This is a genomic window from Mesorhizobium sp. BH1-1-4, from assembly GCF_020165665.1.
Taxonomy (GTDB): Bacteria; Pseudomonadota; Alphaproteobacteria; order Rhizobiales; family Rhizobiaceae; genus Mesorhizobium.
In genome coordinates this window covers 1-47,643 of record NZ_JAIUIN010000034.1, presented here as the reverse complement: position 1 = coordinate 47,643, position 47,643 = coordinate 1, and the positions used below count along the sequence as shown (strand labels likewise).

Sequence of the window (47,643 nt, the reverse complement as noted above, 5' to 3'; positions counted from 1 at the left end):
GAGTGGGGGAGTGGGGGAGTGGGGGAGTATCCGGTCACTTCCGCATTCACATTTCCAGCCCTATTGGCTATTCACTGCGCACAAGTCCCCTACTCCCGTATTCCCCTACTCCCTTCTTTCAGGACGACCATGATGCAACTCAGTCTCGACCAGGCAACAGGACTGTGCCGGATGGCGGCACTTGGCGCCGGTGCCAATGAGGAAGCGGCGCAATCGCTCACGGCCTCGATCATCGCGGCCGAGGCCGAGGGACTGGCAGCCGTCGGGCTGTCGCATTTCATCGATTACCTCGAAGCGCTCGAGGCCGGGCGCATCGACGGCAATGCCGACCCGGTAATCACCCGGCCGGCGCTGGCTATCTATCTCTCGGACGCACGCGGCGGCCTGGCGCATACCGGCTTCGACCGCACCATCGACGACCTCGCCAAGGCGGCGAGACTGTTCGGCGTTGCCATCTTCTCGCAGAAGAACGCCTACACCTGCGGAGCGCTCGGCTATTTCACCGGCCGGCTGGCGACGCAAGGGCTGGTGTCCTTTGCCGCCACCAATGGACCGGCGGTTCTCGCCGGCTCGGGCTCGGTCAAGCCTGTCTACTGCACCAATCCGATGTCGTTCGCCGCGCCCGCCGCCGACGGCGCGCCGCTGGTCATCGACCAGTCGTCGAGCGCCACCGCCTTCGTCAACATCCGCAAGGCGGCGGAAGACGGCAAGAAAATCCCCGAAGGCTGGGCGCTGGATGCCAGCGGCAATTCGACGACCGACCCCGCCGCCGCCATGAAGGGCGCCATGCTTGCCTTTGGCGGCCAGCGCGGCGCCAACATCGCGCTGATGGTCGAGGTGCTGGCGGCGGGCCTGTCGGGCGCCAACTGGTCGCTCGACGCGCCGTGGTTCAGCGGCGGCCCCGACAGTCCGGGAACCGGCCTGTTCGTGCTCGCGGTCGAGCCGAAGCTGCTCGATCCGGATTTCGAGCAGCGCATGAAGGACCAGCTCGACCGGCTGCGCCGGCGCTATGGCGTGCATGTGCCCGGCCGCGCCCGCGCCGAAGCGGCCGAGAAGGCGCAGGCGCGCGGCATCAACGCCCCCAAGGCGGTGATCCAGCGCATCTCCGAATTCGCCGAGCGCTATTCGGCCTGAATAATTTCTCTTATTTCAGATAGTTACCTGACCCTTCCTTGCCCGCGGTGCGGTTGTGCGCGGTTTTTTTTGCGTGCGTCCTGAACCTTTTCTGACGCCCGGACGACCAACGTTTGTCCAGGGCAAGGCGAGCTTGCCCGATCCAGACCGGGGGAACAGCAAAATCAAATCGAAAGTCTGCTCCGCGTGAAAGGCATCGCCCTTCGCGTCCCGGAAAACACAACCTCAAATCAAAGGAAGATCATCATGACCAACACCAAGACCACCATCCTCACCGCCGTGCTCCTGCTCGGTTCCTTCATGGGCGCCACGCAGGCGGCCAACCTCAAGGCCGCACCGGTCAAGCCGGCCAACCCCGGCGTCATTACCGCGCCGAGCGGCGGCGCCACCGAAGACCACTATTGCAAGAACGGCCATGCCAAATTCGCCAATTGCAGCGCGGATTTCATCGCCGCCTGCAAGAAGGTTGGTGGCACCATGTCGGATGTTCAGGGCTGGGGTGGGCGTACTTGCTTCACGCCCTCCTGATACCGTCTCAGGTCAGGCCGCTCCGTCGCCCCCTGGCACAGCATGGATGTCATCCGGAAAACTCCGCTTCGGCGGGGTTTTCTGCGTTTGTCGTCCGTGCCGCCAAACATGATTAAGATAGTTAACTTTTGTTAACTTGACTTGGCTGGAACCCTCGGGCGTTTGCGAAAGGCACGATCACAAAAACAGGAGCTCCGATGTCCGCGACCACCGACGCCCCCCATGGCAAGCTGATTATTCCGGCGCTTGGCCGCCTGTATTCCTCACTGCACGACGCCGGCGAAACAGTGATGCGCGCCATGGCCGGCATCTTCCTGGCCGTCCATGGCTCGCAGAAGATCGTCAACCCTTTCGGCGCCGCCGAAATGGTCGAAGGCCTCGGCTTCTATCCCGGTGCCTTCTGGTCGTTGCTGCTTGCCTGCACCGAATTCTTCGGCGGCATCCTGATCGCCATCGGGTTTTTGACGCGCCCGGCCGCCTTTGCCGGCCTGTTCGTGCTGCTGGTAACCGTCTGGTTCCACTGGGTCACCATGGGCCAGGGTTTCTCGGGCGCTGAAAAATCGCTCCTGTGGGCCGCGATCCTTCTGTTCTTCGTCATTCGCGGCGGCAACCGGCACTCGGTCGACGCCCGCCTCGGCAAGGCATTCTGACAAGCTTTGTTCGACGCAATTCCGGACGGAAAACCGCTTCTCACTTTTCCTGGAATTGCTTTTTTGTTGACGCAATTCCGGACGGAAAACCGCTTCACACTTTTCCTGGAATTGCTTTTTTGTTTGACGCAATTCCGGACGGAAAACCGCTTCACACTTTTCCTGGAATTGCTTTGCGCAGAAGGGTGACGCGACGACGCGTCACCCTTTGCCTTTGGCGCAAAACGGACTATGAAACGGCTCAGCCAAGCCATCTGGAACGTGCGCCGGAGCCCGCCATGACCGAAATCCTGCAGACCCCGAAACTCGTCGTCGTCTTTGGCGGATCGGGTTTTGTCGGCCGCCACGTCGTGCGGGCGCTGGCCAAGCGCGGCTATCGCATCCGGGTCGCCTGCCGCCGGCCCGATCTTGCCGGCCATTTGCAGCCGCTTGGCAATGTCGGCCAGATCCAGCCGGTGCAGGCCAATGTGCGCGTTCGCTGGTCCGTCGACCGCGCCGTGCAAGGCGCCGACCATGTCGTCAATCTCGTCGCCGTCCTGCATGAGAGCGGCCGGCAGAAATTCTCGGCCGTGCATGAATTCGGTGCTCGCGCCGTCGCCGAGGCGGCGCGCTCCGTCGGCGCCGGGCTTACCCATATTTCGGCGCTGGGCGCCGATCCCGACTCCGAATCGGATTATGCGCGCACCAAGGCGCTTGGCGAGAAGGCCGTGCTGGAGACGATCGCCGATGCCGTGATCTTGCGGCCGTCGATCAATTTCGGACCCGAGGACAGTTTCTTCAACCGCTTTGCCAACATGGCGCGCTATTCGCCGGTGCTGCCCCTGATCGGCGGCGGCCAGACCAAGTTCCAGCCGGTCTATGTCGGCGACGTCGCCGAGGCCGTGGCGCGCTCGGTCGACGGCAAGATCGATGGCGGCCAGACCTACGAGCTTGGCGGCCCCAACGTGCTCACCTTCAAGGAGTGCATGCAGGAACTGCTCACCGTGATCGAGCGCAAGCGCCTGCTGGTGCCGGTGCCGTGGTGGGTGGCCAACATCCAGGCCTCGATCCTCGGCCTGTTGCCCAATCCGCTGCTGACCAAGGACCAGGTGATGCAGCTGCGCGAACACAATATCGTCTCGGAGGAAGCCGCCAAGGCCAACCGGACATTGGCGGGGCTCGGCATCCAGCCGCAATCGATCGCGACGATCCTGCCCAGCTATCTCTGGCGCTTCCGCGCCGCCGGCCAGTTCCAGCAGCGCAAACCCGCGGTCTAATTCGGGAGAGCTGTCAGCCCTCACCGATGGCGAGGCGTGACCTGCATCGGCAGGCCACCTTGCGGCTGCGTGGTCAATTTCTGCACCGGCCAGGGCTTCGTCTCAGCGGTAACGTCGAAGCGGAAGCGCGACAACAGGATGGCGAGCGCGATGATCGCCTCCTGCATGGCGAAGCTGGCGCCGATGCAGACGCGCGGGCCGGCGCCGAAGGGCAGATACTGGAAGCGGTCGATCTTCTCGCGGTTTCCCGGGTGGAAGCGTTCGGGCAGGAAGGCGTCGGGTCGGTCCCACAGTTTCCTGTGGCGGTGGACGACCCACGGCATCACCAGCACGGCGGCGTGCTTGGGGATATAAAGATCCTTCCACATTTCGGGCTCGATCGGCTCGCGATTGATCGACGGCGCCGGCGGATAGAGCCGGAGCGCCTCGTCGAAGGCCGCGCGTGTCAGTGGCATGGCATCGAGCCACTTCGTCGGATCGGCTTCGCGCGCCAGCACCTGGTCGATCTCCTGTTCGACCCGGTCGCGCTCCCAGGGCGATTCGGCCAGGCAATAAAGCGTCCAGCCGAGCGCGCGCGCCGTGGTCTCGTGGCCAGCGCCGATGAAGGTGATGATGTTGTCCTCGACTTCCGGCCGCGTCAGCCCGTCGGGGCCTTCGGCCTTCAGCAGCAGCGTCAGGAAATCCTGCGGCACGGCATCGGGATCGCGCTTGAACTTCTCTTCGCGCATCTTGACCGTGTCGGTCACGATCTTGCGGAAATAGGCCATGGTCTTGCGGCCGCGGATGCGGGTCAGCCGCGGCAGCCAGTCGGGCGCGCGCAACAGATCGAGCGGATCGACGCGGCCCATGGTTTCGAACAGGCGGTCGATCTCGTTGGCGAAGCTGCCCGGCTCGCCCGCGATCTCGCCGGAAAACAGCGTCTCGGCCAGGATGTCGTAGGTGAGCAGCGTCATGTCATGGGCGATGTCCGAAGTCCCGCCAGCCTCGTAACGGGTGACGAACTCCAGCGTGCGTTTCAGCATCGGCTGCGCGAAGCCGAAGATGTGGCGCGGGGTGAACACCGGCGCCATCGCCTTGCGCGACCGCTTCCACACCTCGCCCTCGGCGGTCAGCAGGCCATCGCGCAGGATTGGCCGCAAGATCTTCTGGCGCACCGTCGCCATCTTGTAGTTCTTGGCGTTATCGACCAGGACATGGCGGATCAGGCCGGGGTCATTGGCGATGACCAGAGGCCCGCCGGCGCCCTTGGCCGAAATCCAGGGTTCGTTGTAGGTCGGCTCACCCCACAGTTCGAGCGGGTTGCGGTAGACGATGCGGATCATCTCCAGCGTCGAAGGCGGCGATGTGCGCGGCTTCGGGGCGGGAGGAACGAAGGGGGCGGGCTGTGTGTCCATGAAATGCTCCGCTGCTGGCATCAATGTAGTGGCTGGCACACCGGGCGTCCATGTGACCGAACGGCAGGCCGAACCATGACAGCGGGAACGCCAGGGCGGACAGGCTGTTCATCCGATCGTGACCGTTTCCTCAGGGATCCGATCTTGCCCCCTTGAACGCTCTGCCGTAGTGACAGTCACCAATGGATACCGTCCGAGAAGGGAGCCTGTCTTGAAGCACCAGTTGAACATCATCATCGGCAGCACGCGGCCCGGCCGCGCCGGTCCGGTTTTTGCAGAATGGCTGGAAACGTTCGCGCGCGAGCACGGAAAATTCGAGCCGGTGCTGACCGACATCGCCGCGTTCAACCTGCCGGTGCTGGACGAACCGCACCATCCAAGGCTTGGCAACTATCAGAACGACCACACCAAGGCCTGGTCGAAGGCGATCGACGCCGCCGACGCCTTCGTCTTCGTTGCGCCGGAATACAATTATTTCGCCGCACCCGCGATCGTCAACGCGATCGACTATCTCTCCCGCGAATGGAAGTACAAGCCCGCCGCCATTCTCAGCTATGGCGGTGTCTCCGGCGGCCTGCGGGCGGCGCAGGCGCTGAAGCCGCTGCTGACCTCGGTCGGGATCATGCCGATCCCCGAAGGTGTGGCGCTGCCGCTCTACCAGAAACTGCTCGGCGAGAATGGCGCCTTCGAGGCCAGCGAGCAGGTGCGTGGCGGGACCAAGACCATGCTGGACGAGCTGTTGGCCTGGAGCGAAGCGCTGAAGCCGATGCGCGCGCGCTGAAGGGAGCTGCGTCGGCCTGGCTTGCTCGCGCCGTAAAGAGATGGAATGGTCGGCAAACGACTGAGCCGGGGCGGTTCGACTTGCGTTTGCTGTTTGCCTTGCTGCTGATGCTCGTGACCACCACTGCCGCGGTGGCGGAGCGGCGCGTGGCGCTGGTTATCGCCGAGGACGATTACCGGCTGGTCCGGCCGCTTGCCAACCCCCTCCATGACGGCGAAGCGATGGAAACGGCGCTGAGGAAACTTGGTTTCGAGGTGGTGCTCGAAACCAATCGCGACCTCAGGCGCATGCGCCGCGCGCTGGATGATTTCCGCCAGGACGCCAAGGGCGCCGACGTGGCGCTGGTGTATTTCTCGGGCCATGGCGTCGAAATATTGGGCGACAACCGGCTGCTGCCACTCGATGCCGACGGCTCTTCGCTCGATCAACTGGACAAGACCAGCCTGCCGCTGGAAGAGGTGCGCGACGCGGTCGCCGCCACCGCCAGGGTCGGGCTGATCGTGCTCGATGCCTGCCGCAGCGATCCTTTCTCGGGAACAGGTGGCGACGGGCGCGGCGCGACGTCCCTGGCCAAGGATGTCGCCGACAAGGTCAAGCCTGGTCTCGGGCGCGTCGGGCGGGCGGAAAACATCCTGTTCGCGTTCTCGGCCGCCCCCGGCGAGACGGCTGCCGACGGAACCGGCCAGAACTCGCCCTTCACCACCGCGCTGACCAAATATCTCGGCACCGATGGGCTTGAAATCCGCTCGGTGCTGACGCTGGTGCAGCAGGAAGTCTACGACCTCAGCCGCGGCAAGCAACTGCCCTATGTCGAGAGCGGACTGCCGAAACTGTTCTTCGCCGCCGTGGCCAAGGAGCAATTGCCGGAGCGCGAAAGGCTGCTGCTGGCCATGGCCGACGTGACGCCGGACATGCGCGTCGAGGTCGAGCGGATCGCCAGCGATGCCGACATGCCGCTGGCGCCGCTCTATGGCGCGCTGATCAGCGCCGACACCAGCCATTTGTCGGCGGAAAACCTCGATGCCAGGCTGCGCGAGGCGGCGGACGCCTTCGTCAAGGTGCGCGGCGAGATGAAGACGCTCGGCTCCGACGATCCGCAAGTGACGGAACTGCGCCGGCAGGCCGAGGAACAGCTATCGCTGGGTGCGTTCGACGGTGCGCGCGCCATCCTTGCCAAGGCTGCCAGTATCGACAACGACTCGCGTCAGGCGCTGAAGGCCAATTTCGTCAGCCGCACCATGTCGGAGGCGGCGACGCTCTATCTGTCGGGCGGCGCGGCGCGGGCCGATCTCGACTACCCCGCAGCCATCAAGGACTATGAAACGGTGCTGTCGCTCTATGGCGAGACCGGGCAGTCCTCGCTCACGCTGGACGATGCCGACCGGCAGATCCGCACGCTGGACGAACTTGGCAAACTCTACGTCACCACGGGTGCCATCACCGCCGCCGGACGCGCCTACGAGGCGCTGCAAGCCAATCTGGAGCAGCGCGTCAGGCGGGAGAGTGACCCCAGCGTGCGGCGCGACCTCGCGGTCAGTCACACCAAGCTCGGCAACATCAAGGTGGCGCTGGGCGACCTGCCGGCGGCGCTGCGGAACTACGAGACGGCGCGCTCCATGCTGCGCGACCTTGCCGTGGCCGAGCCCCACCGCCTGAACTGGTTCGGCGATCTTGCCAGCGCCGACGACAAGATCGGCAACGTGCTGATGACACAAGGCGACCTGGCCGGGGCCGCGCGCGCCTATCAGGAGAGCCTCGACGTCAAGCAACAGCTGGCCGCCAACGAGCCGGAGCGCGTCGACCTGCAGCGCGACCTGACCATCGCCTATGACGAGGTCGCCAACCTTGCCCGTACCTCCGGCCGATTGGAGGATGCGCAGGCGGCCTATGACGAGAGCCTGCGGATCCGCCTTGCGCTGGCCGCCAAGGCGCCCGACGACGCGGAGCGGCAGCGCGACGTGTCGGTGAGCCACGACACGATCGGCGACCTCAAGCGCGAGCGCGACGATCCCGCCGGCGCGCTCGCCGCCTACCAGGAGGGGCTTGCGATCGTCGAGCGGCTGGCAGGCCGCGATCCCGATAATACGGAACTGAAACGCGATCTGTCGGTCGGCAACGCCAAGATCGGCAATGCCCTCAGCGATCAGGAGAACTGGCCGGCGGCCCTTTCGGCCTACCGGAACGCACTGTCGCGGGCGCAGGCGCTGGCCGACAGCGATCCCGACAACAGCGACTGGCAGCGCGACCTGTCGGTCAGCCTGGAGAAGGTCGCGGGCGTGCTCGCCATCCAGGGCGAACGCAAGGGAGCGCTCAACATCTATCTCGACAGCTTCGCCATCGCCGACAGGCTGGCCAAGCTCGATCCGGCCAATTCGGACTGGCAGCGCGACCTGTCGATCACGCTCTCGGAGATCGGCATGCTGCGGATCAAGGAACGCGACATCAAGGGCGCGCGTCAGGCGTTCGAAGATAGTCTCGGCATCCGGCAGCGGCTGGCCAGTTCCGATCCCGGGAACGCCACCTGGCAGCGCGATCTGGTGGTCGCCATGATCGATTACGCACAGGTCGCCAAGAACCCCAAGACGGTGCTTTCCCAGGCGCTCGACATGACGCTGGAACTCGACCGGAGCGGGCGGCTGGCACCGCGATACAAGTTCATGATCAAGTTTCTCAGGGACCGCCTGGCGAAGGCCAAATAGCGGCCGGCGACGGACCGCCATGGACAGCCGGCTCAATCTCCCGGGAAATGCCTGCAAACCTTGGAAAAACCGCCTTTAGCGCCTATATCTAGACGATATCAGAAGCGCGATTCGGGGCCGATTTTTCGCGCTGTAAAAGCGGCATCTAGACAACAGGTTTTCATGAGCGACCAGACCGAGAACACCAACGGCGCTGAAGCCGAATACGGCGCCGATTCCATCAAGGTTTTGAAGGGCTTGGATGCTGTCCGCAAACGGCCTGGCATGTATATCGGCGACACCGATGACGGCTCGGGCCTGCATCACATGGTCTACGAGGTGGTCGACAACGCCATCGACGAGGCGCTGGCAGGCCATGCCGACCTCGTTTCGGTGACGCTCAATCCCGATGGTTCGGTGACGGTTATCGACAATGGCCGCGGCATTCCCACCGATATTCATTCCAGCGAGGGCATATCGGCGGCGGAAGTGATCATGACGCAGCTGCATGCCGGCGGTAAATTCGACCAGAATTCCTACAAGGTATCGGGCGGCCTGCACGGCGTCGGCGTCTCGGTGGTCAACGCGCTGTCGGCCTGGCTGAAGCTCAAGATCCGCCGCAACGGCCAGATCTTCGAAATGAGTTTCACCCATGGCGATGCCGACGCGCCGCTGAAGGCGACCGGCAGCTACGAGCAGGACAAGCGCCCGGGTACCAATGAAGGCCGCAGCGGCAGCGAGATCACCTTCTTTCCGTCCGCCGAGACCTTCACCATGGTCGAGTTCGACTTCGGCACGCTGGAGCACCGGCTGCGCGAACTCGCCTTCCTGAACTCCGGCGTGCGCATCGTGCTGACGGACGCCCGTCATGCCGACGTCGTGAGGCATGAACTGCACTATGACGGGGGCCTGGAAGAGTTCGTCAAATATCTCGACCGGGTGAAGAAGCCGCTGATCGAGAAGCCGATTTCCATCCGGGCCGAGCGCGACGGCATCACTGTCGAAGTGGCGATGTGGTGGAACGACAGCTACCACGAGAATGTGCTGGCCTTCACCAACAACATCCCCCAGCGCGACGGCGGCACCCATCTGGCCGGTTTTCGCGGCGCGCTGACCCGGCAGATCACCGGCTACGGCGAATCCTCGGGCCTGACCAAGAAGGAAAAGGTCGCGCTGATCGGCGACGATTGCCGCGAGGGCCTGACGGCGGTGCTGTCGGTCAAGGTTCCCGACCCGAAATTCTCCTCGCAGACCAAGGACAAGCTGGTTTCCTCGGAAGTCCGCCCAGTGGTCGAAGGGCTGGTCAACGAAGCGCTCGGCACCTGGCTCGAAGAGCATCCGTCCGAGGGCAAGGTGGTCGTCGACAAGGTGATCCAGGCGGCAGCGGCGCGCGAAGCCGCGCGCAAGGCGCGCGACATCACCCGCAAGACCTCGCTCGGCGTCACCTCGCTGCCCGGCAAGCTGGCCGACTGCCAGGAACGCGACCCGGCGAAATCGGAAATCTTCATCGTCGAGGGCGACTCGGCCGGCGGCTCCGCCAAGGGCGGCCGTTCGCGCCAGAACCAGGCGATCCTTCCCCTGCGCGGCAAGATCCTCAATGTCGAGCGGGCCCGCTTCGACCGCATGCTCTCGTCCGACATGATCGGCACGCTGATCACCGCGCTCGGCACCTCGATCGGCAAGGATGAATTCAACGCCGACAAGCTGCGCTACCACAAGATCATCCTGATGACCGACGCCGACGTCGACGGCGCCCATATCAGGACCTTGCTGCTGACCTTCTTCTTCCGGCAGATGCCGGAGCTGATCGAGCGCGGCCATCTCTACATCGCCCAACCGCCGCTCTATAAGGTGACGCGCGGCAAGAGCTCGCAATACATCAAGAATGAGAGCGCCTTCGAAGCGTTCCTGATCGATTCGGGGTTGGAGGAGGCTTCCCTGACGCTTGGCTCGGGGGAAGTCCGGACCGGACAGGATCTCCATGCTGCCGTCGATGATGCCCTGGCGGTGCGCCAGCTCATCAACGGGCTACACACGCGCTACAACCGCAACGTCGTCGAGCAGGCCGCCATCGCCGGCGGGCTCAATCCCGAGGTCTTCAGCGATCTTGGCGGCGCCAACGCTATGGCGGAACGGATCGCACAACGGCTCGACATCATCGCGGAGGATACCGAGCGCGGCTGGACCGGCCGCATGTCGACCTCGAATGACGGCAGCGGCGGCTATGTCTTCGAGCGCACCGTGCGCAGCGTCAAGGAATACGCCCATCTCGACATGGGGCTGATCAATTCGGCCGACGCGCGCCAGCTCGACCGTTACGCGCAGCGCCTCAGCGAGGTCTACGGCACACCGCCGGTGCTGCGCCGCAAGGAGGTGTCCGAAACCGTCTCGGGCCCGCTGGCGCTGCTCAACGCCGTCTTCGCGACCGGCCGCAAGGGGCTCACCATGCAGCGCTACAAGGGTCTCGGCGAGATGAATGCCGAGCAGCTCTGGGAAACCACGCTCGACCCGAATGTGCGCTCGCTGCTGCAGGTCAAGGTCAACGACGCCACCGATGCCGACAGCCTGTTCTCGCGGCTGATGGGCGACGAGGTGGAGCCGAGGCGCGAATTCATCCAGGACAACGCGCTATCGGTCGCCAATCTCGATATTTAAGACCTGTTCTTGTCTTTGAATATTGGCGCGCTACGAGCGTCAATATTCATTCCGGCGCCGAGAAACATTTCATAAGCCACTGGAACAGAAGGCCTTCCGGGACATTGTGACAACATCGATCACAATTTTTCGCAAGGAGGCTTTCATGGGACGCGGCATATTGCTCTGGTTGCTCGGCATTCCGATTCCGATCATCATTCTCATCATGCTGTTCGTACGGTAGGGGGCTTCCATGCAGTCCACCCTATCGGCTGTCGACGTATCCGCTTCGACGGAATCGTCCTCCACGGCTGTCAGCTGGGGACCCATCATTGCCGGCGCCTTCGCGGCCTCGACATTGACGTTCATCCTCATGCTGCTCGGCTCGGGCCTTGGCTTGAGCATGGTGTCGCCATGGTCGGGCTCGGGCGCATCGGTAACCACCTTCGCGGTTTCAACCGCGATCTGGCTGGTCATCGTACAATGGCTGTCCTCTGGCGTCGGCGGCTATCTCGCGGGACGCCTGCGCACCAAATGGGTCGGCATTCACACCGACGAGGTCTATTTCCGCGACACCGCCCATGGCTTTCTCGCCTGGGCATTGGCCACGCTTCTGGTGGCGGGAATACTTGGCTCGGCGCTTTCGGCGGCAATCGGTTCAGGCGTGCAGGCCGCGTCCACCGTCGCTTCGGGAGCCGCCATGGGCGCGTCGGCTGGCGCTTCCGCCAATGCCGGCGGCGCATCGGCCGACAATGCGACATCCTATCTGGTTGACTCGCTGTTCCGTCCGGCCGATCCGAGCAAGCTCGCAGCAGCCAATCCAAACGACGAAGCCGCCGCGGCCGGGCAGGCCTCGCGCATCCTGATCGCCGGTGCCGTCGCGGGCGAGGTCTCCGCGGAAGACAAGACCTATCTCGCGCAGTTGGTCGCCGCGCGAACCGGTCTTTCCGAGGCTGATGCCAAGACGCGTGTCGACGCGGTACTGGCGAAGGCGCAGGATGCGAAAGTCAAGGCCAAGCAGGCTGCCGACACTGCCCGCAAGGCAAGCGCCACTTTTGCCCTTCTCGGTGCCCTGTCGCTGGTTATCGGCGCCTTCATCGCCAGTGCGGCCGCGGCTCTCGGCGGCAGGCAGCGCGATGAAGAGGAAGCGGTGTTCCTGACCCACGGTTGAGAGCAGCACATCCATAATAGCCAAAGAGCCCGGCATCGACCGGGCTCTTCTATTCGACGGTTAAGACTGGCTATTCGACGGCCAAGATCGGCCGGGTCAGTGGTCCATCGCCTTGACGATTTCCTCGGTCATCTTCTTGGCGTCGCCGAGCAGCATCATGGTGCCGTCCTTGTAGAACAGCGTGTTGTCGATGCCGGCATAGCCGGAGCCGAGCGAGCGCTTGACGAACAGGCAGGTGCGCGCCTTGTCGACATCAAGGATCGGCATGCCGTAGATCGGCGAGGATTTGTCGTCGCGCGCGGACGGATTGGTGACGTCGTTGGCGCCGATGACATAGGCGACGTCGGCCTGCGCGAACTCGGAGTTGATGTCCTCGAGCTCGAACACCTCGTCGTAAGGCACGTTGGCTTCCGCGAGCAGCACGTTCATGTGGCCAGGCATGCGGCCGGCGACGGGGTGGATGGCGTATTTGACGTCGACGCCATTGGCCTTGAGCTTGTCGGCCATTTCGCGCAGCGCGTGCTGCGCCTGGGCGACCGCCATGCCGTAGCCCGGCACGATGATGACCTTCTGTGCGTTCATCATCAGGTAAGCGGCGTCGTCGGCCGAGCCCTGCTTGACCGTGCGCTCGATGCCGTCGTCAGCGGCAGCCGCGGTCTCGCCGCCGAAGCCGCCGAGGATGACCGAGATGAAGCTTCGGTTCATGCCCTTGCACATGATGTAGGACAGGATGGCGCCCGACGAGCCGACCAGCGCGCCGGTGATGATCAGCGCCAGATTGCCGAGTGTGAAGCCAAGGGCCGCCGCTGCCCAGCCCGAGTAGGAATTCAGCATCGAGACGACGACCGGCATGTCGGCGCCGCCGATCGGGATGATCAGGAGGATGCCGAGCACCAGCGAGGCGGCGACGATCAGCCAGAAGACCAGTTTTGACTCGGTGGTGACGAGCAGCACGATCAGCACGATCAGGGCGATGCCAAGGGCGGCGTTGATGAAGTGACGGCCGCCGATCATGATCGGCTTGCCGGACATGCGGCCATCGAGCTTGAGGAAGGCGATGACCGAGCCGGTGAAGGTGATGGCGCCGATGGCGACGCCGAGACTCATCTCGACCAGGGCCTGGGCGTGGATGTCGCCATTGGTGCCGATGCCGAAGCTTTCCGGCGCGTATATGGCCGCGGCAGCCACCATGACGGCGGCAAGGCCGACCAGCGAGTGGAAGGCGGCAACCAATTGCGGCATCGAGGTCATGGCGATGCGGCGCGCGGTGACGGCGCCCACGCCGCCGCCGATGGCGAGGCCAAGCACGATCAGGCCGAAGCGCCCCGCCGACGGGGTCGCCAGCGCCAGCGTGGTGGCGATCGCAATGCCCATGCCGATCATGCCGTAGAGATTGCCCTGGCGGCTGGTCGTCGGGTGCGACAGGCCGCGCAGCGCCATGATGAACAGGACGCCGGAGACCAGATAGAGGAAGGACGCGAAGTTGGCGTTCATGGCGCTCTACTTGTCCTTCTTCTTGTACATGGCCAGCATGCGCTGGGTGACGAGGAAGCCGCCGAAGATGTTGACCGAAACCAGCATCAGCGCGACGAAGCCGAAACCTGCGGCAACGCCCGAGGCCGCGATGCCGACGGCCAGCAGCGCGCCAACAACGATGACGGACGAGATGGCGTTGGTGACGGCCATCAGCGGCGTGTGCAGTGCGGGGGTCACCGACCAGACGACATAATAGCCGACGAAGATCGCCAGCACGAAAATGGCGAAGCGGAAGACGAAGGGATCGATGGCGCCACCCGACAGCGCATGCGCGGCATCACCCGCCGCGTCGGCACCGCCCGGGGCATTGGCCAGGTTCTGCACCGCGAGCCGGACGGCCGCACTTGCCTGGTCGAGTTGGTCGAGGGCTTTCTGCAAGGTCTGATCCATCACGCGGTCCCTTTCGACTTAGGCGCGGGCGACTTGGATGCGGCGGTCTTCCTGGGCGCGGACTTCTTGGACGCTGCCGAAGCATCGGCGACCATGGTCGTCGCCGGGATCGCGGCCGGCTCGACATAGGGCTGCTGGTCGGGCTTGGCGAAGGCGGGGTGGACCACCTTGCCTCCGTCGGTCAGCATCGTCGCCTTGACCAGGTCGTCATCGCGGTTGATGGCGAGCGTCTCGGTGGTCTTGTCGACCAGCGTCTCGAGGAACGCGAACAGGTTTCTGGCGTAAAGCAGCGAGGCCGATGCCGCGACGCGGCCGGGCACGTTGAGATGGCCGACGATCTTCACATTGTTGGCGGTGGTGACGATCTTGCCGGCTTCGGCACCCTCGACATTGCCGCCGCGCTCGACGGCGAGATCGACGAGCACCGAGCCCGGCTTCATCGAGGCGACCATCGCCGCCGAGACCAGCTTCGGCGCCGGCCGGCCGGGGATCAGCGCCGTGGTGATGACGATGTCCTGCTTGGCGATGTGCTCGGCGGTGAGCGCGGCCTGCTTGGCCTGGTATTCCTTGGACATTTCCTTGGCGTAGCCGCCAGCGGTCTCGGCCGCCTTGAACTCCTCATCCTCGACCGCGAGGAATTTCGCGCCAAGCGAGGCGACCTGTTCCTTGGCGGCGGGGCGAACGTCGGTGGCGGTGACGACGGCACCGAGGCGGCGCGCGGTGGCGATGGCCTGCAGACCGGCGACGCCGACGCCCATGATGAAGACCTTCGCGGCGGGAACGGTGCCGGCGGCGGTCATCATCATCGGCAGAGCGCGGTCATATTCCGAGGCGCCGTCGATCACCGCCTGGTAGCCGGCAAGATTGGCCTGGCTGGACAGGACGTCCATCGATTGCGCGCGGGTGATGCGCGGCATGAACTCCATCGAGAAGGCGGTGACGCCGGCCTTGGCAAGCGCCGCGACAGCGGCATCGTTGCCATAGGGGTCCATGATGGCGATCACCGCGGCGCCGGATTTATAGCTTTTCAGTTCGGCGTCCGTTGGCCGCCGAACTTTCAGCACGACGTCGGCCTTGGCGGCGTCAGAGGCCTTGCCGATGGCGGCACCCGCCTTGGCGAAGTCCTCGTCGGGGATACGCGAACGGGTGCCGGCGCCGGTTTCGACGATCACGTCGAAACCCAGGCCCGCCAGCCGCTTCACCGTATCGGGCGAGGCCGCGACACGCGGCTCGTTCGCATCGAGCTCACGAGGGATGAAAACCGTCTGTCCCACCGCATGATCCTTTCGGCTGGAACCTGTCTGCGCGAAGTGTCGACCGGGATATCCGGCTACGTCAACCGCAAGAGGGTTTGGAAGGTCTATCGCAGAATGAAGGCGCCGACGGCCAGAATGAGCACGAACAGGATGGTCGCCGAGAAGAAGCCGCCCGCGAAGAAGCCGAAAGCCATCGCCAGAAGAAGCGCGCCGCAGAAGAGCGAGCCATATTTGGCCAGCGCCAGGAAGCCCGCATAGGTGCGGTCATGCTCGGCATAGTCCATCTTCGCGCCCAGCTCTACAGGACCAGTCGGCGTGTGCTCAGCCATAGGAATACCCCTTCGAAGACATCTTTCAGGCACATACCGAAAAGCTGGGCGCAGAGCAATGGCGCTATTGCCGCATCGCAGCCGACAACTGCCTCAAGGGAAAATTGAAAGCGGAGCGCCGGTTGCGGAGCCGCTCCGCCAGGCCAGTCTGTTCGCCTGCTTTAGCGGACAAGATGCGGGAAAAGCCCGATCAAACCGACGACGATCAGATAGAGCGCGACGATGTAGTTCAAGAGCCGTGGCATCACGAGGATCAGCACGCCCGCCATCAGCGAAATGAGCGGAGTCAGTGCGAGGGTGGAAATGGTCATGCCTTGGTCTTCCTCTGGCTGTTGCGATGCAGACGGGGCTTGCCGCCCTTCACAACGCCGGCGCGCCAGGAAAGCTCCACCGCTGCCACCCAGCCGATTCAAAACCGCGTGATATCAGGCCGCCTCGAAGTATTTGGCCGTGGGCAGAATGGTCAGCGGCGCCAACTCGCCCCGCTTGGGGCGTTGGAAAAGCATACGCTGCTCGAACGCCGTGGAATTGAAGAACGGGAAACGGTCCAGCGTCGCCTGCATGTTCTCGGAGCATTTCGACTGGAACAGATGCACGGGAACGGTAAGGCCGGGATAGTTCCGCGGCGGCACCGCCTGCTCGGAGCGGAAGATGCGATGATAAAACGCCGAATGCTCTTCCTTGATCGCCGTAAGGCAGTAGGTCGGCTTGAAATGGCTGCAGGCGACCACCGCCAGCCTCAGCGTGATATAAGGCAGCACCCGCAGACTGCTCGACCATTCGAGGTCGGCGGCGAACCGGCTCGGGTCGACGAACGTCTCGCCGGAAGCCAGGCGCCGTGACAGCACGTCGCCGAAAACATCGGTGCTGGGTGAAACAGGATACCGCGCGCTGGCGTAGTGGATTCTGATGGTGCTGACGAGCGTGCCGTCGAAGAAGACGCCAAAGCGGTAAGAATTGGGCAGATCGTCGAAGCTGTCCTTCACCATGTGGGAAGCGTCTGATTTGACCATGCCGGCGTGAAGATAGGAATTGTAGCGAAGCCTGTAGATCGCTTCCAAATCCTCGGCGCCATCGCAAAGGCGATACTCGACGTGCTCCAGAACATCCATGATGTGATCTGAAAACACCGAGGGGCGATTCTTGTCCCTGCCCGTGGCCGCCGCCAGGGGTGTACCCAACAACTTGTTTTCCATTTGGTCCTCGTACGCCGCAAAACGACAATAGCGAAGCGCTGGAGGAACAAGAAGCAAAATTGCGAGCTTTCGCGTTTACCCTAAATTAACGTTAACAAATCGTAAACCGCGCGAATGGGAGGAGCGATGGCCTAGACGACTGATTCAGAATGATGTCAGGGGGTGGCGCGCTTCTTGACCGGCCGCAATTCGGCGGCGAAGGGCCAGGTCACATTGGACATGGTTTCAATGCCCGAGGCGCTGAGCGCGGCGCCGAAAAGGAAGCCCTGTACAAGATCCGGCTTCACCGAATGCATGAGCACCTTGAGCTGCTCGAACGTCTCCACGCCTTCTATGGTCACGGTGAGCCCCAGGATGCGAGTCAGGTCGACGACGCCCTTCAACAGCTCGAGCGAACGCGGATTCTGGGTGACGTCCATCACGAAAGACCGGTCGATCTTGATCTTGTCGAGAGGCAGCTTGTGCAGATAGCTCAGGCTTGAATAGCCGGTGCCGAAATCGTCGAGGGCGATGCGTACGCCAAGCTGCTTCAATTCCTCGATATATTGGCGCGTCAGGGACTTGTCGTCGAGCAGCGCGGTTTCGGTGACTTCGATCTCCAGGCGGCCGGCGGCCAGACCCGAGTTCGCCAGCGCGTCGCGGACCTTCTGGATGACGTCGCGGTTGCGGAAATCCCTGGCCGAGAGGTTGACCGAGACGCTGGTCTGGTCAGGCCATTTGGCGCATTCAGTGCAAGCCGCGTGCAGCACGAAGGTGCTGATCTCGGAAATGATGCCCATTTCCTCGGCCAGCGGAATGAAGATGCCGGGCGAGATCGGCCCGAGATCGGGATGGTCCCAGCGGCAAAGCGCCTCGCAGCTGGCGATGCGCATGGTGTTCATCGCCACGATCGGCTGGTAAACGACCCGCAGGTCCTTGCTTTCCACGGCGCTGCGCAGATCCGCCTTCATCAGCTGGCGGTTACGGAACGCCGCATCCATCGCCGCCTCGAACAGCCGCCAACCGTTCTTGCCGAGTTCCTTGGCCTTGTAGAGCGCAAGGTCCGCCTTGACGATCATGGCGTCGACATCGGTTCCGCCAACCTTGGACAGCACGGCACCCGCGCTGGCCTGGATTCGCAACCCATGGCCCGCGACGTCGACCTCCCCCTGCAGCTCGGCGAAAATCCGGTCGAGCAGGCTCGCCAGGTGGCTTTCGTCCTCGATGCGGTCGAAGAACAGCATGAATTCGTCGCCACCGAAGCGGCTGACGGTAAGGCCCTGGCCGGCTATCCCCGCCAGCCGCTCGGCGACGGCATAGATCAGCCCGTCGCCGACGGGATGGCCGAGCGTGTCGTTGACGCTCTTGAAATCGTCGAGGTCGATCACGGCGAGGCCACACAAGCGATCGCGGTCGCCGGAGGCCATCGCCTCGCCGACCAGTTCGTGGAAATAGGCGCGGTTCGGAAGGCCGGTGAGGTTGTCGTAGCGCGCCATGAACCGGATCTTTTCCTCCGCTTCGACGCGCGCCGTGACATCCTCGAAGGTGATGACGCCCAATTCCTGGTTGCCCTCGCGCGCCGAGAATTCGAAGTGCTGGCCGTTGGAAAAGGAAACCAGCACCTTGCGGTCGCGTCCCTCGCGCAAGGCACGCGTCAGCTGCGCCTCGACATAGCGGCAGTCCTTCGGTGCCAGCATGCCGCCGGCAACGCCGCGCAGGAGCAGCGAATGGATCGAACGCCCGAGCAACTGGTCGGGCGATTTGAGCGACATCAAGCGGGCGGCTTCGGCGTTGCCGACGACCACCTTGCCATCGGGACCGAGCATGACCAGGCCATGCGACATGGTGTTCAAGGCGCGATTGAAGCGCTGCGCGATCTGCCTTGCCTGCTTGTGTCCGACGACGGCCGAAAACAGCACGTTGCGGACATGGTCGGCGCTGCCCTTGATGATGAACATGAAGGGGATGATCAGCAGGCCCAGCACGACATAAGGAATGTCGAACCTGAGGATGAGGGCGGCGGCGATCGGCCCGACGAAGGTGACCGCGAAGATCATGACCATGCGCGGCGAGCCGTAGTTTCGGCCGACGACCGTCACCAGCGAGGACAGCGTTACCGACAGCGCGCCGATCTCGGCATAGGAATCCGAATAGACATAGATGGAAATGAAGCAGAAGAGGCCCAGCAACAAGCCTTGAAGGCTGCCCTTCAGGATGTATTCGCGCTCCCATCTGGTCGCATCGGCGGCGTCGCGCATCTCGGCGCCCGAGCGGTGGAAGCGCCGCAGGCTGAAGTAGCGCCAGACGCCGATGCCAAGCAGCGCGCCGGCGAGAACCAGGAAGATGGGCTGCCCGTTGCGCCAGTAGACCATGAGGCTGATGACGGCATGGCAGAGCGCGCCGATGACCAGCATATGCGCGTTGTCGAACAACGAGCGCACAAACTGGATATAAACATCCACAGGGATGTTATCGGTTTTTGTTCTGCCCATTACTGGCGCCCAATGAGCCCCAGCCTTGGCATAGTCGCATTAAAAAACCTTTAGCTTGGGCTGAAACGCCTGATTTTCGGGCGTTTTTCGGCTCACTCGGCGGCCTGGAGTTTGGGCCTTGCCGACGCCGTCGCAAAGCGGTCGAGCAACCTGCGGCGCTCGCCCGCCGCCTTTTCGGCGCTGGCCTGGCGGACATGGCCATAGCCGCGGATCAGCGCCGGGACCGAGACCAGGGCTGTCGCGGCCTCGATCTTGCCCGGCGCGAGCGCGCTGGCGACAAGCTGCAGATCAGCCTCGTACTGCGCCAGCAATTGCCGCTCCATGCGCCGCTCGGCGGTGTAGCCGAACAGGTCGAAAGCGGTGCCGCGCAGGCCCTTCATCGCAGAAAGCAGGCGAAAACCCTTCATCATCCACGGACCGAAGCTCGACTTCCTCGGTTTGCCGTCATTGCCGCGGCGCCCCATGATCGGCGGCGCCAGATGGAATTCGAGTTTCTCGTAGCTCTGGAACTGCTTGCCGAGCTCGGCGGCAAAGGAGCCGTCGGTGTAAAGCCGCGCCACCTCGTATTCGTCCTTGATCGCCATCAGCTTGAACAGGCTCCTGGCGGCGGCCTCGGTCACGGCGGTCGAACCCGGCATGGCCTTCGTTTCCGCCGCTCGCAGCGTCGAAATCCTGTCGGCGTAGCGCTTGCCGTAAGCAGCATTCTGATAGGCGGCGAGGAAGGCGACACGGCGGGCGATGATCTCGTCGAGAGTCTCGGCGACCGGCGGGGCCTGTCCAGCCTTGTCGGCGAAGCCCGGCTTGGCGACGAGGCCGCGCACGAAATCCGGCTGGTGTGCCGCGCGGCGGCCCCAGCGAAAGGCGGCGATGTTCATCGCCACCGCTTCGCCGTTCAATTCGATAGCCTTTTCAACGCCTTCGGCCGAGAGCGGCAGGCCGCCGTGCTGGAAGGCAAAGCCGAGCATGAACATGTTGGCGCCGAGCGAATTGCCGAACAGGGCGGTGGCGGTGCGGGTGGCGTCGAAGAAATGCGCCTTGTCGTCGCCGGCGGCGGCACGGATCGCCTTCTTCAGGCGCTCTATCGGCAGCGAGAAATCGGCCGAGCGGGCAAATTCGCCCGGCATGATCTCGGCGGTGTTGGCGAGGAAGATCGTATGGCCCTCGCGGACAGCCGTCAGCACCTTCTTGGCGCCCGACACGACGAGATCGCAGCCGAGCACGAGGTCGGCCTTGCCAGCCGAAACGCGGATGGCATTGATGTCTTCCGGTTTGCGCGCGATGCGGACATGGGTGAACACCGAGCCGCCCTTCTGGGCCAGGCCGGCCATGTCGATCATGCCGCAGCCCTTGTCCTCCAGATGCGCCGCCATGCCGAGCACGGCGCCGATGGTGACGACGCCGGTGCCGCCGACGCCGTCGATGATCGCCGCCCAGCCCTCGACGCCGAGCGGGAATTCAGCCGGTGCCGGCACGCCTTCAAGCGGGTCGGTCCTGCCGGCCAGGCCCTCGGCCTTGCGGATCTTGGCGCCATGCACGGTGACGAAGGACGGACAGAAGCCGTTGACGCAGGAGAAATCCTTGTTGCAGCTCGACTGGTCGATCTTGCGCTTGCGGCCGAATTCGGTCTCGACCGGCTGGATCGAGACGCAGTTCGACTGCACGCCGCAATCGCCGCAGCCTTCGCAGACCAGCTCGTTGATGAAGACCCGCTTGTCGGGATCGGGAAAGGTGCCGCGCTTGCGGCGGCGGCGCTTTTCGGCGGCGCAGGTCTGATCGTAGAGCAGGATCGACACGCCCTTGACGTCGCGCAGCTCGCGCTGGACGAGGTCGAGGTCGTCGCGGTGATGGATGGTGGCGCCGGTGGGGAATTCGGCCTTCCCTGCATATTTGCCGGGCTCGTCGGTCACGATGGCGATGCGGTCGACGCCTTCGGCGCGCACCTGTCTGGCGATCATGTCCACCGTCAGGCCGCCCTCATGCGGCTGGCCGCCGGTCATAGCGACCGCGTCGTTGTAGAGTATCTTGTAGGTGATGTTGGCTTCGCTCGACAGGGCGAAGCGGATGGCCAGCGTGCCGGAATGGTTGTAGGTGCCGTCGCCGAGATTCTGGAAGATATGGTCGCGCTTCGAGAACGGCGCCTGGCCCACCCATTGCGCGCCCTCGCCTCCCATGGCGGTAAAGCCGAGCGTGTTGCGGTCCATCCAGAGTGCCATGAAATGGCAGCCTATACCGGCGGCGGCGATCGAGCCGTCCGGCACCTTGGTCGAGGAATTGTGCGGACAGCCCGAACAGAAGAAGGGCGTGCGCGAGCCGATGTCTGTGGCATCGGCCAGCATCGCCTGGAACTGGCGTAGCTTCGCGACCCTTGCCGAGATCTCTTCGGACGGGCCGATGGTCTTCACGATCCTCTCGCCAAGCGCAATGGCGATCTCGTTGGGGTCGAGCGCGCCCTTGGCCGGGAACAGCCAGTCGCCGCGCTCGTCCTTCTTGCCGACAATGACCGGCTGCGAGACGGTGCCATAAAGGCTCTCGCGCAGTTGCACCTCGATCAGCGAGCGTTTCTCCTCGACGACGACGATGGTGTCGAGACCGCGCGCGAATTCGGCGATGTGCTGCAGATCGAGCGGCCACGGGCAGCCTACCTTGAACAGCCTGACACCGATACGGTTGGCGGCCGCCTCGTCGATGCCGATATCCTCCAGCGCCTGGCGGACGTCGAGATAGCTCTTGCCCAGCGTGATGATGCCGAGCTTGGGATTGCGGCCGCCCGGATAGACGATTTTGTTCAGCCCGTTGGCATGGATGAAGGCGGAGGCGGCTGCGCGCTTGTGCTCATGCAGCCGCTCTTCCTGGCCGAGCATATCGATCTCGTGGCGGATGTTGAGGCCGCCAGGCGGCATGTCGAACTCGGGGACGACGATGTTCAACCGCTCGAGCGAGGCATCGACCGACGCGGTCGATTCGATGTTGTCCTTGACGCATTTGATCGCCGCCCAGGTGCCGGCGAAGCGCGACATGGCAAAGCCGTACAGGCCGTAATCGATGATTTCCTGAACACCGGCCGGGTTGAGGATCGGCACCATGGTGTCGACGAAGAGGAATTCGGTGGCGTGCGCATTGGTCGAGGATTCGGCCATATGGTCGTCGCCCATGAGCGCAAGCACGCCGCCATGCTTCGACGAACCGGCGAGATTGGCATGGCGGAACACGTCGCCGGAACGGTCGACGCCCGGCCCCTTGCCGTACCAGACCGAAAAGACGCCGTCATGGGTGCCCTCGCCGAGCAGCTCCGTCTGCTGCGACCCCCAGCAGGCGGTGGCGGCAAGCTCCTCGTTGAGGCCGGGCTGGAAGACAATGTCGGCCCCCGCGAGCTGCTTCTTCGCCTTCCACAGCTGCATGTCGAGGCCGCCGAGCGGCGAGCCGCGATAGCCGGAGACGAAGCCTGCCGTGTTCAAGCCAGCGCGGCGGTCGCGCTCGCGCTGCATCAGCAGCATGCGGATGACCGCCTGCGCGCCGGACAGGAAGATGCGCTCCTTTCCGAGATCGAACTTGTCGTCGAGCGCGACATCGTGCAGCGTCATCAGGCATTTCCTCTGCGAAGGCCGGGCGGGGCAGCAGCCAACGTCGGGATCGGATGACGCATCCTTTCTCCCCTTGCAAGGCAGGTCAAACAAAATCGAAGGGACCAGGCGACGCGCAACAAACGGTCCGTCGGGCCTTGGACCGCGCATGAAACAGTGCGCCGACAGGGCGACGGCGCACGAAAATTCCAGTCGAAATCGATTCTGTCTGAGAGCGTCAGCCGGCTTTCGAGCAATCCGGCTTCGGCTCGCCGGGCAGCTTGCCGTCGGGATGGCCGACGAGATCGGGATTGGCCGTATAGAGCTGGTCGATGACCAGCGGCCGGTCGGGCAGGATCGACTGGTCTTCCGTCGACATCAGCGTGGTGTCGATGGTCTGCAGGACGGCACCGTCGGCGCCCTTGATGCTGATGGCGATGGCATAGGGCTTGTTCTTGACGATGCAGGTCAGCGCCGGGCTCTCCAGGCTCACCTTGTCGAGCTTGGGCCAGACCTTCTGCTCGACCACGATGGGATCACCACCGGCGGGGTTCTGGAAACTGGCGACCACGACCTGGCCCTCTCCCATCGGCCGCAAGGGCCGCAGTGTCACGACATAGGTCGCCCGGGCGAGACGGTAATTGAAGACGAATATCTTGCCGGAGACCTCGAACAGCTTGCCTTCGCCGCCGGTATCTCGGCAGGCGCCCAGCGCGATCGCCGCAACCAGCGCCACGCCAAGAATGATCGAGCGGGAAAGACGTCTAGGCATTCCTGACCTCATTGGCCGCCCTGCGGCGGCGATAGTGACGGCTCGCCTTCTGCCTGTTGCCGCACACCGCCATGTCGCACCAAAGGCGGCTGGAATTGCGGCTTCTGTCGACGAACAGCCAGGTGCAGTTGGGACAGATCCTGAGCCTCGCGACCGTGTCGTTGCGCAGCAGTGAAAGGGCTGAAACCGCCAGCGCCGCCTCGAAGGCGATCGGCGTCCCGGGATCCCCGAACGGCGGTCCCGTCACGCCGATCTCGGTCGCGCTGTCGGCCAGGCCGTCGGCGCAGGCTCTCAGGAATTCAGGCAAATCCGCAGTGGCAATCGCGCCCTTCGACACCGTGCCGCGAAACAGCCGGTCGGTCGCTTCGCGGATCGACAGCACGACGGGCGCGATTGCCGCCGGCGAGGACACCGCCAGCCGCCGATCGCCAAGCTCGGCTGCGCGAAAACCGCTGGCTGCGTCGGCGAAACGGGCGATTTCGGCCGGATCGGCGAAGCGGTCGAACATGCGTTCGGGATCGCAGCGCAACACGACGGTGTTGGCGGTGTCGAGCGCGAGCAGCCCGCCGGTGAAGCGGTGAGGAGTCCAGGCAACCGTCATTCCCGAAATCTAACCGATAAATCGCATTTGACAAGTTAGATTCGGCGATGCAAACCTCCGGTGCGTACGGTATGGTCCCCATTGTCTCGAGCATTCCGTCACCCCAAACCGCTTCGCGCTTGGGCGAGATGCGTCTGGTGTTGTTGAGCATGCTCTATTTCTTCCAGCAGGTGCTGAACGGGCTGCATTCGGGCGCGCTCTATGCGCTGCTCGCCTTCGGCTATGTGCTGACCAACGGCATCCTGCACCGCACCAACCTTGCCTATGGCGCGCTGTTCGCCTTCTGCGGCCAGGCAATGATCCTGAGCGTCGCCTTTGCCTACCAGGTGCTGTGGCTGACGCTGTTGGCTTCGGTGCTGTTCGGCGTCGTCGCCGCGTTGCTCTATGCCGCGCTCATCAGCCATGTCCTGTCGCGCAGCGTCTTCGAGCCGTTGGCCGACCGCTCGCCCAATGCCATCGTGGTGACGACGCTCGGCATCCTGCTCGTCCTGTCGGAAGCGAGCCGCATCGCCGCCGACACACATGATCTGTGGCTGCCGCCAATGCTGGCCGAGCCGATCGTTTTCGCCGAAAGCCCCGGCTTCAAGGCGACGCTGACGCTGATCCAGGTGCTCGACTGCGCGGTGGTCCTGGCGGCGGTGGCGCTCGCCACATGGGTGTTTGCCCGTTCAAATTTCGGCCGGTGCTGGCGCGCGGTCTGCGACGATCCAAGGGCCGCCGCCCTGTGCGGCGTCGACGTGCGCGCCGTGTTCCGGCGTGCCGTTCTGTTCGGTGGCTTCTGCGCAGCGCTGGCCGGCGTCATGGCCAGTCTCTATTACGGCAATGTCAGCTTCGGTTCCGGCCTCGTCTATGGGCTGAAGATCCTGTTCGTGACGGCGGTCGGCGGTTATCTCTCGCCGCCACGGGCCGCTCTGGGTGCCGCCGCCTTCGGCATGGCCGAATCATTGTGGGCCGGCTATTTCCCGATCGAATGGCGCGATGCTTGGATGTATCTGTTCCTGGTGGCCATGCTGATCCTGATCGGCGCCGGCCGCGACACCGGCAAGGCCGTCTGAGCCCATCCGACTTTGGTTGCATGACGTGCCGTCAGGCCGTGGTTTTCCACCGTGCCGCATGCGCCGCCGGCCTGCTTTCTGTCTACCCGTGTTGACCAACCGGACCACGCACTGCATACGGTTGGGCCAGGCGGCGCGACGAGAAAAGGGGGATCGCGCGTCACCGCATCAGGGAGGAATGCATGGCAGGGCTGCTCGCTCTATCCAGGGCCATTGATCGCGCCAACGAATTCATCGGCAAATCGGTATCTTGGCTGATCCTGCTGGCGATCCTGGTGAGTGCGGCCAACGCCGTCATCCGCAAGGTGTTCGACACCTCGTCCAATGCCTGGCTGGAGCTGCAATGGTATCTGTTCGGCGCCGCCTTCATGCTGGCGTCCGCCTACACGCTGAAGCAGAACGAGCATATCCGCATCGACATCGTCTACGGCCTGTTTTCCCGCCGCGTGCAGCACTGGATCGACCTTTTCGGCCACCTCTTCTTCCTGATGCCGTTCGTGACGCTGATGGTCATCTATTTCGTGCCCTACGTGTCGCTGTCCTTCCACAGCGGCGAGATGTCGACCAATGCCGGCGGCCTGATCGTGTGGCCGGCCAAGGCGATCCTGCTGGTCGGCTTTTTCCTGCTGGCGCTGCAGGGCATTTCCGAGATCATCAAGAAGATCGCCATCATGCGCGGCGACATGGATGATCCCAACCCGTTCATTTCCGTGCATGAACAGGCCGAACTCGAAGCCAAGGCGCTGGCCGAAGAGGTGCGTTCGTGATGGAGTTCATCGCCCAGAACATGGCGCCGATCATGTTCGCCTCGCTGATCCTGTTCATGCTGATCGGCTACCCCGTCGCCTTTTCGCTTGCCGCCAACGGCCTGATGTTCTTCTTCATCGGCGTGCTTTTGACGCCCTATTCGGGCGGCGCGATCAATCTCGCCTGGCCGCTGCTCTATGCATTGCCGGACAATTTCTACGGCAGCCGGGTGATGTCGAACGACACGCTGCTGGCCATTCCGTTCTTCACCTTCATGGGCATCGTGCTCGAGCGATCCGGCATGGCCGAGGACCTGCTCGACACGATCGGCCAGCTGTTCGGACCGATCCGCGGCGGCCTCGCCTACGCGGTGATCTTCGTCGGCGCACTGCTGGCCGCGACCACCGGCGTGGTGGCGGCGTCCGTCATCGCCATGGGACTGATTTCGCTGCCGATCATGCTGCGCTATGGTTATGACCGCCGGGTGGCGTCCGGCGTCATCGCGGCATCGGGCACCCTTGCGCAGATCATTCCCCCGTCGCTGGTGCTGATCGTTCTCGCCGACCAGCTCGGCCGCTCGGTCGGCGACATGTATGCCGGCGCCCTGATCCCCGGCCTGGTGCTGACCGGCCTTTACACGCTCTACATCGTGATCATGTCGATCGTCCGGCCAAAGTCGATGCCGGCGCTGCCGCTCGAGGCGCGCACGCTTGGCCATGGCGTGATGTCCTTGCTGATCGCCTTGATCGCGGCCGTGGCAATAGCCTATGCGGCCTACCGCTATCTGGTACCCGCCCATGGCGACAATGCCGACATTCTCGGCGCGACCATCGGCGTCGTCTTCATCTACATTGTCGCTATCCTCGACCGCAGCCTGAACCTCAACATGATGTCGCGGCTGGCGCAGCAGGTCGTCATCGTGCTGATCCCGCCGCTGGCGCTGATCTTCCTGGTGCTCGGCACCATCTTCCTAGGCATCGCCACCCCGACCGAGGGCGGCGCCATGGGCGCGGTCGGCGCGCTGGCGATGGCGGCGATGAAGGGCCGGCTGTCACTCGAGGTCATCAAGCAGGCGCTTGCCTCGACGACGCGGCTGTCGTCCTTCGTGCTGTTCATCCTGATCGGCGCCCGCGTCTTCTCGCTCACCTTCTACGGCGTCAACGGCCAGATCTGGGTCGAGCACCTGCTGACCTCGCTGCCGGGCGGCGAAGTCGGCTTCCTGATCGGCGTCAACATTCTCGTCTTCTTCCTCGCCTTCTTCCTCGATTTCTTCGAACTGGCCTTCATCATCGTGCCGCTGCTGGCGCCTGCCGCCGACAAGCTCGGTATAGACCTGATCTGGTTCGGCGTGCTGCTGGGCGTCAACATGCAGACCAGCTTCATGCATCCGCCCTTCGGCTTCGCGCTGTTCTACCTGCGCTCGGTCGCCGCCCGCGTGCCCTATCTCGACCGCCTCACCGGCAAGCAGATCGCGCCGGTGACAACAGGCCAGATCTATTGGGGCGCGGTGCCGTTCGTCTGCATCCAGGTGATCATGATCGGGCTTACCATCGCCTTCCCGCAAATGGTGATGCGCTACAAGGGCACGGCGGTCGATTCCGGGACGATCGACTACACAGTGCCGGGTGTACCCGGCATGTCACCGCTCGGTGCACCGGAAGGTGGCGACGCGCCCGCCAATGGCGGTACTGCCCCGGCCGCGCCCGGCACGCCAGACCTGTCGCAGCCGCCGAGCTTCGGCGATGCGCCGCCTGCCAAGCCGGCTGCACCCGCGCCGGACCTGTCGCAACCGCCAAGCTTCAATTGACGGGGACTACGCCATGAGAGCGGTGCGGCTGGAAGCAGTGGGCAGCATCTCGTTGCGGGAGGTCGACAAACCTGTTCCCGGCAACGACGACCTCCTGGTGCGTATCGAGGCCTGCGGCGTCTGCGGCACCGACCGGCATCTTTTCCACGGCGAATTCCCAAGCAGGCCGCCAGTGACGCCCGGACACGAATTCGCCGGCATCGTCGAGGCGGTCGGCTCCGGTGTGTCCGGATTCTCGGTTGGCGACCGCGTCACCGGCGATCCCAACATCGCCTGCGGACGCTGCGGCCACTGCCACGCCGGCCGCGTCAATCTGTGCAGCAATCTCACCGCCATCGGCATCCACCGCGACGGCGGCTTTGCCGACTATGTGGTGATGCCCCAGAAGCAGGCTTTTGTCCTTCCCGCGGATCTGAAGCCGATGCATGGCGCGTTCTGCGAGCCACTCGCCTGCTGCCTGCACGGTATCGATCTGGCAGAGATCAAGCCGGGCAACTCGGTTGTGGTCCTCGGCGGTGGCGTGATCGGCCTGCTTACCGTGCAACTGGCGCGGCTGGCCGGCGCCACGACCATCATCCTGTCGACCAGGCAGGCGTCGCGACGCGCGCTTGCCAAGGAACTCGGCGCGACGGCAACGGTCGACCCCGGTGCCGGCGATGTGATCGACGCCGTGGCGGGGACAGCGGGGCTGGTACCTGGCGGCGTCGACGTGGTGTTCGAATGCGCGGGCGTGCGCGACACCGTCGAGCAGTCGATGCGGATCGCGCGCGCCGGCGGTACGGTGGTCATCGTCGGCGTGGTGCCGCAAGGCATGAAGGTGACGTTCGAGCCCTTCGACCTGTTGTTCCGCGAATTGAAGGTTCTGGGCTCCTTCCTCAACCCCTACACCCATGGCCGGGCGGCCGAGCTCATCGCTTCGGGCGCGATCGAGATCGACCGGCTGATCTCCAGGCAGGTCACGCTCGAGGAGGCCCCGGCGGTGATCGCCAATCCGCCGGCACCGGGCGAAGTGAAGGTGCTGGTGGTGCCGGGCCGGGGCTAGCTTTCCTCTCCCCGTCACAGGCAGGTGAGGGGCGGCGCCAATGCTGGATTGATAAGATGCGGGGACGGGGCTTAAACCAGGAACGATCCGTCGCCGAAGCCGGCGCTGCCCCTCATCCGCCCTTCGGGAACCTTCTCCCCGTATAGTGACGGGGAGAAGGGAAGACCAACCTACAGCTTGCCGTTGCGCTGCTGGACCATCATGAAGGTGTCGTAATTGTATTCGGCCACCTGTGCCCAGAGATAGTGCTCCTTGCGGAAGCCCTTGATCGATTCCCAGATCTTCTTGAACGGCGCGTTCGAGGCTTCCATTTCGGTGTAGACCTCGTTTGCCTTCTCGAAGCAGGCGGCCATGATCTCCTGGCTGAACGGACGCAGTTTCGCGCCGCCGGCCACCAGCCGCTTCACCGCCGGGGGGTTCACATAGTCATATTTCTGCAGCATGTTGGCGTCCGCGGCCTGGGCGCACGTGCGCAGCAGCGACTTGTAGGTCGGCGAAAGCTCGTCGTACTTCGCCTTGTTGAACATCAGGTGGACGGTCGGACCGCCTTCCCACCAGCCGGGATAGTAATAATAGGGCGCGACCTTGTAGAAGCCGAGCTTCTCGTCGTCATAGGGGCCGACCCATTCGGCGGCATCGATGGTGCCTTTTTCCAGCGCCGGGTAGATGTCGCCGCCGGCGATCTGCTGCGGCACGACGCCGAGCTTCTGCACCACCTTGCCGGCAAAGCCGCCGATGCGCATCTTGAGGCCGGAGAGGTCGGCCACCGTGTTGATCTCCTTGCGGAACCAGCCGCCCATCTGGACCCCGGTGTTGCCGCCCGGCAGGCCGAACAGACCCTGCGTGGCGAGGAACTCGTTGAACAGGTCGATGCCGCCGCCATGGTAGTGCCAGGCATTCATGCCGCGCGCGTTGAGCGAGAAGGGAACCGCGGCACCCAGCGCCCATGTCGGGTCCTTGCCCCAGTAATAATATGCCACCGTGTGACAGGCCTCGACCGTGCCGGCCGTGGTGGCATCGGCAACCTGTAGACCGGGCACGAGTTCACCGGCGGCGAAAACCTGGATCTGGAAATTGCCGTCGGTGGCTTCCGACAACATCTTCGAGAACACTTCGGCCCCGCCATAGATGGTGTCGAGCGACTTCGGGAAGGACGATGCCAATCGCCATGTCACCTTGGGATTGGACTGAGCGATTGCCGGTGCGGCGAGCGTGGCCGCCGCCGCTGCTGCGCCGACGCCGGTGACGCTGGCCTTGCGGATAAATGAACGACGATCCATGCAGTTCCTCCCTTTTGGATCAACAGAACCGACGTTCGGGAATCCTCGGCTCCCGCATCGGTTCGCTCGAAACAATACACGGGCAAGGAGTCGAGTCCAGCACGGCGGCCGGATTTGGTGCCGAAGCCAGACGACCCTGCAACTATAGTCTAACGCGGCATGGGGTGGCCCATGCGACACACTGAAACTTGGCATGGAAAATTGCCCAGGGATGGCCTATTTTGGACGCAGGACATCACATCCAGATGGAAACCAGACCCAAAATGCAGCAGCCGCTCGTCGCCATATCGACCGACGTCCGTCAATTCGACAACTACACCTGGCATGCCGCTCCGCAGCAATATCTGGAGGCGGCGGTCACGGGTGCCGGCGTTTTCCCCCTGCTCGTGCCTTCGTTCGGCGGCCGGCTGGACTTCGACGAGCTCCTGTCGTCGGTCGACGGCGTCATGCTGACCGGCTCGAAATCCAACGTCGACCCTTCGCTCTACGGCGGCGATGCGAGCGAAGCGAATGGCCCTTACGACCCGGCACGCGACGCCACCACGCTGCCGCTGATCCGCAAGGCGATCGAGCGCGGCGTGCCGCTGCTTGCCATCTGCCGTGGCATACAGGAGCTGAACGTAGCACTGGGCGGCACGCTGGGCACCGAGATCCAGGAGCGTGAAGGTTCGCTGGACCACCGCGCACCGGTGAGCGACATCCAGGACGAGCGCTTCGCCATCCATCAGACCGTTGCGATCAAGCCGGGCAGCTGTCTTGCCGGCGTGTTCGGCGCGGGTGACATGAAGGTCAATTCCCTGCATCGCCAGGCCATCGACCGGCTCGGCCCGAAACTGCAGGTCGAGGCCGTCGCCACCGACGGCACGATCGAAGCGGTGTCGGTGAAGGACGCCCGCGCCTTCGCCGTCGGCGTCCAGTGGCATCCCGAATATTGGGTCAAATCGGACAGCAACTCGGCCAAGATCTTTCGCGCCTTCGGCGACGCGGTGCGCCTGCACGCGGCGGCGAAGGCTGGCGCACGGGCGGCGGCGGAGTAGTCAGTCTCCCGGCTTCAAGTCACTGTCTGCCGCCAGCGACAGCAGCGGATTGGCCGGCGCGTAGGATTCGTAGCCGTCGCCATCGGCAACGGCGAAGGTGACGATCGGATCGATGCCGTTGACGCTGAAGGCGACCGTTCCGTCCTGTCCTTCGCGCCAGAATTTCGCATGCTCGATGCCCGGCAGGAGCCGTCGGCAATTCGGCGCCACCGTCAGCAGCGACAGGCCATCCGAAATCGAGGCCCCGCGCTTGACCGCGCAGGCGCCCTCGTCGCCATTGGCGACCAGCCTGTAGGTGTTGGACGGCGTGGCCTCGTCGGCGGCGCTTTCAACACTGCCGCCATGTAACAGCTGAACGCCGCCAAACAAGCCGGCGGCCCCGATCAAAGCGGAAAGCGTCTTCATCCTGCGCACCTACACGTATAGACAGGATGCAGAATGATTCCAAAGGGTTAAGCTGACGTTAATAAATATGGCGGAGCCAGACGCTCAAGCGCGCGCCTTAACGCCGGCCGTCTCGGGCACCGGCGTCAGCGGCCGGCGCTCGCTGAACCAGGAGACCAGATTGTCGACGCATAGATCGGCCATGGCGCGGCGTGTGTGCTCCGAGGCCGAGCCGACATGCGGCAACAGAGAGGCGTTGGGTAAGTCGAGCAACGCCTGGGGGACATTCGGTTCTTCGGCAAAGACATCGAGGCCGGCGGCGGCAATGGTGCCGTCGGCAAGCGCTGTCGCAAGGGCTGCCTCGTCGACCGTGCTGCCCCGGCCCACGTTGACGAAGACGCCGTTGGCGCCGAGTGCCGACAGGATTTCGGCGTTGACCGCCTTCTGCGTCGAAGCGCCGCCGGGCGCCACCGAGATCAGCGTATCGACTGCTTCGGCCAGGCCCTTCAACGTGTCGTGGTATTGATAGGACAGGCCTTCGACCCGACGCCGATTGTGATAGGCGATCGGCAGGCCGAAAACCTCCAACCGGCGGGCAATGGTAAGACCGATGCGGCCCATGCCGAAAATGCCGACGCGGCGCGCCCGCAAGGTGAGCCGGCTTAGCGGGTAGTCGCCGCTGCGCGGCCAGTTGCCGTCGCGTAGCCAGGCTTCGGCCCGCGGCAGGCCGCGAATGGTGTTGATCAGCAGGCCAATCGCGGTATCGGCGACTTCTTCGCTCAACACATCGGGCGTATTGGTGACCATGATGCCATGCGCGGCGGCATGGCGGACGTCGACCGAATCATAGCCGACGCCAAAGCTGGCGATGATTTCGAGGTTCGGCAGCGCGTCCATGAAGGCGGCGTTGATGCCGGCATAGGAAGCGATGCCGCGCACCGTGCGCCGCATCTCGTCGGTGACCAGCGATGGCTCGGCGCGATCGATGCCCATAAGGCTGAACGTCCGCCCGATGCGGCCGACCGCGTGGGCGTTGAACTGGCCTGGCGTCAAAATGACGACAGGCGGTTTCTGCTCGGGCTCGATCATACACGCTCCACCGGCTTGCCGGTCGACTGGCGCACATGCAGTTCCGGCTTGATCAATTCCTGCGAGGGCCGCACCGTCTGGCCGTTGAGCTTGTCGAGCAGCGCGCTGGCGGCGCGGCGGCCAACCTCGCGCTGGCCGTTCCAGACGGTGGTGAGCGCCGGCGTGGCGATCGCCGCCTCCTCGAGATCGTCATAGCCGGTGACGGAGATGTCGATGCCCGGCACCAGGCCGGCGCGCGCAATGCCGTTCATCAGGCCAATGGCGACGAGATCGTTCCAGCAGCAGGCGGCGGTCGGCCTGTCCTTCAGCGCCAGGAACTGCCCGGCGGCCTCGAAGCCGGCCTGTTTGGTGCGCGGGCCTGATATGCGCCAGGACGGCCTGACTTCGAGCCCCGCCGCCTCCATGGCATTGACATAGCCCTGATAGCGGTCACGGCCCGTCGAGGTCTGGTCGGTGCCGCCGATCATGGCGATGCGCTTGTGGCCGAGCGAGATCAGATGGTTGGTGGCGAGGCCTGTCCCATAAGAGTCGTCGCCGCGAAACACCGGCACGTCGGCGCCCTCGACGGTGCGCGCGATCAGCACCGCAGGCAGGCCGTTCTCCTCGGCCATCACGATGTCGGACGCGGGCGTGCCGATGGCAGGCGACATGATGACGCCGTCCGCGCCGAGCTGCAGCAGCGTGTCAATGAAGGTGCGCTGCTTTTCGAGCTGGTCGTAGTGATTGGAAAGGATGAAGGTTTGCCGGCTGCGGTCGAGCTCGCTCTCGATCGAACGCAGGATCTCGGCGAAGAACGGGTTCATGATGTCGTGCACGACGACACCGACAATGCCCGAGCGCGAGGTGCGCAGACTGGCGGCGCGACGGTTGTAGATGTAGCCGATGGCGCGCGCATGCTCCTTGATGCGGTCGCGCGTCGAGCCGGCAACCAGCGGGCTGTCGCGCAGTGCCAGTGACACGGTGGCCGTGGAGACGCCAAGCGCGTCCGCGATCGTCGACAGCTTGATCTTCTGTGCCAGCCTTTCGCTCCCCGTCGTTTTTTAAACTGTTTAAGGGCGGCCTTATGCCATCGATCGGGGCCAAATCAAAGTTTTTTTGCCAGCGCTTCCGCCTCGACGTCCGACGCCGCGCGGCTGCGCAGCCTGAGCCGGTGTTCGCGATGGACGATGTAGAGGCCGCTGGCGACGATGATGGCGGCGCCGACCAGCGTCCAGCGGTCGGGAAACTGCTTGAAGACGAGCCAGCCGGAAATGATCATCCACACCATCTGCGAATAAGGATAGGGGGCGAGCGCCGTGGTCGTTGCCAGCCGATAGGCCTGGACCAGCAGCCAGTGCCCGACGCCGCCGAACACGCCAAGCATGAGCAGCACGAACCAATGCCAGCCATCGTGCGGCAACGAGAACGAAAACGGCAGCATGGGCAAAAGCAGCACCGCTGGGGCCAGCGCCGAGAACAGGATCAGGCTTTCCGAGGTCTCGGTGGCCGACATGCGGCGCGTCATGATGACATAGAAGCAGTTCGACAGCATCGAGCCGAGCGCGAAGAGATGTCCGATGCCGAAAACACCGACACCCGGCCTCGTGATGATCAAAACCCCGGCGAAGGCAGCCAGAATCGCCAGCCAGCGCCGCCAGCCGGCCCATTCGCCGAGCAGCGGGCCGGCAAGGGCGGTGATCACCATCGGCCCGAAGAAATAGATGGATGTCGTCTCGGCCAGTTGCAGGGAGCGCAGCGCCAGGACGTTGAAGATGGTCGAGCCGAACAGAAAGGCGCCACGGATCACATGCGCCGGCAAGTTGACAGGGCGAAACCGCGCCGGGTCGCGCCAGCCACGCAGCAGCGCCCCGACCAGCACCACATGCACGGCAAAGCGCACCCAGGCAACGATCAAGACGGAGACGCCGGCCAGGACGAGGTATTTGCTTGAGGTGTCGAGGAAGGTGAAGAAGACATAGGTGGCCAGCATGCAGACGATCGCCACCGGCGGCGTCGCGCTTTCTGACTGTCTTTGGGAAGGACTCACGTGCAGGCCGGAGGAAAAGCTGGGCTGGAGCCCACCTTTGCGGGAATTGTCCCTTGCCGGCAAGCCAATTGTCGCCCGCTGCCGTGCCTTGGGTCGCTGGCACAACAACAGCCGCCGTCAGGCTTAGTCCGCAGGCGCTAGGTGTGCATGCGGGCACCCTTGGTGATCTTGTCGACCACCTTCTTTTCGGCGCGCAGCGCGATGCCGACCACCTTGGCGTCTTCGGGCGCGAATTCGGCGAAGGCGGCGCGGTTGGCGGCGTCGAAGCCCGTGGCAAACATCTCCTCGACATAGAGCGAGGTGGTGACGCCGCGTTCCAGCGCACGCCGGTGGATCGCACCGAGCGTCGCCTGGTCGGCCGAGAGCACGATGACCGGCTGGATCGAGAGCGGATTGTAGAGATTGCCTGATCGGTCTCGATAGGGCTCGCCGATGATGTCGGGAAACTGCGCGACGACGCCGCTGGTCAAAAAGGCGGTGACGTTGAGCTTCTGCCAGACCGGCAGATCTTCCCTGAGCACGATTGCAAACTTCGTATCGAACATGAGACAGTGACCAATTCCAGCTGGCGCCCCGATTTTTCGAGGCTGAAGGGACGATGTCGTTCGAACTAGACCGCCAGGCTTTCGAGGGTCTTGGACGTTTGTGCGCCGATGCCGCGGAAAACTGCATCATTTCCGCGCCCGACCCGGCCGGGATGGAGCGTATCGAGGCTCGGTTTCACGGCAGCGCCTTCGACCTGCACCGCCACGACACCTATGCGATCGGGGTGACATTGCGCGGCGTGCAGACCTTCCGCTATCGCGGCGCGGCGCGGCTGAGCCTGCCCGGCCAGATCATCGTGCTGCATCCCGACGAATTGCATGATGGCGGCGCGGGCACGGAGGAAGGCCTGCGTTACAGGATGCTCTATCTGGAGCCGTCACTTATGCTCGATTCTCTCGGTGGCGCGACGCTGCCTTTCGTCAGGGACGGCGTGGTGACCGACGACGCCTTCTGCGCGACGCTGCTTTCGGCGCTCGGCCCGTTGGAACAGGAACTCGACGAGCTGTTCGTCGACGACTTCCTGGCGCAGTTGACGCTAGCCCTGGCCCGGCACGCCGGCCAGCCGGCAAAGCCAATAGCGGGGACGGCGCGGCGGGCGGCGACGCTGGCGCGCGAGTATCTGACGGAAAACCTCGACCGGCCCGTGCGTTCGGGTGAGTTGGAAGCCGTCACGGGTCTCGACCGCTATGCCCTATCGAGACATTTCCGCGCGGCCTTCTCGACCAGTCCGCATCGTTTCCTGGTGATGCGCCGGCTTCAGCGCGCACGCAGGATGATCGCCGCCGGCGAGCCCTTGGCGCAGATCGCGATCGAAGCCGGCTTCAGCGACCAGAGCCACTTCAACAGGCAATTCAAGAAAGCGTTCGGCATGACGCCGGGACGCTGGTCGTCCTTGATCAACGGAGTTGCGGCCGCCTGATTGGCGAAGGGATCAGTCGTCGGTTTCGGCGTCGTCGTCGATCAGCACCAGTTCCTCGTTGGAGAGGTTGGCCTCGATGCGGGCGAGCAGCTTGAACAGCGCCTTCTGGTCCTTCTTGTCGAGGCCCTTCAACGCCTGCTTTTCGGTCTTCCTCACCGACTTCTCGATGGCGCGGATGGTTTCGCGACCGGTCTCGGTCAGGAAGATGTGCGCCTGGCGCGCATCGGATTCCGATGCGCGCTTTTCCAGAAAACCCTGCGCCTGCAGCCGGTTGATGGTCTTGGTGATGGTCGGCGGACGCACGCCGAGCCGCCCGGCAAGATTGCCCGGTGTCTGGCCGTCCTCACGGTCGAGCGCCAGCATGATCTGGTCCTGGCCGGCATAGAAGCCATGCGCCAGAAGCCGTGCCGCCAGCGCGGTCCTTGCCAGCCTTGCCGCTGAATGCAGCCGGCTCATCGTTGCAGTCTTGTCCGCCTTGGCCATGGTCATCCCTCTTCGGCCGTACCGGTGCGCACAGCATAGACGCAGCCGGCCGGTTGGCAATCGACGATCGAAAAGATTCCGGCATTCGAAACAGCTTTGCCGGCAAGCATTGCGGTGTCCGCCGTGGTGATGCCAGATGTTTATTTCAGTTAGATGACAAACGAGTTTCGAGCGGAGCGGATTCGCTGCAACCTTGCGTGGATGCGATCCGACGCCCGACAGTCCTGACAAGACGTCTCTCTTGATCATTCCAGCGCCGAGGCGGCGACCGGGTGCGTGGCCGTGATGTCAGGACAATCCCCTGCCGACAGCTTTGGCCCATGGTTTGCCCCGTGCAAAAGCCCGGCGCACATCCTATATGCAACCGACAATCCCCTTTCGCGGCCTGGATTTCAGGCCCAAGTCATTCGAGGCAAGCCATGAGCGACGCACAGACGCAGATCCCCGTAACCGTTCTCACCGGCTATCTCGGCGCCGGCAAGACGACCTTGCTCAACCGCATCCTGTCGGAGAGCCACGGCAAGCGCTACGCGGTCATCGTCAACGAATTCGGCGAGATCGGCATCGACAACGACCTGATCGTGGAATCGGACGAGGAAATCTACGAGATGAACAATGGCTGTGTCTGCTGCACGGTGCGCGGCGACCTGATCCGCGTCGTCGAAGGCCTGATGCGCCGGCCCGGCCGTTTCGACGCCATCGTCGTCGAGACCACGGGGCTGGCCGATCCTGTGCCGGTGGCGCAGACCTTCTTCATGGACGACGACGTGCGCTCCAAGACCAAGCTCGATGCCGTGGTGGCGCTGGTCGACGCCAAGCACCTGCCGCTCAGGCTCAAGGATTCCAAGGAAGCCGAGGACCAGATCGCCTTCGCCGACGTCGTCGTTCTCAACAAGACCGATCTCGTCACCGCCGAAGAGCTGGCCAAGGTCGAGGCAACGATCCGCGCCATCAACCCGGCGGCCAGGATCCATCGCACGACGCGCGCCGGCGTGGCGCTGTCGGAGGTGCTCGACCGTGGCGCCTTCGACCTGTCCAAGGCACTGGAAAACGACCCGCATTTCCTCGAGGCGCATGACGACCATGATCACCATGACCATGATCACGACCATGATCACCACGATCACGATGGGCACGACCACCACCATCACGCGCATCCCTCCGACATCCATGACGTGACGGTGCAGTCGGTGTCGCTGCGCGGCGGCGAAATGGACCCGAAGAAATTCTTCCCGTGGATCGAGAAGATCACCCAGATGGAAGGCCCCAACATCCTGCGGCTGAAAGGCATCATCGCGCTCAAGGGCGATGACGAGCGCTATGTCCTGCAGGGCGTGCACATGATCATCGAGGGCGACCACCAGCGCGCCTGGAAAGATGGCGAAAAGCACGAGAGCCGGCTGGTCTTCATCGGCCGCGAACTCGACGCCGAGCGGCTGAAGAAGAGCTTTGACGCCTGCCAGGCGGCTTGATTTCCAAATCCCGTAGCGTTAGCGCTGCCCGGTCTGTCCTTCTCCCCTTGTGGGAGAAGGAAGAGCCGCCCCTGGCCGCGCCGGCGGCTTCCTCGAATGGAATAGCCTGCCATGCCAACCGTCGCTCCGCTCGATCTCGAAGGCCATTGCGTCGCCGCCGTCTTCCTTGGCGACGTGCCGCATTTCGCGCTGGCCGATGGCGCTATCCACCGGCTCGACAATGGCCACAAGACCGTGCAGGCCAATGATGGGCTGCTGGCGGCCTTCCATGACGCGGCGAACGACCGGCTGATCACCGGCGGCGAGGACGGCAAGGTGTTTGCCGTGAAGGCCGGCGGTGAGACCCAGGAGGTGGCGAGCGCCGGCAAGAAATGGATCACCAGCGTTGCCGCCGGGCCGCAAGGCGCCATCGCCTATGCCACGGGCAAGACCGCCTTCGTGCGCTTTGTCGATGGCAAGACCAAGGAATTCTTACATCCGCGTTCGGTAGAGGGGCTCGCCTTCTCGCCCAAGGGCATGCGCTTCGGCGTCGCCCGCTACAATGGCGCGACGCTGCATTTCCCGGCCGCCGAAGGCAAGCCGGTGGATCTCGAATGGGCCGGCGCGCACACCGGCATCACCTTCTCGCCGGACGGCGCCTTCCTCGTCACCACCATGCAGGAAAACGCCCTGCATGGCTGGAAGCTCGCCGACGGCAAGCACATGCGCATGAGTGGCTATCCCGGCAAGGTCAAGAGCCTGTCGTGGAGCGTCAAAGGCAAATGGCTGGCCAGTTCCGGTGCGCCGGCGGCGATCGTCTGGCCGTTCTCGTCCAAGGACGGGCCGATGGGCAAGGCGCCGCTGGAACTCGGCACGCGCGGCAACGCCATGGTGACGGCGGTCGCCTGCCATCCAAGCCAGGATGTCGTGGCCGTCGGCTATGACGACGGCATGGTGATGGCTGTGCGCTTCGCCGACGCCAAGGAAGTGCTTTTGCGGCGCCCGGGCAAGGGCGGCATCACCGCGATGATGTGGGACAAGGAAGAACGCCGCGTCGCCTTCGGCAGTGCGGCCGGCGACTGCGGGGTCATCGACATCACGGCCTAGTCTCGAAATAGCTGACTACTCGGCGCCGCAGGAAACCTTGCCGGTCAGATCGACCGGCTTGCCATCGCTGTCCTTGTCGACCGTGCTGTCATAGATGGCGAGCTTGTAGTCTCCATCATAGACGCCCTCGTCGCTGGCCTTGGTCAGGATCGTCAGTTCGACCGAATTGTAGTTCTGGGCCACTTCCTGCTCGTGGTAGATGTTCAGCCGCAGTTCCTTGTTGTCCAGCCAGTACTGGGTGAGGTTGGCGTTCTCAAAAATGGTCTTTTGCAACTGATCGCCGGCTGGCCTAGCCTTGATTTCGAGGTCGCCGCGGAAGTTGAAAGTCGGGCCACCCATCCCGGTGGTCACGCCGGCATCGACCTGGAATTTGACCTGTGGATCATCGACTGAGCACCAGATGCCGCCGGTGGCGAACGCCGTACCGGCCGACAGGAACAGTATCGTCAGGCAGATGATCGTCCGCATTTCCCTTACCCAATTGCCGTCCACATTGGCGCCGACTTCGCACGGAGCGTCAAGCGCCGCTGGCAAGGCTGAGCCAATGCAGAACAGCCGCACGGCCAATTGCCGTCGCGGAGGTGGATTGGCTAAGAGGAATGAGACAGAGGGGTTTTCATGCACAGCAGCGACAGTTCAAGCACCATCGGCGGCATCGGCCGCGACCGCGTCGCGCAATTGCGCGAGACGGAAGGGGCTGCCTTCCGCGAGGCGCGACCGAAATCGCAGGCCAAGGTCGGCAACGGCCTGCCCGGCTTCTTCGGCGGCGTGCCGATGCACTGGATGAATGACTGGCCGACGCCGTTTCCGATCCTGGTCGACAGCGCCAAAGGCGCCACAATCACCGATATCGACGGCAACAGGCTGGACGATTTCTGCCTCGGCGATACCGGCTCGATGTTCGGCCATTCGCCGCCGCCGGTGGCGCGCGCCATTCGCCGCCAGGCCGGGCGCGGCCTGACCTATATGCTGCCATCGGAAGATGCGCTGGCCATCGGACCGCTGCTGCAACAGCGCTTCGGCCTGCCGTTCTGGCAGATCGCGACGACGGCGACCGACGCCAACCGCTTCACGCTGCGGGTAGCCCGTGCGGTTACCTCCAGGGAAAAGATCCTCGTCTTCAACGGCTGCTATCACGGCTCGGTGGACGAGACGATGGTGCGGCTGATCGACGGCAAGCCCGTCAACAGGCCCGGGCTGGCGGGCGAATTCCGCGATCTGACCCGAACCGCCAAGGTCATCGAGTTCAACGATGTCGCCGCACTCGAAGCCGCGTTGGAGGACAGGGACGTGGCCTGCGTCATCGCCGAGCCGGTGCTGACCAATTCCTGCATGGTGCTTGCCGATGCCGGCTATCACGATGCGCTGCGCCGGCTGACCCGCGCGGCCGGCACACTGCTTTTGATCGACGAGACGCACACCATCTCGACCGGTCCCGGCGGCTACACGAGGAAATACGGCCTGGATCCCGACTTCTTCGTGCTGGGCAAGCCGATCGCCGGCGGCGTGCCGGCAAGCGTGTGGGGCATGAGCGAGGAGGTCGCCTCGCGCTACGCCGACTACAACAGGACGAAAGAGCCGGGCTATTCCGGCATGGGCACGACGCTCTCGGCCAACCCGCTGCAGTTCGCCGCGATGCGCGCCACGCTCGAGGAGGTGATGACGCAGGAGAATTACGACCGCATGGATCACCTGGCGCGGCGGCTCGACGCCGGGCTGACCGGGGTGATCGACCGTTACCGCCTGCCCTGGCATGTCGCCCGTGTCGGCGCCCGCGTCGAGTTCATCTGCGCGCCCGGCCCGCTGCGCAATGGCGCCGAGGCGGAGGGTGCGCATGCGCCGGAACTGGAGGCAGCCATCCATGTCGCCCTGGTCAATCGCGGGGTTCTGATCGCACCCTTCCACAACATGATGCTGATCTCGCCGGCGACGTCAGGCACGCAGGTCAACCGGCTGATCAGCGCTTTTGGCGCGGTTGCGGCAAAGCTTGCGGCATGAGACAAGCGGCCATGGATCATCCTAACGCCCTCGTGACCTCACCTTCGGGCTCGACGCCCGCCGAGGCGCAAGCCTTTCTCGACGCCCATCCCGAGATCGAGGCCTTCGATATCGTACTGACCGACGCCAATGGAGTCGGCCGTGGCAAGATCGTGCGGCGGCATGAGCTGAAGAGCATTTTCGAGGGCGGCCGGCATATGCCGATCTCCATCCTCGGCCTCGACATCACCGGCGAGGATGTGCACGAAACCGGGCTGATCTGGGACAGCGGCGACGGCGATCTCAGGGCCTGGCCGATTCCGGGCACGCTGGTGCCGCTTTACGGGACGAACCCGCCGCGCGGCCAGGTGCTGATGGCGATGTACCATCTCGACGGCCAGCCAATGTCGTCGGACCCGCGCCTGGCGCTTGCCCGGCAGGTCGACATACTGGCTGCCAAGGGCCTCCATCCGGCCGGCGCCTTCGAGCTCGAGTTTTTCCTGCTGGCCAATGAGCGCGATGCCGACGGCAAGGTGCAGCCGGCGCGCGCGGTGCTCGATGGCCGCATCTCGGGCAAGACCGAGGTTTATTCCGTCGACCATCTGCATGGCATGGAGCCGCTGTTCTCCGACATCTACGCCGCCGCCAAGGCGCAAGGCATCCCGGCCGAGACGGTGATTTCCGAATATGCGCCTGGCCAATACGAATTGACGCTGAACTACCGCAAGGACGTGATGCGAGCGGCCGACGACCTCGTCATGCTGAAGCGGCTGGTGCGGGCGCAGGCGCGCCGCCACGGCGTCACCGCCTGCTTCATGGCCAAGCCGATCGAGAAATATGCCGGCTCCGGCATGCATTTTCACGTCTCGCTGCAGGACAGAGCGGGCAAGAATGTCTTCTCGGAAGCCGCGGGGGAAAACTGGTCGCTGCCGCTGTTGCGGGGCCTCGGCGGCCTGATCCAGACCATGGCGGAATCGATGCTGGTGTTTGCGCCGCACGCCAATTCCTGGCGGCGCTTCGTCTCGCAGTCCTACGCGCCGGTGGCGCCGACCTGGGGCGTCAACAATCGCTCGGTGGCGCTGCGCGTGCCAGCGGGCGACGCGAAAAACCGGCGCATCGAGCATCGGCCCTCAGGCGTCGACGCCAATCCCTATCTGGTCGCCGCGACGGTGCTGGCCGGCATCATCAAAGGCCTCGACGAGGGGCTCGATCCAGGCCCCGAAACGACCGGCAATGGCTATGAGGCGGCCGTCACCCGTACGACGATGCCGGCCGACTGGCGCGCGGCAATCGAAGCGGCCCGGGCGTCCAGCTTCCTAAAGGGCGCGCTCGGCGAGGACTTGCACCGCACCTTCGTGGCGATCAAGCAGTCCGAATACCTGCGCGTGGCGCGCACGGTCAGCGAGCTGGACTATCATCTCTACCTGCACGAAGTCTGACGACCGAGCGCCCCGGCGACGATCACTTTTTCGCCGCCACCATCAAATGAGGTAGCGCTTGACGTCCTAGGAACATATCATGAACATATGAGCGTGCTTCCTGTTCGTGAAAAGCTGGCAATCCTCTCCGACGCCGCCAAATACGACGCGTCCTGCGCCTCGTCGGGCTCCGCAAAAAAGGATTCGCTAAAATCCGGCGGCATCGGTTCCACAGAAGGCATGGGCATCTGCCATTCCTATGCGCCGGACGGCCGCTGCATTTCGCTGCTGAAAATCCTGCTGACCAATTTCTGCATCTACGACTGCAGCTATTGCATCAACCGTTCGTCCTCGAATGTCCGGCGCGCCCGCTTCGGCATCGACGAGGTGGTGAAGCTGACCATGGATTTCTACCGGCGCAATTATATCGAGGGGCTTTTCCTGTCCTCGGGCGTCATCCGCTCGCCAGAAGAGACCATGGGCGAAATGGTCGAGGTGGCGCGGCGGCTGCGGCTGGAGGAAAAATTCTCCGGTTATATCCACCTCAAAACCATCCCGGAAAGTTCGGCGGACCTGATCGAGAAGGCCGGGCTCTATGCCGACCGCCTGTCGATCAATGTCGAATTGCCCACCGACGAGGGCGTGAAGAAGCTGGCACCGGAAAAGAAGCCGGAGACAATCCGGCTTTCGATGGCCAATCTGCGCCGGAAGATGGAGGAGAAAGCCGAGCCGACGCAGCGGACGAAGAAACGCGAACGCTTCGCCCCGGGCGGACAGTCGACGCAGATGATCATTGGCGCGGACAAGACCTCCGACGACGGCATCCTGCACACCAGCGCCCGGCTCTATGGCAGTTACCATCTGCGGCGCGTTTATTATTCGGCCTTCAGTCCGATCCCCGATTCCTCGTCGTCGCTGCCGCTGCAAAAGCCGCCGCTGATGCGCGAACACCGGCTTTACCAGGCCGACTGGCTGATGCGCTTCTACGGATTTTCCCAGCCGGAAATCCTGGCCGGCAGCAGCGACGGCATGCTCGATCTCGCCATCGACCCGAAGCTTGCCTGGGCGCTGCGCAACCGGGGACGCTTCCCCGTCGACGTCAACCGCGCCGACCGCGAGGCGCTGCTGCGCGTGCCTGGCCTGGGGACCAAGGTGGTGGCGAAAATCCTGGAAACCCGCCGCCACCGACGCCTGCGGCTCGAAGATATCGGCAGGCTCTGCCATTCGATCGCCAAGCTGAGACCCTTCATTGTCGCCGAAGGCTGGTCGCCAGGCGCGCTGACCGACAGAGCCGGCCTGCGCGACAAGATCGTGCAGTCTTGCGAACAACTGGCGCTGTTTTGACCATGCGGCCGGCAGAACTCGACCTCACCCGCTACACGGTCTGGCTTGAAAGCCAGACCGATTTCGCCGGCTGGCGTGACGCGGCGCGGCGGCTGGCGCTCAACGAGGTCGGACCCGAGGACATCGGTTGGCATGTCGCGGCCGGTTCCGAGCGGCCGCAAAGCGATTTGCCTGACGTGCCGCAGGGCGCGCAGCTCGTTGTGCCGCGCGAGTTCATCGGTCATGCCGAAACCGCCTTCTGCCATCGTGACCCCGGCCGTTTCGCCTTTCTCTACCGGATGCTGTGGCGGTTGCGCACGGAGCCCAAGTTGCTGGCGATCGCATCGGATCCCGACACCAGGCGGCTGGAGACGATGGAAAAGGCGGTGCGGCGCGACAGCCACAAGATGCACGCCTTCGTCCGCTTCCGGAAGATCGGCGATGGCGAGGATGAACGCTATGTCGCGTGGTTCGAGCCCGACCATTTCATCGTCGAGCGCAACGCGGATTTCTTCGTCCGGCGGTTCACCGGCATGCGCTGGACGATCCAGACGCCATACGCTTCGGCCGACTGGGATGGCAAAAGATTGGCGATCGGACCGGGCGCCGCCAAGGCCGACGCGCCCGACCAGGACGACACCGAGGCGCTGTGGCGGACCTATTTCGAGAACATCTTCAATCCGGCGCGGCTGAAGGTGAAAGCCATGCAGAAGGAGATGCCGAAGAAATATTGGCGGAACCTTCCCGAGGCTTCGCTCATTCCTGACCTGATCGCGGGAGCGGACAAGGCCGCCATAGAAATGATTGCCAGAATGCCAACAACGCCCGCGCCGCACCACGCCAAGGTGCAGGCAAAACATTGGCCGAAGCGCCAGCCGGCAGAAGCCTCGGAAGACGATGAGGCCAGCACGATTTCCGAGTTGCGCGAAGCCGCAAAAGGCTGCCGCCGCTGTCCGCTTTGGCGCGATGCGACGCAGACCGTCTTCGGCGAAGGACCCGACAATGCCAAGGTGATCTTCGTTGGCGAACAGCCTGGCGACCAGGAGGATATCGCCGGCAAACCTTTTGTTGGCCCCGCGGGCAAGGTGTTCGATGCGATCCTGGACGATGCCGGGGTCGACCGCCAAAAAGTCTATGTCACCAACGCGGTCAAGCACTTCAAATTCGAGCCGCGCGGAAAACGACGCATCCATTCCAAGCCGAATGCCGGCGAGGTCCAGGCCTGCCGCTGGTGGATCGACAGGGAGTTCGAATTGATCAGGCCGGAGCTTGCCGTGGCGCTCGGCGCAACGGCGGCGCTGTCGCTGCTTGGCAAGGCAATCCCCGTGACCAAGATGCGCGGGCAAGTGGTGGAGCGCGAGGATGGCTTGCGTGTCTTCATCACCATCCATCCCTCCTTCATCCTGCGCATCCATGAGCCGGCGGACAAGGAAGCCGAGCGCGCGCGGTTTTTGGGGGATATGAGGCAGGTGAAGCGGCTTATGGCGACGTGATCGATCAGATCCGAGCGCTGGATAAGGATCGAACGGTTGGCGCCGCCCCTCATTGTCCTGCCGGACATTTCTCCCCGTATAGCGACGGGAGAAAGGCGCTGTGCCTGCGCTTTCGCCAATCACCAACGTTGCAAGAAAAGCGCCAAGACGCGGTTAGCTTCCTTCTCCCCGTCACTATAAGGGGAGAAGGTGCCGGCAGGCGGATGAGGGGCAGCGCTTGCGTTTGGGAGGGGGGCGCACAGGCCTTTAACGAACGAAAATGGCCCTCAAATCGTTCACATTCGTGCCCGTAGGTCCCGGCACGAACAAATCCCCCACCGCATTGAAGGCCGTCCAGGCATTGTTGCCGGCCAGCATCGCCTTGGCGTCGACACCCGCCGCCCGCATGCGCGAGACGGTTGAGCCGTCGGCGAAGGCGCCGGCATTGTTTTCCGAGCCGTCGATGCCGTCGGTATCGGCGGCCAGTGCGTGAATGCCTTCTAAGCCGTTGATGCTGATGGCGAAGGCGAGCAGGAATTCCGAATTGCGACCGCCCTTGCCTTTCGCGCGTAGCGTCACGGTGGTCTCGCCGCCGGACAGGATCAGCACCGGCTTCGAGAACGGCCGATTACGCGTCGCCACTTCACGGGCGATTGCCGCATGAACACCACCGACTTCGCGTGCTTCGCCTTCGATGGCATCGGAGAGGATGACGGCTTCGACGCCTTGCCGCCTGGCTTCCGCAGCCGCCGCCTCCAGCGAGACGCCGGCGGAAGCGATCAGATGCACCTCGTTGCGCGCAAAGCGCTGATCGTCGGGATCTGGTGCGTCGGCCGCCGGCGACTGGATATGCGCCATGACCGCGTCCGGCAGTTTCATGCCATAGGCGGATATCGATGCCAGCGCATCTTTCCGGCTGCCAGCGTCCGGAACGGTCGGGCCGGACGCCACCAGGGCTGGATTGTCGCCGGGGATGTCGGAGACCACCAGCGACACCACCTTGGCCGGCCATGCGGCAGCGGCCAGCCGGCCGCCCTTGATGGTGGAGAGGTGCTTGCGGATGGTGTTCATCGCCGCGATCGGCGCGCCGGAGGCGAGCAGCGCCTCGTTGACGGCGATCTCGTCGGCCAACGTCAGGCCGGCGGCGGGAGACGGCAGCAACGCCGAACCACCGCCGGAAATCAGCGCCACGACCAGGTCGTCCGCCGTCAGTCCTTGCACCTTCTCCAGCAGTCGTCGCGAGGCTTCGAGCCCGGCGGCGTCCGGCACCGGATGCGCGGCCTCGATGATCTCGATGCGCTCGCATCTGGCGCCATAGCCGTAGCGAGTGACGACCAGCCCTTCTATCGGCCCGTCCCAGACTTTCTCAAAGGCCGCCGCCATCTGCGCCGAGCCTTTGCCGGCGCCGATGACGATGGTGCGGCCTTTGGGCTTCGCCGGCAGATGGTCGCGGATGGTGCGCTCCGGATCGGCGGCAGCAACGGCGGCGTCAAAGATCGAGGTGAGAAAGGTCCTGGGGTCGAGCACGGTCATTCGGCTTCCGCAGCCAGCGCCAGCCCGCGCTTGTCGACACCAAGATGATCGCACAGTGCATCGACCACGACGCCGTGATCTTCTCGTTCCGGCAGCCCCGACACCGCAATCACGCCAATCACGCCAGCGCCATTGACCGTCACCGGGAAACCACCGCCGGCGAGCACGTATTCCGATATGTCCAGGCCTTCGCCGATCTTGAAGGTCCGGTCGAGACGTTGCTGCTCCAGAACCAGACGGTAGGTGCTTCTGAGGTAGCGCTTCACGACATTGATCTTGCGTCGCGCCCAGTCGGGATTGGAAGCGTTGGAGCCCGGCATGGCGGCATAGAAGAGCGGCCGATCCCACAGCCTGATATCGACGATGACAGGCATGTTTTCAGCAAGTGCTCGGTCGCGGATGGCGGAACCGATCTTGAAGGCAACGGCCTCATCGAAGGCGGGAAAGACAAGAGTTTCTTCCTGTCTCTTGATCAGAGCGATGTCGTCAGCAACGGCCATTTTCTTTCTCCGAAATCGTCACACGTCGTGTGTACGACAAGGGCTGCCGGGTCAAGCTTCCGTCTTGCAGCACCAGGGGTCGACCCCCACTCCGTCGAGCTTCGCTCGAC

Annotated in this window: 42 protein-coding genes; 21 read left to right on the top strand and 21 right to left on the bottom strand. The window is 64.0% G+C overall.

The genetic code is table 11. The features are described from left to right. Nucleotides 1–132 precede the first annotated feature (132 nt). The 4 genes from LB569_RS30325 (at nucleotide 133) to LB569_RS30310 (ending at nucleotide 3,568) form a co-directional block, all read left to right on the top strand. Nucleotides 133–1,134 carry an Ldh family oxidoreductase gene (locus LB569_RS30325; protein ID WP_224695208.1) on the top strand — a complete coding sequence of 334 codons (1,002 nt, stop codon included), beginning with the start codon at nucleotides 133–135 and terminating at the stop codon, nucleotides 1,132–1,134. 246 nt (nucleotides 1,135–1,380) lie between these two features. Further along, on the top strand, nucleotides 1,381–1,662 hold the full coding sequence (locus LB569_RS30320) for a hypothetical protein (protein ID WP_140702781.1): 282 nt from the start codon (nucleotides 1,381–1,383) through the stop codon (nucleotides 1,660–1,662). Nucleotides 1,663–1,859: 197 nt separating this feature from the next. Further along, nucleotides 1,860–2,312, top strand: coding sequence for a DoxX family protein (locus LB569_RS30315; RefSeq protein ID WP_224695205.1), 453 nt, complete (start codon nucleotides 1,860–1,862; stop codon nucleotides 2,310–2,312). A gap of 278 nt (nucleotides 2,313–2,590) precedes the next feature. Further along, nucleotides 2,591–3,568, top strand: coding sequence for a complex I NDUFA9 subunit family protein (locus LB569_RS30310; protein ID WP_224536620.1), 978 nt, complete (start codon nucleotides 2,591–2,593; stop codon nucleotides 3,566–3,568). A 20-nt stretch (nucleotides 3,569–3,588) separates the two neighbouring features. Here the strand turns inward: LB569_RS30310 and LB569_RS30305 are convergent, their stop codons facing one another. Next, the gene (locus tag LB569_RS30305) at nucleotides 3,589–4,962 is read right to left on the bottom strand and encodes a cytochrome P450 (protein WP_224695204.1); all 1,374 of its coding nucleotides are present in this window, start codon (nucleotides 4,960–4,962) and stop codon (nucleotides 3,589–3,591) included. A 211-nt stretch (nucleotides 4,963–5,173) separates the two neighbouring features. On the opposite strand from LB569_RS30305, the gene LB569_RS30300 reads away from it, so the two are divergent. From LB569_RS30300 to LB569_RS30285, 4 genes are all read left to right on the top strand, one after another. Beyond that, a complete protein-coding gene (locus LB569_RS30300) occupies nucleotides 5,174–5,743 on the top strand; it encodes an NADPH-dependent FMN reductase (protein WP_140702789.1) in 570 nt (189 codons plus the stop codon). 80 nt (nucleotides 5,744–5,823) lie between these two features. Then, nucleotides 5,824–8,442, top strand: coding sequence for a caspase family protein (locus LB569_RS30295; protein ID WP_224695203.1), 2,619 nt, complete (start codon nucleotides 5,824–5,826; stop codon nucleotides 8,440–8,442). A gap of 162 nt (nucleotides 8,443–8,604) precedes the next feature. Further along, nucleotides 8,605–11,076 (top strand): DNA topoisomerase (ATP-hydrolyzing) subunit B, encoded by a 2,472-nt coding sequence (gene gyrB / locus LB569_RS30290; protein ID WP_224695202.1) that lies wholly within the window; start codon nucleotides 8,605–8,607, stop codon nucleotides 11,074–11,076. Between the two features lie 232 nt (nucleotides 11,077–11,308). Further along, nucleotides 11,309–12,226 carry a hypothetical protein gene (locus LB569_RS30285; RefSeq protein WP_224695201.1) on the top strand — a complete coding sequence of 306 codons (918 nt, stop codon included), beginning with the start codon at nucleotides 11,309–11,311 and terminating at the stop codon, nucleotides 12,224–12,226. A 96-nt stretch (nucleotides 12,227–12,322) separates the two neighbouring features. Here the strand turns inward: LB569_RS30285 and LB569_RS30280 are convergent, their stop codons facing one another. From LB569_RS30280 to LB569_RS30235, 10 genes are all read right to left on the bottom strand, one after another. Then, nucleotides 12,323–13,720: an NAD(P)(+) transhydrogenase (Re/Si-specific) subunit beta gene (locus LB569_RS30280; protein WP_224695200.1), complete on the bottom strand. Its 1,398-nt coding sequence runs from the start codon at nucleotides 13,718–13,720 to the stop codon at nucleotides 12,323–12,325. A 6-nt stretch (nucleotides 13,721–13,726) separates the two neighbouring features. After that, nucleotides 13,727–14,152 (bottom strand): proton-translocating transhydrogenase family protein, encoded by a 426-nt coding sequence (locus LB569_RS30275; RefSeq protein WP_115141977.1) that lies wholly within the window; start codon nucleotides 14,150–14,152, stop codon nucleotides 13,727–13,729. Beyond that, nucleotides 14,152–15,426 carry a Re/Si-specific NAD(P)(+) transhydrogenase subunit alpha gene (locus tag LB569_RS30270; RefSeq protein WP_224695199.1) on the bottom strand — a complete coding sequence of 425 codons (1,275 nt, stop codon included), beginning with the start codon at nucleotides 15,424–15,426 and terminating at the stop codon, nucleotides 14,152–14,154. The genes LB569_RS30275 and LB569_RS30270 overlap by 1 nt, the downstream gene beginning before the upstream one ends. Nucleotides 15,427–15,512: 86 nt before the next feature. Continuing rightward, the gene (locus LB569_RS30265) at nucleotides 15,513–15,737 is read right to left on the bottom strand and encodes an aa3-type cytochrome c oxidase subunit IV (protein ID WP_140736014.1); all 225 of its coding nucleotides are present in this window, start codon (nucleotides 15,735–15,737) and stop codon (nucleotides 15,513–15,515) included. Nucleotides 15,738–15,898: 161 nt separating this feature from the next. Continuing rightward, nucleotides 15,899–16,048, bottom strand: a complete 150-nt coding sequence (locus tag LB569_RS30260) for a DUF3096 domain-containing protein (RefSeq protein WP_224695198.1) — start codon at nucleotides 16,046–16,048, stop codon at nucleotides 15,899–15,901. Nucleotides 16,049–16,162: 114 nt separating this feature from the next. Next, nucleotides 16,163–16,933 (bottom strand): N-acyl amino acid synthase FeeM domain-containing protein, encoded by a 771-nt coding sequence (locus tag LB569_RS30255; protein ID WP_140702802.1) that lies wholly within the window; start codon nucleotides 16,931–16,933, stop codon nucleotides 16,163–16,165. A gap of 155 nt (nucleotides 16,934–17,088) precedes the next feature. Continuing rightward, the gene (locus tag LB569_RS30250) at nucleotides 17,089–19,404 is read right to left on the bottom strand and encodes a putative bifunctional diguanylate cyclase/phosphodiesterase (RefSeq protein ID WP_224536635.1); all 2,316 of its coding nucleotides are present in this window, start codon (nucleotides 19,402–19,404) and stop codon (nucleotides 17,089–17,091) included. 92 nt (nucleotides 19,405–19,496) lie between these two features. Continuing rightward, nucleotides 19,497–22,985, bottom strand: a complete 3,489-nt coding sequence (locus LB569_RS30245) for an indolepyruvate ferredoxin oxidoreductase family protein (protein WP_224695197.1) — start codon at nucleotides 22,983–22,985, stop codon at nucleotides 19,497–19,499. A gap of 217 nt (nucleotides 22,986–23,202) precedes the next feature. Further along, nucleotides 23,203–23,736, bottom strand: a complete 534-nt coding sequence (locus tag LB569_RS30240; protein WP_140702806.1) for a hypothetical protein — start codon at nucleotides 23,734–23,736, stop codon at nucleotides 23,203–23,205. Further along, nucleotides 23,729–24,337 carry a CGNR zinc finger domain-containing protein gene (locus LB569_RS30235; RefSeq protein ID WP_224695196.1) on the bottom strand — a complete coding sequence of 203 codons (609 nt, stop codon included), beginning with the start codon at nucleotides 24,335–24,337 and terminating at the stop codon, nucleotides 23,729–23,731. The genes LB569_RS30240 and LB569_RS30235 overlap by 8 nt, the downstream gene beginning before the upstream one ends. A gap of 149 nt (nucleotides 24,338–24,486) precedes the next feature. Between LB569_RS30235 and LB569_RS30230 the strand changes: the two genes are divergently transcribed. From LB569_RS30230 to LB569_RS30215, 4 genes are all read left to right on the top strand, one after another. Beyond that, nucleotides 24,487–25,392: a branched-chain amino acid ABC transporter permease gene (locus LB569_RS30230; RefSeq protein WP_224695207.1), complete on the top strand. Its 906-nt coding sequence runs from the start codon at nucleotides 24,487–24,489 to the stop codon at nucleotides 25,390–25,392. A gap of 182 nt (nucleotides 25,393–25,574) precedes the next feature. Then, nucleotides 25,575–26,159: a TRAP transporter small permease subunit gene (locus tag LB569_RS30225; protein WP_224695195.1), complete on the top strand. Its 585-nt coding sequence runs from the start codon at nucleotides 25,575–25,577 to the stop codon at nucleotides 26,157–26,159. Next, nucleotides 26,159–27,946 (top strand): TRAP transporter large permease subunit, encoded by a 1,788-nt coding sequence (locus tag LB569_RS30220; RefSeq protein WP_224695206.1) that lies wholly within the window; start codon nucleotides 26,159–26,161, stop codon nucleotides 27,944–27,946. The genes LB569_RS30225 and LB569_RS30220 overlap by 1 nt, the downstream gene beginning before the upstream one ends. 13 nt (nucleotides 27,947–27,959) lie before the next feature. After that, a complete protein-coding gene (locus tag LB569_RS30215; protein WP_224695194.1) occupies nucleotides 27,960–28,988 on the top strand; it encodes a zinc-dependent alcohol dehydrogenase family protein in 1,029 nt (342 codons plus the stop codon). Between the two features lie 170 nt (nucleotides 28,989–29,158). Here LB569_RS30215 and LB569_RS30210 read toward each other — a convergent pair whose 3' ends face one another. Next, nucleotides 29,159–30,268 (bottom strand): TRAP transporter substrate-binding protein, encoded by a 1,110-nt coding sequence (locus tag LB569_RS30210; protein ID WP_140702810.1) that lies wholly within the window; start codon nucleotides 30,266–30,268, stop codon nucleotides 29,159–29,161. Nucleotides 30,269–30,531: 263 nt separating this feature from the next. On the opposite strand from LB569_RS30210, the gene LB569_RS30205 reads away from it, so the two are divergent. Then, complete coding sequence (locus LB569_RS30205) at nucleotides 30,532–31,305, top strand: gamma-glutamyl-gamma-aminobutyrate hydrolase family protein (RefSeq protein WP_224695193.1); 774 nt, start codon at nucleotides 30,532–30,534, stop codon at nucleotides 31,303–31,305. On the opposite strand, the gene LB569_RS30200 is transcribed toward LB569_RS30205, so the two are convergent. The 4 genes from LB569_RS30200 to LB569_RS30185 all read right to left on the bottom strand — a co-directional run bounded on the left by LB569_RS30200 (nucleotide 31,306) and on the right by LB569_RS30185 (nucleotide 34,747). Further along, nucleotides 31,306–31,710, bottom strand: a complete 405-nt coding sequence (locus LB569_RS30200; protein WP_224695192.1) for a hypothetical protein — start codon at nucleotides 31,708–31,710, stop codon at nucleotides 31,306–31,308. Nucleotides 31,711–31,794: 84 nt separating this feature from the next. Next, nucleotides 31,795–32,778: a 2-hydroxyacid dehydrogenase gene (locus LB569_RS30195; protein ID WP_224695191.1), complete on the bottom strand. Its 984-nt coding sequence runs from the start codon at nucleotides 32,776–32,778 to the stop codon at nucleotides 31,795–31,797. Next, nucleotides 32,775–33,797, bottom strand: a complete 1,023-nt coding sequence (locus tag LB569_RS30190) for a LacI family DNA-binding transcriptional regulator (protein WP_140702817.1) — start codon at nucleotides 33,795–33,797, stop codon at nucleotides 32,775–32,777. The genes LB569_RS30195 and LB569_RS30190 overlap by 4 nt, the downstream gene beginning before the upstream one ends. Nucleotides 33,798–33,862: 65 nt before the next feature. Continuing rightward, nucleotides 33,863–34,747 carry a DMT family transporter gene (locus LB569_RS30185; protein ID WP_224695190.1) on the bottom strand — a complete coding sequence of 295 codons (885 nt, stop codon included), beginning with the start codon at nucleotides 34,745–34,747 and terminating at the stop codon, nucleotides 33,863–33,865. On the opposite strand from LB569_RS30185, the gene LB569_RS30180 reads away from it, so the two are divergent. Next, the gene (locus tag LB569_RS30180) at nucleotides 34,746–34,931 is read left to right on the top strand and encodes a hypothetical protein (protein ID WP_224695189.1); all 186 of its coding nucleotides are present in this window, start codon (nucleotides 34,746–34,748) and stop codon (nucleotides 34,929–34,931) included. The genes LB569_RS30185 and LB569_RS30180 overlap by 2 nt on opposite strands. 10 nt (nucleotides 34,932–34,941) lie before the next feature. Here LB569_RS30180 and LB569_RS30175 read toward each other — a convergent pair whose 3' ends face one another. Then, a complete protein-coding gene (locus LB569_RS30175; protein WP_224695188.1) occupies nucleotides 34,942–35,349 on the bottom strand; it encodes a DUF2000 family protein in 408 nt (135 codons plus the stop codon). Nucleotides 35,350–35,402: 53 nt separating this feature from the next. Between LB569_RS30175 and LB569_RS30170 the strand changes: the two genes are divergently transcribed. Beyond that, nucleotides 35,403–36,269 carry an AraC family transcriptional regulator gene (locus tag LB569_RS30170; protein ID WP_224695187.1) on the top strand — a complete coding sequence of 289 codons (867 nt, stop codon included), beginning with the start codon at nucleotides 35,403–35,405 and terminating at the stop codon, nucleotides 36,267–36,269. A gap of 12 nt (nucleotides 36,270–36,281) precedes the next feature. Here LB569_RS30170 and LB569_RS30165 read toward each other — a convergent pair whose 3' ends face one another. Beyond that, nucleotides 36,282–36,752: a MarR family winged helix-turn-helix transcriptional regulator gene (locus LB569_RS30165; protein WP_224542805.1), complete on the bottom strand. Its 471-nt coding sequence runs from the start codon at nucleotides 36,750–36,752 to the stop codon at nucleotides 36,282–36,284. 419 nt (nucleotides 36,753–37,171) lie between these two features. Here LB569_RS30165 and LB569_RS30160 point away from each other — a divergent pair, with 419 nt between their 5' ends. Both LB569_RS30160 and LB569_RS30155 read left to right on the top strand, forming a co-directional pair. Continuing rightward, nucleotides 37,172–38,224: a CobW family GTP-binding protein gene (locus LB569_RS30160; RefSeq protein ID WP_224695186.1), complete on the top strand. Its 1,053-nt coding sequence runs from the start codon at nucleotides 37,172–37,174 to the stop codon at nucleotides 38,222–38,224. Nucleotides 38,225–38,335: 111 nt separating this feature from the next. Beyond that, nucleotides 38,336–39,310 carry a WD40 repeat domain-containing protein gene (locus tag LB569_RS30155; RefSeq protein WP_224695185.1) on the top strand — a complete coding sequence of 325 codons (975 nt, stop codon included), beginning with the start codon at nucleotides 38,336–38,338 and terminating at the stop codon, nucleotides 39,308–39,310. A 15-nt stretch (nucleotides 39,311–39,325) separates the two neighbouring features. Here LB569_RS30155 and LB569_RS30150 read toward each other — a convergent pair whose 3' ends face one another. Further along, complete coding sequence (locus LB569_RS30150; protein ID WP_224695184.1) at nucleotides 39,326–39,778, bottom strand: hypothetical protein; 453 nt, start codon at nucleotides 39,776–39,778, stop codon at nucleotides 39,326–39,328. 150 nt (nucleotides 39,779–39,928) lie between these two features. Between LB569_RS30150 and LB569_RS30145 the strand changes: the two genes are divergently transcribed. The 4 genes from LB569_RS30145 to LB569_RS30130 all read left to right on the top strand — a co-directional run bounded on the left by LB569_RS30145 (nucleotide 39,929) and on the right by LB569_RS30130 (nucleotide 45,521). Then, the gene (locus LB569_RS30145) at nucleotides 39,929–41,308 is read left to right on the top strand and encodes an aspartate aminotransferase family protein (protein WP_224695183.1); all 1,380 of its coding nucleotides are present in this window, start codon (nucleotides 39,929–39,931) and stop codon (nucleotides 41,306–41,308) included. 11 nt (nucleotides 41,309–41,319) lie between these two features. Next, nucleotides 41,320–42,726 carry a glutamine synthetase family protein gene (locus tag LB569_RS30140; RefSeq protein ID WP_224695182.1) on the top strand — a complete coding sequence of 469 codons (1,407 nt, stop codon included), beginning with the start codon at nucleotides 41,320–41,322 and terminating at the stop codon, nucleotides 42,724–42,726. Nucleotides 42,727–42,813: 87 nt separating this feature from the next. Continuing rightward, a complete protein-coding gene (locus tag LB569_RS30135) occupies nucleotides 42,814–44,049 on the top strand; it encodes a putative DNA modification/repair radical SAM protein (protein ID WP_224695181.1) in 1,236 nt (411 codons plus the stop codon). Nucleotides 44,050–44,051: 2 nt separating this feature from the next. Further along, entirely contained in the window at nucleotides 44,052–45,521 is a 1,470-nt protein-coding gene (locus LB569_RS30130; RefSeq protein WP_224695180.1) for a UdgX family uracil-DNA binding protein, read from the top strand. Between the two features lie 246 nt (nucleotides 45,522–45,767). On the opposite strand, the gene LB569_RS30125 is transcribed toward LB569_RS30130, so the two are convergent. Both LB569_RS30125 and LB569_RS30120 read right to left on the bottom strand, forming a co-directional pair. After that, the gene (locus LB569_RS30125; protein ID WP_224695179.1) at nucleotides 45,768–47,033 is read right to left on the bottom strand and encodes a glycerate kinase; all 1,266 of its coding nucleotides are present in this window, start codon (nucleotides 47,031–47,033) and stop codon (nucleotides 45,768–45,770) included. Then, nucleotides 47,030–47,533 carry a heme-degrading domain-containing protein gene (locus LB569_RS30120; protein ID WP_224695178.1) on the bottom strand — a complete coding sequence of 168 codons (504 nt, stop codon included), beginning with the start codon at nucleotides 47,531–47,533 and terminating at the stop codon, nucleotides 47,030–47,032. Before LB569_RS30120 ends, LB569_RS30125 begins: the two co-directional genes overlap by 4 nt. Nucleotides 47,534–47,643: the final 110 nt, after the last annotated feature.

Coding starts and splice junctions, on each gene's coding strand:
- gyrB (WP_224695202.1), top strand. CDS start 8,605: ATGAGCGACCAGACCGAGAACACCAACGGCGCTGAAGCCGAATACGGC.
- LB569_RS30120 (WP_224695178.1), bottom strand. CDS start 47,533: ATGGCCGTTGCTGACGACATCGCTCTGATCAAGAGACAGGAAGAAACT.
- LB569_RS30165 (WP_224542805.1), bottom strand. CDS start 36,752: ATGGCCAAGGCGGACAAGACTGCAACGATGAGCCGGCTGCATTCAGCG.
- LB569_RS30130 (WP_224695180.1), top strand. CDS start 44,052: ATGCGGCCGGCAGAACTCGACCTCACCCGCTACACGGTCTGGCTTGAA.
- LB569_RS30230 (WP_224695207.1), top strand. CDS start 24,487: ATGCTCTATTTCTTCCAGCAGGTGCTGAACGGGCTGCATTCGGGCGCG.
- LB569_RS30225 (WP_224695195.1), top strand. CDS start 25,575: ATGGCAGGGCTGCTCGCTCTATCCAGGGCCATTGATCGCGCCAACGAA.
- LB569_RS30275 (WP_115141977.1), bottom strand. CDS start 14,152: ATGGATCAGACCTTGCAGAAAGCCCTCGACCAACTCGACCAGGCAAGT.
- LB569_RS30135 (WP_224695181.1), top strand. CDS start 42,814: ATGAGCGTGCTTCCTGTTCGTGAAAAGCTGGCAATCCTCTCCGACGCC.
- LB569_RS30195 (WP_224695191.1), bottom strand. CDS start 32,778: ATGATCGAGCCCGAGCAGAAACCGCCTGTCGTCATTTTGACGCCAGGC.
- LB569_RS30260 (WP_224695198.1), bottom strand. CDS start 16,048: ATGACCATTTCCACCCTCGCACTGACTCCGCTCATTTCGCTGATGGCG.
- LB569_RS30170 (WP_224695187.1), top strand. CDS start 35,403: ATGTCGTTCGAACTAGACCGCCAGGCTTTCGAGGGTCTTGGACGTTTG.
- LB569_RS30245 (WP_224695197.1), bottom strand. CDS start 22,985: ATGACGCTGCACGATGTCGCGCTCGACGACAAGTTCGATCTCGGAAAG.
- LB569_RS30240 (WP_140702806.1), bottom strand. CDS start 23,736: ATGCCTAGACGTCTTTCCCGCTCGATCATTCTTGGCGTGGCGCTGGTT.
- LB569_RS30285 (WP_224695201.1), top strand. CDS start 11,309: ATGCAGTCCACCCTATCGGCTGTCGACGTATCCGCTTCGACGGAATCG.
- LB569_RS30305 (WP_224695204.1), bottom strand. CDS start 4,962: ATGGACACACAGCCCGCCCCCTTCGTTCCTCCCGCCCCGAAGCCGCGC.
- LB569_RS30175 (WP_224695188.1), bottom strand. CDS start 35,349: ATGTTCGATACGAAGTTTGCAATCGTGCTCAGGGAAGATCTGCCGGTC.
- LB569_RS30185 (WP_224695190.1), bottom strand. CDS start 34,747: ATGCTGGCCACCTATGTCTTCTTCACCTTCCTCGACACCTCAAGCAAA.
- LB569_RS30215 (WP_224695194.1), top strand. CDS start 27,960: ATGAGAGCGGTGCGGCTGGAAGCAGTGGGCAGCATCTCGTTGCGGGAG.
- LB569_RS30235 (WP_224695196.1), bottom strand. CDS start 24,337: ATGACGGTTGCCTGGACTCCTCACCGCTTCACCGGCGGGCTGCTCGCG.
- LB569_RS30200 (WP_224695192.1), bottom strand. CDS start 31,710: ATGAAGACGCTTTCCGCTTTGATCGGGGCCGCCGGCTTGTTTGGCGGC.
- LB569_RS30155 (WP_224695185.1), top strand. CDS start 38,336: ATGCCAACCGTCGCTCCGCTCGATCTCGAAGGCCATTGCGTCGCCGCC.
- LB569_RS30310 (WP_224536620.1), top strand. CDS start 2,591: ATGACCGAAATCCTGCAGACCCCGAAACTCGTCGTCGTCTTTGGCGGA.
- LB569_RS30315 (WP_224695205.1), top strand. CDS start 1,860: ATGTCCGCGACCACCGACGCCCCCCATGGCAAGCTGATTATTCCGGCG.
- LB569_RS30160 (WP_224695186.1), top strand. CDS start 37,172: ATGAGCGACGCACAGACGCAGATCCCCGTAACCGTTCTCACCGGCTAT.
- LB569_RS30205 (WP_224695193.1), top strand. CDS start 30,532: ATGCAGCAGCCGCTCGTCGCCATATCGACCGACGTCCGTCAATTCGAC.
- LB569_RS30150 (WP_224695184.1), bottom strand. CDS start 39,778: ATGCGGACGATCATCTGCCTGACGATACTGTTCCTGTCGGCCGGTACG.
- LB569_RS30320 (WP_140702781.1), top strand. CDS start 1,381: ATGACCAACACCAAGACCACCATCCTCACCGCCGTGCTCCTGCTCGGT.
- LB569_RS30125 (WP_224695179.1), bottom strand. CDS start 47,033: ATGACCGTGCTCGACCCCAGGACCTTTCTCACCTCGATCTTTGACGCC.
- LB569_RS30145 (WP_224695183.1), top strand. CDS start 39,929: ATGCACAGCAGCGACAGTTCAAGCACCATCGGCGGCATCGGCCGCGAC.
- LB569_RS30250 (WP_224536635.1), bottom strand. CDS start 19,404: ATGGGCAGAACAAAAACCGATAACATCCCTGTGGATGTTTATATCCAG.
- LB569_RS30220 (WP_224695206.1), top strand. CDS start 26,159: ATGGAGTTCATCGCCCAGAACATGGCGCCGATCATGTTCGCCTCGCTG.
- LB569_RS30280 (WP_224695200.1), bottom strand. CDS start 13,720: ATGAACGCCAACTTCGCGTCCTTCCTCTATCTGGTCTCCGGCGTCCTG.
- LB569_RS30140 (WP_224695182.1), top strand. CDS start 41,320: ATGGATCATCCTAACGCCCTCGTGACCTCACCTTCGGGCTCGACGCCC.
- LB569_RS30325 (WP_224695208.1), top strand. CDS start 133: ATGCAACTCAGTCTCGACCAGGCAACAGGACTGTGCCGGATGGCGGCA.
- LB569_RS30210 (WP_140702810.1), bottom strand. CDS start 30,268: ATGGATCGTCGTTCATTTATCCGCAAGGCCAGCGTCACCGGCGTCGGC.
- LB569_RS30265 (WP_140736014.1), bottom strand. CDS start 15,737: ATGGCTGAGCACACGCCGACTGGTCCTGTAGAGCTGGGCGCGAAGATG.
- LB569_RS30180 (WP_224695189.1), top strand. CDS start 34,746: ATGCAGACGATCGCCACCGGCGGCGTCGCGCTTTCTGACTGTCTTTGG.
- LB569_RS30255 (WP_140702802.1), bottom strand. CDS start 16,933: ATGGAAAACAAGTTGTTGGGTACACCCCTGGCGGCGGCCACGGGCAGG.